The 57,671-nt window shown below is 45.8% G+C and carries 46 protein-coding genes (2 of these 46 cut by a window edge); 30 read left to right on the forward strand and 16 right to left on the reverse strand.

Annotated elements, in window-relative coordinates; genetic code table 11:
• The 4 genes from QMY49_RS07390 to QMY49_RS07405 form a co-directional block, all read left to right on the forward strand.
• Positions 1-483 carry the end of a TolC family outer membrane protein gene (locus QMY49_RS07390; RefSeq protein ID WP_009696936.1) on the forward strand. 828 nt of this gene lie to the left of the window's left edge, so only the last 483 of its 1,311 coding nucleotides appear in the window; its start codon lies off the left edge, out of view; its stop codon occupies positions 481-483.
• Positions 484-485: 2 nt separating this feature from the next.
• Positions 486-1,106 (forward strand): OmpA family protein, encoded by a 621-nt coding sequence (locus QMY49_RS07395; protein WP_283313770.1) that lies wholly within the window; start codon positions 486-488, stop codon positions 1,104-1,106.
• Between the two features lie 106 nt (positions 1,107-1,212).
• Positions 1,213-1,566 carry a DUF2750 domain-containing protein gene (locus QMY49_RS07400; RefSeq protein WP_005451971.1) on the forward strand — a complete coding sequence of 118 codons (354 nt, stop codon included), beginning with the start codon at positions 1,213-1,215 and terminating at the stop codon, positions 1,564-1,566.
• A gap of 191 nt (positions 1,567-1,757) precedes the next feature.
• The gene (locus QMY49_RS07405) at positions 1,758-3,725 is read left to right on the forward strand and encodes a GGDEF domain-containing protein (RefSeq protein WP_283313773.1); all 1,968 of its coding nucleotides are present in this window, start codon (positions 1,758-1,760) and stop codon (positions 3,723-3,725) included.
• Here QMY49_RS07405 and queC read toward each other — a convergent pair.
• Together queC and queE are read right to left on the reverse strand one after the other, a co-directional pair.
• Positions 3,682-4,380 carry a 7-cyano-7-deazaguanine synthase QueC gene (queC, locus tag QMY49_RS07410; protein ID WP_029789726.1) on the reverse strand — a complete coding sequence of 233 codons (699 nt, stop codon included), beginning with the start codon at positions 4,378-4,380 and terminating at the stop codon, positions 3,682-3,684. The genes QMY49_RS07405 and queC overlap by 44 nt on opposite strands.
• A 14-nt stretch (positions 4,381-4,394) precedes the next feature.
• Positions 4,395-5,045, reverse strand: coding sequence for a 7-carboxy-7-deazaguanine synthase QueE (gene queE / locus QMY49_RS07415; RefSeq protein ID WP_017819414.1), 651 nt, complete (start codon positions 5,043-5,045; stop codon positions 4,395-4,397).
• 164 nt (positions 5,046-5,209) lie between these two features.
• Here queE and QMY49_RS07420 point away from each other — a divergent pair, with 164 nt between their 5' ends.
• Complete coding sequence (locus tag QMY49_RS07420; RefSeq protein WP_017819415.1) at positions 5,210-6,019, forward strand: Cof-type HAD-IIB family hydrolase; 810 nt, start codon at positions 5,210-5,212, stop codon at positions 6,017-6,019.
• Between the two features lie 54 nt (positions 6,020-6,073).
• On the opposite strand, the gene QMY49_RS07425 is transcribed toward QMY49_RS07420, so the two are convergent.
• The 10 genes from QMY49_RS07425 to QMY49_RS07470 all read right to left on the reverse strand — a co-directional run bounded on the left by QMY49_RS07425 (position 6,074) and on the right by QMY49_RS07470 (position 20,451).
• Positions 6,074-7,507, reverse strand: a complete 1,434-nt coding sequence (locus QMY49_RS07425) for a bifunctional NUDIX hydrolase/phosphatase PAP2 family protein (protein WP_050937475.1) — start codon at positions 7,505-7,507, stop codon at positions 6,074-6,076.
• Positions 7,508-7,802: 295 nt separating this feature from the next.
• Positions 7,803-9,347 (reverse strand): trypsin-like serine protease, encoded by a 1,545-nt coding sequence (locus tag QMY49_RS07430; RefSeq protein WP_283313778.1) that lies wholly within the window; start codon positions 9,345-9,347, stop codon positions 7,803-7,805.
• Between the two features lie 200 nt (positions 9,348-9,547).
• Positions 9,548-10,030, reverse strand: coding sequence for a GNAT family N-acetyltransferase (locus QMY49_RS07435; protein ID WP_009696943.1), 483 nt, complete (start codon positions 10,028-10,030; stop codon positions 9,548-9,550).
• A gap of 160 nt (positions 10,031-10,190) precedes the next feature.
• Positions 10,191-12,071 carry a propionyl-CoA synthetase gene (locus QMY49_RS07440; protein WP_283313782.1) on the reverse strand — a complete coding sequence of 627 codons (1,881 nt, stop codon included), beginning with the start codon at positions 12,069-12,071 and terminating at the stop codon, positions 10,191-10,193.
• Between the two features lie 223 nt (positions 12,072-12,294).
• Positions 12,295-13,482 carry a 2-methylaconitate cis-trans isomerase PrpF gene (gene prpF / locus QMY49_RS07445; protein WP_283313785.1) on the reverse strand — a complete coding sequence of 396 codons (1,188 nt, stop codon included), beginning with the start codon at positions 13,480-13,482 and terminating at the stop codon, positions 12,295-12,297.
• A gap of 23 nt (positions 13,483-13,505) precedes the next feature.
• Positions 13,506-16,115 carry a Fe/S-dependent 2-methylisocitrate dehydratase AcnD gene (acnD, locus tag QMY49_RS07450; RefSeq protein WP_283313788.1) on the reverse strand — a complete coding sequence of 870 codons (2,610 nt, stop codon included), beginning with the start codon at positions 16,113-16,115 and terminating at the stop codon, positions 13,506-13,508.
• 133 nt (positions 16,116-16,248) lie between these two features.
• Positions 16,249-17,391 carry a bifunctional 2-methylcitrate synthase/citrate synthase gene (prpC, locus tag QMY49_RS07455; protein ID WP_009704402.1) on the reverse strand — a complete coding sequence of 381 codons (1,143 nt, stop codon included), beginning with the start codon at positions 17,389-17,391 and terminating at the stop codon, positions 16,249-16,251.
• A gap of 132 nt (positions 17,392-17,523) precedes the next feature.
• Positions 17,524-18,420 (reverse strand): methylisocitrate lyase, encoded by an 897-nt coding sequence (prpB, locus tag QMY49_RS07460; protein ID WP_020197566.1) that lies wholly within the window; start codon positions 18,418-18,420, stop codon positions 17,524-17,526.
• A 110-nt stretch (positions 18,421-18,530) separates the two neighbouring features.
• Positions 18,531-19,283, reverse strand: a complete 753-nt coding sequence (locus QMY49_RS07465; protein WP_049536121.1) for a GntR family transcriptional regulator — start codon at positions 19,281-19,283, stop codon at positions 18,531-18,533.
• Between the two features lie 277 nt (positions 19,284-19,560).
• Positions 19,561-20,451: a hypothetical protein gene (locus tag QMY49_RS07470; RefSeq protein ID WP_283313797.1), complete on the reverse strand. Its 891-nt coding sequence runs from the start codon at positions 20,449-20,451 to the stop codon at positions 19,561-19,563.
• Positions 20,452-20,585: 134 nt separating this feature from the next.
• On the opposite strand from QMY49_RS07470, the gene QMY49_RS07475 reads away from it, so the two are divergent.
• The 19 genes from QMY49_RS07475 to QMY49_RS07565 all read left to right on the forward strand — a co-directional run bounded on the left by QMY49_RS07475 (position 20,586) and on the right by QMY49_RS07565 (position 44,073).
• Positions 20,586-22,568 (forward strand): type VI secretion system Vgr family protein, encoded by a 1,983-nt coding sequence (locus tag QMY49_RS07475; protein WP_283313799.1) that lies wholly within the window; start codon positions 20,586-20,588, stop codon positions 22,566-22,568.
• On the forward strand, positions 22,568-23,176 hold the full coding sequence (locus QMY49_RS07480; RefSeq protein ID WP_283313801.1) for a DUF6931 family protein: 609 nt from the start codon (positions 22,568-22,570) through the stop codon (positions 23,174-23,176). Before QMY49_RS07475 ends, QMY49_RS07480 begins: the two co-directional genes overlap by 1 nt.
• Positions 23,173-23,475 (forward strand): PAAR domain-containing protein, encoded by a 303-nt coding sequence (locus tag QMY49_RS07485; RefSeq protein WP_283313803.1) that lies wholly within the window; start codon positions 23,173-23,175, stop codon positions 23,473-23,475. Before QMY49_RS07480 ends, QMY49_RS07485 begins: the two co-directional genes overlap by 4 nt.
• Before the next feature lie 201 nt (positions 23,476-23,676).
• Positions 23,677-25,146 (forward strand): type VI secretion system protein TssA, encoded by a 1,470-nt coding sequence (locus QMY49_RS07490; protein WP_283313805.1) that lies wholly within the window; start codon positions 23,677-23,679, stop codon positions 25,144-25,146.
• 33 nt (positions 25,147-25,179) lie between these two features.
• The gene (locus QMY49_RS07495) at positions 25,180-25,701 is read left to right on the forward strand and encodes an Hcp family type VI secretion system effector (RefSeq protein WP_005451932.1); all 522 of its coding nucleotides are present in this window, start codon (positions 25,180-25,182) and stop codon (positions 25,699-25,701) included.
• Positions 25,702-25,721: 20 nt separating this feature from the next.
• Entirely contained in the window at positions 25,722-26,225 is a 504-nt protein-coding gene (gene tssB, locus QMY49_RS07500) for a type VI secretion system contractile sheath small subunit (RefSeq protein WP_283313807.1), read from the forward strand.
• Positions 26,225-27,703: a type VI secretion system contractile sheath large subunit gene (tssC, locus tag QMY49_RS07505; RefSeq protein ID WP_283313810.1), complete on the forward strand. Its 1,479-nt coding sequence runs from the start codon at positions 26,225-26,227 to the stop codon at positions 27,701-27,703. Before tssB ends, tssC begins: the two co-directional genes overlap by 1 nt.
• Positions 27,704-27,934: 231 nt before the next feature.
• On the forward strand, positions 27,935-29,329 hold the full coding sequence (locus tag QMY49_RS07510) for a type VI secretion system contractile sheath domain-containing protein (RefSeq protein ID WP_283313813.1): 1,395 nt from the start codon (positions 27,935-27,937) through the stop codon (positions 29,327-29,329).
• A complete protein-coding gene (gene tssE, locus QMY49_RS07515; RefSeq protein WP_005451929.1) occupies positions 29,329-29,751 on the forward strand; it encodes a type VI secretion system baseplate subunit TssE in 423 nt (140 codons plus the stop codon). The genes QMY49_RS07510 and tssE overlap by 1 nt, the downstream gene beginning before the upstream one ends.
• Complete coding sequence (gene tssF / locus QMY49_RS07520) at positions 29,744-31,495, forward strand: type VI secretion system baseplate subunit TssF (protein WP_283313816.1); 1,752 nt, start codon at positions 29,744-29,746, stop codon at positions 31,493-31,495. The genes tssE and tssF overlap by 8 nt, the downstream gene beginning before the upstream one ends.
• A gap of 12 nt (positions 31,496-31,507) precedes the next feature.
• Entirely contained in the window at positions 31,508-32,446 is a 939-nt protein-coding gene (locus tag QMY49_RS07525; RefSeq protein ID WP_283313819.1) for a type VI secretion system baseplate subunit TssG, read from the forward strand.
• Between the two features lie 57 nt (positions 32,447-32,503).
• On the forward strand, positions 32,504-35,110 hold the full coding sequence (gene tssH, locus QMY49_RS07530) for a type VI secretion system ATPase TssH (RefSeq protein WP_283313820.1): 2,607 nt from the start codon (positions 32,504-32,506) through the stop codon (positions 35,108-35,110).
• Positions 35,111-35,122: 12 nt separating this feature from the next.
• Positions 35,123-35,926, forward strand: a complete 804-nt coding sequence (locus tag QMY49_RS07535; protein ID WP_206779920.1) for an ABC transporter substrate-binding protein — start codon at positions 35,123-35,125, stop codon at positions 35,924-35,926.
• Between the two features lie 3 nt (positions 35,927-35,929).
• Positions 35,930-36,868, forward strand: a complete 939-nt coding sequence (locus QMY49_RS07540; RefSeq protein WP_283313823.1) for a type VI secretion system-associated FHA domain protein — start codon at positions 35,930-35,932, stop codon at positions 36,866-36,868.
• Positions 36,868-37,350: a type VI secretion system lipoprotein TssJ gene (gene tssJ / locus QMY49_RS07545; RefSeq protein ID WP_005451918.1), complete on the forward strand. Its 483-nt coding sequence runs from the start codon at positions 36,868-36,870 to the stop codon at positions 37,348-37,350. The genes QMY49_RS07540 and tssJ overlap by 1 nt, the downstream gene beginning before the upstream one ends.
• A gap of 26 nt (positions 37,351-37,376) precedes the next feature.
• A complete protein-coding gene (tssK, locus tag QMY49_RS07550) occupies positions 37,377-38,708 on the forward strand; it encodes a type VI secretion system baseplate subunit TssK (protein ID WP_283313825.1) in 1,332 nt (443 codons plus the stop codon).
• A gap of 6 nt (positions 38,709-38,714) precedes the next feature.
• Positions 38,715-39,968, forward strand: coding sequence for a type IVB secretion system protein IcmH/DotU (icmH, locus tag QMY49_RS07555; protein WP_283313828.1), 1,254 nt, complete (start codon positions 38,715-38,717; stop codon positions 39,966-39,968).
• Positions 39,965-43,354, forward strand: coding sequence for a type VI secretion system membrane subunit TssM (gene tssM / locus QMY49_RS07560; RefSeq protein WP_283313829.1), 3,390 nt, complete (start codon positions 39,965-39,967; stop codon positions 43,352-43,354). Before icmH ends, tssM begins: the two co-directional genes overlap by 4 nt.
• Positions 43,355-43,356: 2 nt before the next feature.
• A complete protein-coding gene (locus QMY49_RS07565) occupies positions 43,357-44,073 on the forward strand; it encodes a protein kinase domain-containing protein (protein WP_283314094.1) in 717 nt (238 codons plus the stop codon).
• 26 nt (positions 44,074-44,099) lie between these two features.
• On the opposite strand, the gene QMY49_RS07570 is transcribed toward QMY49_RS07565, so the two are convergent.
• Complete coding sequence (locus QMY49_RS07570) at positions 44,100-47,246, reverse strand: HD domain-containing phosphohydrolase (RefSeq protein ID WP_283313832.1); 3,147 nt, start codon at positions 47,244-47,246, stop codon at positions 44,100-44,102.
• 281 nt (positions 47,247-47,527) lie between these two features.
• Between QMY49_RS07570 and QMY49_RS07575 the strand changes: the two genes are divergently transcribed.
• On the forward strand, positions 47,528-48,013 hold the full coding sequence (locus tag QMY49_RS07575) for a prepilin-type N-terminal cleavage/methylation domain-containing protein (RefSeq protein ID WP_283313835.1): 486 nt from the start codon (positions 47,528-47,530) through the stop codon (positions 48,011-48,013).
• A 92-nt stretch (positions 48,014-48,105) separates the two neighbouring features.
• Positions 48,106-48,555, forward strand: coding sequence for a GNAT family N-acetyltransferase (locus QMY49_RS07580; RefSeq protein ID WP_005451904.1), 450 nt, complete (start codon positions 48,106-48,108; stop codon positions 48,553-48,555).
• 158 nt (positions 48,556-48,713) lie between these two features.
• Here QMY49_RS07580 and QMY49_RS07585 read toward each other — a convergent pair whose 3' ends face one another.
• Positions 48,714-49,112: a GFA family protein gene (locus QMY49_RS07585; protein ID WP_005451902.1), complete on the reverse strand. Its 399-nt coding sequence runs from the start codon at positions 49,110-49,112 to the stop codon at positions 48,714-48,716.
• 284 nt (positions 49,113-49,396) lie between these two features.
• Between QMY49_RS07585 and QMY49_RS07590 the strand changes: the two genes are divergently transcribed.
• The 4 genes from QMY49_RS07590 (at position 49,397) to QMY49_RS07605 (ending at position 53,568) form a co-directional block, all read left to right on the forward strand.
• Positions 49,397-50,371, forward strand: a complete 975-nt coding sequence (locus tag QMY49_RS07590; protein ID WP_009696966.1) for a tripartite tricarboxylate transporter substrate binding protein — start codon at positions 49,397-49,399, stop codon at positions 50,369-50,371.
• 230 nt (positions 50,372-50,601) lie between these two features.
• Positions 50,602-51,096 carry a tripartite tricarboxylate transporter TctB family protein gene (locus tag QMY49_RS07595; protein WP_005451900.1) on the forward strand — a complete coding sequence of 165 codons (495 nt, stop codon included), beginning with the start codon at positions 50,602-50,604 and terminating at the stop codon, positions 51,094-51,096.
• Positions 51,097-51,116: 20 nt separating this feature from the next.
• Positions 51,117-52,643 carry a tripartite tricarboxylate transporter permease gene (locus tag QMY49_RS07600; protein WP_005451899.1) on the forward strand — a complete coding sequence of 509 codons (1,527 nt, stop codon included), beginning with the start codon at positions 51,117-51,119 and terminating at the stop codon, positions 52,641-52,643.
• Positions 52,644-52,797: 154 nt separating this feature from the next.
• On the forward strand, positions 52,798-53,568 hold the full coding sequence (locus QMY49_RS07605) for a sulfite exporter TauE/SafE family protein (protein WP_283313843.1): 771 nt from the start codon (positions 52,798-52,800) through the stop codon (positions 53,566-53,568).
• A 98-nt stretch (positions 53,569-53,666) separates the two neighbouring features.
• On the opposite strand, the gene QMY49_RS07610 is transcribed toward QMY49_RS07605, so the two are convergent.
• Both QMY49_RS07610 and QMY49_RS07615 read right to left on the reverse strand, forming a co-directional pair.
• Entirely contained in the window at positions 53,667-54,638 is a 972-nt protein-coding gene (locus QMY49_RS07610; protein ID WP_005451897.1) for a TAXI family TRAP transporter solute-binding subunit, read from the reverse strand.
• 212 nt (positions 54,639-54,850) lie between these two features.
• A protein-coding gene (locus tag QMY49_RS07615) for an efflux RND transporter permease subunit (RefSeq protein WP_283313845.1) crosses the window boundary here: on the reverse strand, positions 54,851-57,671 show its 3' portion. It continues 227 nt past the right edge of the window; 2,821 of the gene's 3,048 nt are visible here — the last part of the coding sequence; its start codon lies beyond the right edge, outside the window — the gene reads right to left on this strand; the stop codon is at positions 54,851-54,853.

Below are 57,671 nucleotides of genomic sequence, written 5' to 3' on the forward strand. Positions count from 1 at the left end.
CAAACATGGCGTGATGATGCAGCTGGTGTCGAAGGAAACAGTGATGAAACAACAGCGATGCTGCGTATGCGTTACAACCTATACAATGGTGGCAGTGACTCTGCAAATGCCGAAAGTTTCGCCTACCAGTTGAACAAAGCAAAAGACTTACGTGAACGCGCATATCGAAATGTAGAAGAAGGTTTACGCCTTTCTTGGAGCGCACTGGATCTGACACAACAACAGAAACAATTTTTGTCCGATCACGTAGATTCAGCTTCTGAGACAGTTATTGCGTACGAAAAACAATACCGTATTGGTAAACGTACCCTACTTGACTTATTGAACACAGAAAACGAATTGTTTGAAGCTCGCAAAGACTACTTGGATGCGAAGTACGCAGAACAATACGCCAAATACCGTGTGATGAATGCGACTGGTCAACTATTGAATGCGCTTCGCGTTGATGTTCCGACTGAGTGGAATCAGAAGGTGGAGTACTAATTATGCAAGCAGTAAAGATTCTTTTCTCGTTGGGTCTTATCGTCGCAGCAAACCAAGCATTTGCGGAAGACGAGTATGAATACATGCAAACACCAAATGCTCAGCAAATTGCAGACCTACAAGATGACGATGATGATGGTGTGATTAACGCAAGGGACCTTTGTCCTGATACGCCAGCAACGTCAGAGATCGACAATGATGGCTGCGGTGAGTACATAAAGTCGTCTGAACAAATGCAAGTCCGAGTATTGTTCGCCAACGACTCTGATGAAATTAACCCTGTATTCCATCGCCAAATTCGCCAATTGTCTGAGTTTCTCAAAGAATACCCGACAACCTCTATTGAGCTACATGGCTATGCGAGTAAGGTAGGTGGCGCTTCTTATAACTTAGACCTATCAAAACGTCGAGCAAATAAAGTGCGCTCTGCGTTATTAGGTTACGGTATCAAACCAGATCGCGTTCGAATTGTTGGCTATGGCGATACTCACCTTGCTCAACAAGGAACAGACGAAGTGAGCCACGCACTTAACCGTCGTGTAACGGCCTCTGTTGTAGGCTACAAAGGTGAAATTAAAAAAGAGTGGACAATATTTACCACCCTTCCAGAGAACACACTTTAAGGAGCTTCGGCTCCTTTTGTTTTTCAACCTTGTTAAACCGTATTATGCTTTTGGAATCGGCACTTTAGTGTTAACCTACTCGCGTCATAACAATGAGAGTTTTGAAATGAGCAAACTTACATCAGATATCCAAGCAAACCTTGACCTTTTCGTTGCTGAAACTAAAGAAAACCAACTAGTTTGGGGTTTACGCAATGAAGAAGGTTGGCTATCTTGCGATTCAACTGAATTCGAAAACAGCGAAGTCATGCCTTTCTGGTCATCTAAAGAAGATGCGCAGGCACACAACGTTGAAGAATGGGCAGATTTCGAAGTACTAGAAATCCCACTAGATATCTTTGTTGAAGATTGGCTACTAACTCTTGCAGAAGACGGCGTTCTTGTTGGCACAAACTGGAATGCACAGCTAGAAGGTAAAGAGGTTGAACCTCAAGATCTAGCGAAGCTATACGTAGGCTAATTCCCTAGGACCTCAGCACCGTGCTGGGGTCTTCTTTTCTATTACTTACCTTTTCGATGTAAAGCTCGACCGAGCGCATAGTTTTCATCACCCCACTATCTATACCCTTCGGCTTTTGTCACAATGACTCACTCCCAATTGGTATATCATACTGAACAAACAACATAGCAATAACATAAGGTTACATCACTATGCGTACGCTGCTTACTTTGCTTGCGTCTCTCCTATTAGGCAGTCAAGCAAACGCAAGTGACACTCAAAGCATCACTCAATGGCATTCTGTTTATCTAGCTACAATGAAAACAAATTCCAAATCTGCGCTCCACATGCTTCAAGACAGATACCACACTGCCGACTCTAATAGTGAGAAGCTTTACGTCAGTGGTTTGATTTACGAATACATGTCGAATATCAACCAGCCTTACTTTGGTAGCAGTCAGTTTCTGGAAAATCACTTTGCAAAGTTGGAATCAAAGTACATTCAAGCACTGTTAGAACGCAAACAGGGTGACTACGACGCTGCAGTAAACTTGTTCACCTCATTACTGCAAAGTGCTAAACAGCGCGCAGATATAGAAACAAAAGCGTTAATGAACTACCAGCTTTGCTACACCCTCAATCAACAAGGTCAGTACCACAAGGCTAACTTTTTCTGCTCATCGCTTAATAACCACTTAACTAACGACCACAAAGAGAGTATTCCTGCAGATCTTGCGCTGCGTGTAATCGCAAACAACTTCGACTTCCGTGGCGAATACGATATTGCACTTAGCTTGTACCGCCGACTCATTAATGAAATGCCAGCACAAAGCGACCCCACAGGTGTTTATAACGATGTTGGTAATTTGCTGAGTGAACTAGGTCAATTCGAACAATCTGAACAATACCTAATTCAAGCACTACTTGCTCGACAATTAGAAGCCACACCTCTTGAAGTTGCTCAAGTGGAACATAGCTTGGCATCCATGTATTACAAATCTAAAGATTACGAGAAGTCCATCAGTCACTATAAGAATGCGCTAACACTACTCGAAGAACTGAATTACCCATACGGCAAGGGACTAACTTATCTTGGGCTTGGTTCTGCCTACGTCGATTCTGGTGACTTAAAAAGCGCCGTTCCCCATATTAAAAACGCTTTAGAGTTGGGCAAAGAGTACGAAAACGAACGCTTACAAACTGAAAGTCACTTGGCGGCAGGCTTCGCTTACCTAAAACACCGCATGTTGAAAGAAGCACTAGAACATGCGAATGCCGCGTTAGAATTGGCAAACAAGAACTCAACGACCGCGTTGCAATCAAAATCTCAATTGTTACTCTCGCAAATCTTCCAAGAACAGAACGAGTATGAAACAGCTCTATCCCACTACCGCGAGTACGCAACATTGGAGTTAGCAAACCGAGATGCCAACAATGTAAAAGCAATCGAAGCGCTAGACCTAACGAAAAGTGAATATGAATATGAGTTGCAACTCGTAAAAATTGACAACGAACGTAACCTAAAACTGCTTGAGCTTAAAAAGCTTGCCGAGCAACAGCGAGCGTACAACTTTGTAGTATTTGTGTTACTCGCTGTTTTGTTGGTCGCACTCTTTGCTCTACGAAAAATAAAGATGGAATCTCGTTTAGACAAGTTAACAGGCTCCCTGAATCGGAGTTCAATCATCGAGAAAATCCGTTCTCAATCGATCAGCGCGCCAGATGATATGCGCTACGTACTTGCACTATTCGACCTAGACAACTTTAAACTGATTAACGATAAATACGGGCATCCAGTAGGCGACTTAGTCCTAACTCAAGTCTGTAAGTCACTTCAATCTAAACTAAATAAAGGAGAATATTTGGGACGTATTGGAGGAGAAGAGTTTATCTTGTTACTAAAGAATGTGGATGAAATTGATGTGCCATTTCGTGTTCAAAGCCTTCACAAAACCATCTCAGAAAAGCAGATAAAAACAGACGACGGTCATTCGGTCAATGTCACAGCAAGCTTGGCCTATCTCTCTACATCAAAACCACTTAGTAATTTTGATGAGCTGTATTCGATATTAGACCAAGCTTTGTGTCAATCAAAAAGAAATGAGCATGATGCCGTGATTGATGCTTATAACGAGCCTATTGATCTTCCGCTTTCTGCTTTTGAATCAACGACTGCATAACAGTGTCTTTGTTATTCAGGTAATCATCTAAGCCCGCTTTGCGCAGATCGCAAGACGGGCAATCACCACAGCCATCACCAATGATGCCGTTGTAGCAAGTTAAAGTACTTTCACGGACCAGTTGCAACGCATCGTACTGATCTGCCAACGCCCATGTTTCCGCTTTATTTAGCCACATCAGCGGTGTTTTGATGTCGAACTGACGATCCATGCCTTTTACTAAAGCACTGTTCATCGCTTTCACAAAGTCATCACGGCAATCAGGGTAACCACTAAAGTCGGTTTCACACACGCCAGTAATAACGGTTTCAGCACCAATTTGGTATGCATAAATGCCAGCTAGCGTTAGGAACAAAATATTACGACCCGGAACGAATGAATTCGGCAAACCGTTCTCTTGAAGTTCATGAGAAACTGGAATGTCATCACGAGTCAAAGAGCTGATTGCTAGTTCGTTCAGAAGACCTACATCCATGACTTTATGAGCAGCAACACCAAGATCTTTTGCTACTTTTTCCGCAACTTCGATCTCTAACTTATGACGTTGACCATAATCAAATGTGATTGCATGTACTTCATCAAACTCTTTTAACGCTTGAACCAGACATGTTGTAGAGTCCTGTCCACCACTGAAAACAACAACTGCTTTTTTCATCTTTTTCTCCGAGCTTAAGCAATACTTAAGTATTTATGAGTTTGAACTGACAAGCGCCAGTTACGTGCCACGCAAGTATCAATACAAAGCTGTGTTGCTCTTGGCTTTTGGCTAATTGGTTGCAGAGCGATGATGGTTTTTGAGTCTATATCGGCCATCGCAAGCAAGTCATCAAGATGATCGATATCTTTTTGTGTGCCAACAGGATGTTTAATCTCATCTGCGCGCTCCAACGCACTTTTAAGTACAGGCAATTTACCTTTCATCGCGACTTTAGGTGACACGGTCACCCAAGTATTTTCTGAGGTAACAACTTCTGAAGTGCCGCTGGTTTCAATTTGGCACTGGCAACCCATATCTTCAAATGCTGCGGTTAAATCACGCAAATCATAAATGCAGGGTTCACCGCCAGTGATCACAATGTGCTGAGCATTGAAGCCTTGCTTTTTGTATTCCGCTACGATGTCTTGTGCTGATGCGAAACACCATGTTGGGGAGTCCTCTGTTTTCACCAAGATATCGCCAATCTGGCGTTGGTCTTTCTCTTCTGCGTACCAAGTTTGCTTTGTATCGCACCAAGAGCATCCTACCGGACATTCTTGCAAACGCACGAAAACTGCTGGCACACCAGTGAAAACCCCTTCCCCTTGGATGGTTTCAAACATCTCATTTAGCTTATACAACGTAGAACTCACTCAACTCATAATACTTCGAGGCGAAGACCTTAATGGAGAGGCGCACTCAGGTCAATTTAAACCAAAAATAAATTGTTAAAATAGGTCTTTTTGTAGTTTCATACACGAGTTCCCAATTTTTAAGGTAAGTAAAGATGTACAAACTGATCGCCCTAGATATGGACGGTACGTTGTTAAACAGCGACAAAGTAATTTCAGAAGAGAACAAGCAAGCCATCACTAAGGCTCGTGAAGCAGGTGTGACCGTTGTACTTGCATCAGGTCGCCCTCTTGAGGGTATGCAAGACAAATTGGATGAGTTAAACATCAACTCTGATAAAGACTTTGTACTGTATTACAACGGCTCTATGGTGAAGAACATTGGCACCAATGAAATCATCCACCAGCAAATCATCGATGGCAAAGCAGCAAAGAAAATCGCTCGCAAAGCAAAAGAACTTGGGGCGTACGTTCATGCATTCAGTCAAGAATACGGTTTAATTACTGAAGAAAACAACCCATACACTGATATCGAGGCAAAAATTAATGGTCTTGATGTCACTGAAATGAACTTCGAGTCACTTTCTGATGATCACGCCATCATCAAAGCGATGATGGTTGCAGAGCCAAGCAAACTTACCGAAGTGATAGCAGCGCTACCGTCAGATCTAAGAGAAGAATTCACCGTAGTACAAAGCGCACCGTTCTTCTTAGAGTTTTTGAATCCATCAAGTAATAAAGGCATCGGTGTTTCAGCAATCGCAGAATACTTAGGCATCAAAGCTGAAGAAGTGATTTGTATGGGCGATGCCGAGAACGACCATCACATGCTTCAATATGCGGGTCTTGGTATTGCAATGGCAAACGCGATGGAAGAGACAAAAGAAATCGCAGACTACATCGCTGAGAGCAACGATGAACACGGCGTAGCAAAGTCTATTGAGAAATTCGTTTTGAACGCTTAACAAATCTGAAGTAAACGCCAATTAAAAAACCTCGCTATTAAGCGAGGTTTTTTATTACTCTGCGTGCTTGTTTTTACACGTTAGTTTTCTCGCTAACACAATAAATGTCAGCATCAATAGAGGATAATGGAAGGTGCTAAACACCAAAGACCAAAATCCGCTAAATGAAACCGTTGTGCTCAAGTAAAGATACAATTGCTCAACCAGCAATAACGCTAGAATCACAAACAACATCTGTTGACGGTCAAAACGTATTTCTGACTCTTTGAAGGTCATCACCAGCGCTGACGCAGTAATCAGAATCGCTAACCAGCTAGTAAATACGGGCAACGGCCAAATGACAGAAATCACTGCGGTAATCGCAGTCATCGTAAACCAAACACTTTTTGAACTCAGTAACTTGTCTACGTCCACATCGGGGTTGCCTTCGAGTCGGAGCACATGCCATGCAACCAAAGAACCCAACAAAGCACCAATCAACATATCTAGGATAAATGCAGTACCAAGGAAGAACTTACAAGCTAGTACGGTCAAAGTCACAAGGGCAACAAGCAACGTGATTCGGTTTAGACCAAAGGTATTTGTTCTTTGGAACATAAACGTCATCACACAAAACCACACCGCTACCGGCAAACTTGGAAAACTAAAGCCAAAGCTTTGAGTTAACTCTGCCATTGGTACATATACATGCGGTCTTGGTAGTGAGAACCCCTGTTGAGCCACGAGAGTCATCAACGAAGTTGCGGTAACAGCAAAGAACAGCCGATATACAAAACGACTATCGAAACGCATCATCACGAATGGAAACAAGAACAACAAAAATGTTGGATTGCTCAAACTCGTAATTAGGTCTGCGATTTCACACGCCGTATTACGACTACTCGATGAAAACGAACCTACCCAACTCTGTAGATCCATCATCCAAGACAACTCCAGTTGACGGAAATTGGGCGCTGACTCAATTAACTGTTCAACATAAACGACAGGTTGTTCAGTCGCTCTAGTGTAGAACTCGCCTACATCTTTCCACTGCTCAGGATAACGGTACAAAGAGGCTGACATGTTACTCGGGCTCACTAGCATCGCAGAAGCGACTTCAACGCCATAATGAGGAGCAAACCAGATAGGTAACTCATTACCATCAATTTTATTGGTCATCGAAAACGCAATTACGTCTGAATCCGATACACAATCAAAGAAAACAGCAGTATCTGTTCTACCTAACTCTTCACCAACAGTAACAACTAAACCGGTTTCTTCCCACGTTTCTCTCTGCGCAGCAAGTTTAGGCGATTCACCTTGAATAATTGTGCCACCAGGAAGGGAAATTTTATTCGTTAATATCTCGTGGATTAATACTAATTTGTTATCTGCGCGAACAACACAAAGCGCCCCTTTCACATCTTCTGGAAGAGGATTCGCGGCAGACAAAGGAGAAACAAACAGTGAAATGGAATACAGGATGAGAAAAAACAACTGTCTCAGCACAAAATACAACCTTTAAAAGAGAGAAGAATCACACCGTCATGATGGCAGGGTTGCCAATATTTTTCGACATAAATTAAGTAACCAGTTGTACATTTGGCGAACATGTCAAAAAAGACTTAATGATAATTTTCAAAATAATTCTGACAGAAATCAGACATAACTCGAAACATTGGCTGCAATTTTGCCAGTTATATTAATTTAACGTCAGGGTAATTTATGTGGATTTTACGCGTTCTCAGAATTGAAACAATAGAAGAGAGTTTATTATCAGTGAGAAATAAACTCTCTTAAACGATTACAGCTTCAACCATGCATCTGTCCATGCATAGCCTATTCCCGGCTCATAAGCACTTGGAGTTGAGCCACACCATAAACTGTTCGGCCATGGCTTACATTGGTAACTTGCACCACGATTTGTCACCACATCACCCGCTGTGTAATTAGTCCCAGCTTGATAGGCACCACCAGAAGACGGAGGTGTTGGTTTAGTCGGTGGCTCTACCGGAGGTGTTGTTCCTGAACAATCTGACGCCCCTACAGCCTGCCACACTCCCCAAAGACCAGATTCTGAAGGGTTATCACCTTGCGTCCACCATTGGGCTTGCCATATTTGACCAGCCCACGACACGGTTTCTCCAGTGTTGTAAACCGCACTAACTTGCCATTCATTTTCACAACTACCAGATGGCGGTGTTGTTGAACTCACTGCCGATGCTATTACGACTGCTTGATATGAGGTGCTGGTTTTATCAATACCAAAGTTCAGCGTAACGCTCGCGTCACCTGCTTGAGAAGCGCCAAACTCAACGTCAACAACACATGAGCTTCTTGCACTAAGGGTCGATTGTGCACATTGGTCTCTGGTGATCATCGCAGATTTCGTGACACCAGAACTTTGCAGTTCCACACTTTCGACAGTAAACGCAACATTACCGATATTTTGAATACTGAAACTGTGTTGCTTCAGCTCGCCCACTTTAAAAGAACTCAAAGTCTGATTTGCGGTGTAACCAACAGAAACATTATCTGTCGGAGGCATTGTCGTACCTAAAACGCCATCAACAAAACTGCGCAACGCCGCAATGTCGCTATACACACCGTACTTACCCGGTCGGGCACAACCTATGCCCCAACTTACGATACCAAGTTGAGTCACAACGCCGTTATTATTCACAACGATGGGACCACCACTGTCTCCCTGACAAGAATCAATGCCACCTTGAGGTACTCCCGCACAAAACGAAACAGCCCCAACTGTTGTGTAGTTCCCACCAGCTTGACGGCACATTGCATCAGACACCAGAGGCACATCCACTTCTTGTAGAGCGGCTGGTGAACTGCCCCCCTCCGAAGTTCGGCCTAGTCCAGCGACAGTTAACCAATCACCGACGCCTGCATATTGCGAGACACTGCCTGATGCGATATCCACTTTCGTAACACCTTGAGGCTTTGAAGAGAGTTTTAACAGAGCGATATCATGAGACAAAGTAGAACGATTATAGGAAGGATGTACGTAGATTTGGCTGACATTAGAGCGAACACCATCAGTACCATTATAAATCACACCACCAATTTTGACGGCAATTTGATTAGGAGCATCGCCATCAACACAGTGAGCAGCCGTGAGAACATAGCCATCCCCAATATAACTCGCCCCGCAGAAAGAACGATTACCATTGCGGCTGACTATCTGCGTATAAAATTTCCAGCCATTGGGGTTTGCCGTGATACCACCCACGATATCCGGCTGAATTTCATTGTTTTGTGTTTGCGTGACTTGATCTGCACTTGCCAACATTGGCAATAACGCCGTTGCAAGTAAGGTTTTTGATAGATTCAATGTTATTTTCCTCTTGTTTTATGAGGCACTATTCATGTGCCACTTACAAAACAAGCAAACAAAAACAACATCACCAATTTGGATGAGAATGAGTCGCCGCACATTGCGACGAGACTAATAGTAAATACTGACCATTAGACTCAACTTTTGCACCATCAGATTACATAAGTCACTAAGTTACCGTCTTAGCTACGCATTAATTAACGTTCAGATAACGACTTTCTTAACCAATGAATATGATGCCCAAAACCTTGGTTCTTATAGAGAGAAATCGCTGTCTGGTTAAAGTCCCAAACCTCAACAAACATCTGTTTCACTCCGTAATCAACGAATGTCGCCTCTATCTTTTCAATCAAAGCCTTCGCGGTACCTTGCTTACGATATTCGGGTAAGACGTATAGCTCATCAACGCTTCCCATCATGACAGGTTTACTAACCGTAGAAATAAGCTCGCAGAAATGCCCAGATACAAAGCCGACGATCTCACCCTCTACTCTAGCGACATACACCAAACATTCAGGATTATCGAGATAGCGAGCAATACTCTTTTCTTGTTCGATTTCTTCTGCGGTTTTAAACAGCTCTGGAGATTGGATATGGTGCTCATCATGCAGTTCGAACATCAAATCATTGAGTTGTTCAAGATCGTCAAAAAGCGCTGGTTTGATTACAAAAGTAGACATAGGAAAAGAAGCCAAAAACAGGAATCCATATAGTGTGTGTTTAAACACGAGATTAGGCAAGCAGGAATGCAAAAGCCTCTTGCCGACAAAGCAAGAGGCTTCGATATTTACGATTGGTCGCAGCTAATCTAAGATCGTGCTTAATTAAAATCGTACTTAACTAGCCACGTTTAAGCACTCGTTCGATTTCGCCTAAACTGGATGGATCATCAATGGTTGATGGCACCACGTATTGCTCACCATCGGCTATTTGACGAATGGTTCTTCGCAAAATTTTGCCTGAGCGTGTCTTTGGTAAACGATCGACAACCAGCGCATGTTTAAAGCAAGCCACAGCACCAATCTCGTTGCGCACTTTACCCACCAGCTCACCTTCTAGCGTTAGATCATCAATCTTCACACCATCTTTAAGAACCACGAAACCAAGCGGTAGCTGACCCTTTAACTCATCGTGGATACCGACTACCGCACACTCTGCAATCGCAGGGTGACCACCAACGATTTCTTCCATCTCGCCAGTAGACAGACGGTGACCTGCGACGTTAATTACGTCATCAATACGACCCATGATAAACAGGTAACCATCTTCATCTAGGTAACCGCCATCTCCCGATACGTAGTAACCCGGAAGTTGACTTAGATAACCGGTCTCAAAGCGGTCGTGGTTGCGCCAGACAGTCGGTAAACAGCTTGGTGGTAATGGGCGCTTCAAAGCCACAAAACCTTGCTGATTTGCGCCCACTGGCATGCCCATTTCGTTGAGAATCTCGACCTGATAGCCAGGAATCGGCTTGGTAGCAGAGCCCGCTTTTACTGGCATTACCTCAATACCAGTCGGATTGCCCGCGATAGCCCATCCAGTCTCTGTTTGCCACCAGTGGTCAATGACCGGCTTATCCGCTTTGCTTAATACCCATTCTAGGGTTGGTGGGTCAAGGCGTTCGCCTGCCATAAAGATAGAGTCGAGGTTGGACAAGTCGTATTGCTTGATGAACTCGCCTTCTGGGTCTTCTTTCTTAATTGCACGGAAAGCGGTTGGCGCGGAGAAAAGCACGTCCACTTTGTATTCGTCACAAACACGCCAGAATGCACCCGGGTCAGGTGTTCTCACCGGTTTGCCTTCAAACAAAATAGTGGTACAGCCATGAATCAGCGGAGCGTACACAATATAAGAATGACCAACGACCCACCCTACATCCGATGCAGCCCAGAACACACCATCTTGAGGGATGTTATAAATCGACGTCATCGAATATTTCATCGCCACGGCATGACCACCATTATCACGCACCACGCCTTTTGGTTTCCCTGTTGTGCCAGAGGTATACAAAATATAAAGAGGATCTGTCGCAAGCACGGGGACACACGCATGAGGCAAAGCTTGCGCGTATTCTTGCAGCCAATCTAAATCACGCTCAAGGTTAAGCTCCGCTTCGCACTGTGGGCGTTGAAGAACAAAGACTTTCTCAGGCTTCCAACGGCTGTCCATAATGGCTTTATCAACCATTGGTTTGTACGGGATCACCTTGTTAATTTCGATGCCACAAGACGCCGTCATGATGACTTTGGGTTCTGCGTCTTCAATTCGAACGGCAAGCTCATTCGGGGCAAAACCGCCAAACACCACCGAGTGAATCGCACCCAATCGAGCACAAGCCAGCATCGCCATCGCCGCTTCTGGGATCATCGGCATGTAGACGACCACACGATCGCCTTTGGTTACGCCTTGATTAGAAAGCATGCCCGCGATTTTTGCCACTTGGTCGCGCAGAGCTTGATAGCTGTAAGTTTGTTTTTGACCCGTCACTGGCGAATCATAAATCAGTGCGGTTTTATCCCCCCTTCCTTGCTCGCAATGATAATCCAAGGCGAGCCATGATGTGTTCAATACGCCATCAGGAAACCAACGTTCAATCCCATGTTCGTCAGCTTGCAAGATGGTATTTGGCGCTTCAAACCAATCGATGTTTTCAGCTTGAGCACGCCAAAAGTTTTCCGGTTCATTTTGTGCCCAAAGGTATTCTTTTTGATATGCAGACATATTGCTTCCTCCAGTATGTCCTGACATTGCTTTTTAATACCAATCGCATTAATTAGATGTTCAGAAGATTACGTAGGTAAAACCGCTTAGAACAAGGCAAAGATTGCAGCTAGCTAGTTGCTCTACCTACAAGATCTTTAACGAAGTTATCAGCGGTTTTAACAAGCAAGAATCATCAAATAATTGATGTGGTTGGTACAAGTATCACTACCATGCAATTGTGTTATTCAAAGACATTGGAGGGAACACGCACAAAGCCCTCCATCAGTATTCTTGCGCTGCGGCTCATGATGGCTTTCTCAACCACCCAACCTTGTTCTGTTTGTTTGGCTTTTGCCCCCACCTTAAGTGTTCCTGATGGATGCCCAAACGTCACAGATTCTTTCTCTCCGCCGCCAGCCGCTAGGTTGACTAGAGTACCCGGGACGCATGCCGCCGAGGCAATGGCGACCGCTGCGGTTCCCATCATGGCGTGGTGAAGTTTGCCCATAGATAAAGCTCGGACGAGAATATCGACCTCACCTGCTTCTACGGTGTTACCACTCGACGATAAATAGGATTTAGGCTGGGAAACAAACGCAATCTTAGGCGTGTGTTGACGTGTTTGAGCCTCTTCGAGCGAATCAATCAGCCCCATTTTTAGCGCGCCATGAGCACGAATGGACTCAAACCTCGCGAGCGCAAACTCATCGTTATTGATGTCATCTTGAAGCTCAGTGCCTTGGTAGCCGAGCGCTTCTGCGTCAATGAAGATCGTCGGTATGCCTGCGTTAATGAAGGTTGCGTTGAATGTCCCAACATCTGGCACGACCAAATCGTCTACTAGATTGCCGGTTGGAAACATGCTACTTTCGCCATCAGCAGGGTCGACGAAATCAACTTGGATTTCAGCCGCTGGAAACGTCACACCATCAAGCTCAAACTCCCCTGTTTCTTGAACGAAACCATTAACGATTGGTACATGAATCAAAATGGTTTTTCCAATATTTACCTGCCATACGCGAACAGTAACGATGCCGTTTTCGGGAATACGATCTTCATCGTTCAACCCTGCATGAATGGCGAAAGGTCCGACTGCAGCAGAAAGGTTGCCACAGTTACCACTCCAATCGACAAATGGCTTATCTATCGATACTTGTCCGAACAGGTAATCAACGTCGTGATCGACTCGCTCACTGCGCGACACAATCACAGTTTTACTGGTGCTGGAAGTGGCGCCACCCATGCCATCAATTTGTTTGGCGTACGGGTCAGGGCTACCAATCACACGAAGTAGCAGATTGTCTCTTGCCTTACCTGCGACTTGCGCTGGCTGTGGCAAGTCTTCAAGGTTGAAGAACACTCCTTTGCTCGTACCGCCGCGCATGTAAGTCGCCGGGACTTTGATTTGGCTTTGCATCTTGCTATCCATATCTTGCTCCGTTATTGCGCTATCTATTGCGAGAGGAAATCTTCAGCAAAGCGTTGTAACACACCACCCGCTTTGTACACGTGAACTTCATCTTCGGTATCTAGTCGACAAGTCACCGGCACATCAACCTTGTCGCCATTAGTTCGGGTAATCACCAACGCCAAATCCGCACCTGGAGTGATATCGCCGATAACGTCATAAAGTTCAGTGCCATCTAATTCGAGCGTCTTTCGGTTCACGCCATCTTTAAATTGCAGAGGAAGTACGCCCATGCCAACTAAATTGGTACGGTGAATGCGCTCAAAACCTTCCGCGACAATCGCTTCTACACCCGCCAAGCGAACGCCTTTCGCCGCCCAATCTCGCGACGATCCTTGACCATAATCCGCACCCGCGACCACAATAAGCGGCTGCTTGCGATTCATGTAAGTCTCAATCGCCTCCCACATGCGTGTCACTTTGCCTTCAGGTTCGACTCTCGCTAACGATCCTTGCACGACTTCGCCATTTTCCTTGACCATTTCGTTGAACAGTTTTGGATTAGCGAAAGTGGCGCGCTGCGCGGTTAAGTGATCGCCTCGGTGAGTCGCGTATGAGTTGAAATCTTCTTCTGGCACGCCCATCTTCGCGAGGTATTCGCCTGCGGCGCTACTTGCCAAAATTGCGTTCGATGGCGACAAATGGTCGGTCGTAATGTTATCGCCTAGAACGGCAAGAGGACGCATTGAAGACAGAGTTCGCTCACCAGCCAGTGCTCCCTCCCCCTCTTTTTGCCAGTAGGGAGGTCTTCGGATATACGTACTCATCGGGCGCCAATCGTAGAGCGGATTCGGGTTACGAGCCTCATCATTCAGTTTGAACATTTGAATATAAACTTGATTAAATTGCTCTGGCTTAACGTACTCACCCACCACAGCATCAATTTCTTCATCCGTTGGCCACAAGTCATTGAGATAAACCGGCTTGCCGTCTTTATCTGTACCTAAAGAATCACGTTCGATATCAAAACGAATCGTACCAGCTAACGCGTAAGCAACGACCAAAGGTGGTGATGCTAAGAATGCTTGTTTTGCGTAAGGATGAATTCGACCATCAAAGTTGCGATTCCCAGAAAGTACTGCCGTTGAATACAGATCTCGGTCGATGATCTCTTGTTGGATTTTCGGGTCAAGTGCACCACTCATACCGTTACAGGTTGTACACGCATAAGCCACGATACCAAAACCAAGCTTCTCCAATTCAGGGAGTAAGCCAGATTCTTCAAGGTAGAGTCGAGCAACTTTAGAACCCGGAGCAAATGAAGACTTCACCCAAGGTTTGCGCACCAATCCAAGCTCATTCGCTTTCTTAGCGACCAGACCTGCTGCCACAACGTTTCTTGGGTTACTGGTATTGGTACAAGAAGTAATCGCCGCGATGATCACCGCGCCATCTGGAAGCTCGCCTTCCTTCTCTTGCCACTCGCCAGACACACCACGTTCAGCAAGCTCTGAGGTGGGTAAACGACGATGAGGATTAGATGGACCTGCCAAATTGCGCCCGACTTGGGACAAATCAAACTCAAGCACGCGTTCGTAAACCGCCGTGTCTAAATCATCCGCCCACAGACCGGTTTGCTTGGCGTACTTCTCTACCAAGTCGACCTGTTGATCATCGCGCCCTGTCAGTTTGAGGTAATTAATGGTCTGCTCATCAATGTAGAACATCCCAGCGGTTGCGCCGTATTCTGGCGTCATGTTTGAGATGGTCGCGCGGTCGCCGATGGTTAGGTCTCGCGCCCCTTCGCCAAAGAACTCGAGATAGGATGAAACCACACGTTCATTGCGCAGGAACTCGGTAATCGCCAACACGATATCGGTAGCGGTAATACCCGGTTGACGCTTACCAGTCAGCTTCACGCCAACAATGTCTGGTAGACGCATCATCGACGGGCGACCAAGCATAACCGTCTCCGCCTCTAAACCGCCGACACCAATCGCAATCACGCCAAGAGAATCAACGTGAGGTGTGTGACTGTCCGTGCCTACACAGGTATCGGGATAAGCAATGCCTTGCTTAACTTGCACAACTGGAGACATCTTCTCCAAGTTGATTTGGTGCATGATGCCGTTACCCGCAGGAATAACGCTGACATTCTCAAACGCCGTTTTACACCATTCAATAAAGTGGAATCGGTCTTCGTTTCTGCGCTCTTCTATCGCGCGGTTTTTCTCAAACGCCTCAGGGTCAAAGCCTGCGTGTTCAACTGCCAGTGAATGGTCAACGATCAATTGCGTTTCAACCACAGGGTTTACTTTCGCTGGGTCACCGCCTTGTTCGGCAATCGCATCACGCAAACCAGCAAGGTCGACTAATGCAGTTTGTCCAAGGATGTCATGACAAACCACACGCGCCGGATACCAAGGAAAATCAAGATCACGCTTGCGTTCTATTAACTGTTTTAGGCTATCAGTGAGCGTATTCGGGTCACAGCGGCGAACCAACTGCTCAGCTAAAACGCGCGAGGTGTATGGGAGCTTTTCATACGCTCCAGGAGAAATATCGTTAATTGCTTCTCGGGTATCAAAATAATCGAGTTGGGTTCCCGGGAGCGGCTTACGATATTGAGTATTTATGTTTGTGATGATGCTCATGGGCTTGCTTCCGCTTTAGTGTACATCTTGTGCCTGAACGCACCGCGATACTGTTTTTGAAATGGATTCGCGGTGAAAGAGACGCCTCTTTGTGAATGTCATCAAGACGAAACTCACAAAAAGGCGTCACGCGCTAGCGTTGTTCGATTGGCACCCAGTCTTGATGATCCGGTCCGGTATAATCCGCACTTGGGCGAATGATTCGGTTGTTCGCACGTTGTTCATAGACGTGTGCTGCCCAACCTGTCAGTCGGCTCATCACAAAGATTGGCGTAAACAATTTGGTCGGAATGTCCATGAAGTGGTAAGCCGAAGCATGGAAGAAGTCGGCATTACAGAACAGACCTTTCTCACGCTTCATGACGGATTCCACGCGCTCAGAAACCGCGTAAAGATGTGTGTCACCCACCTCTTTCGATAACGCTTCTGACCAACGCTTGATCAGTGCATTACGAGGATCACTTTCGCGATAAATCGCATGCCCAAAGCCCATGATTTTGTCTTTGTTCTCTAGCATTTGCAGAATATTGGCTTCTGCCTCATCTGGCGTTTGCCAATCTTGAATCATCTCCATCGCCGCTTCGTTTGCACCGCCATGAAGTGGACCACGCAACGTACCGATAGCAGCCGTAATACAAGAATGAAGATCAGAAAGCGTCGAGGCACACACGCGCGCCGCAAATGTCGAGGCATTAAACTCATGCTCTGCATAAAGAATCAAAGAACAGTGCATCACCTTTTTGTGCGTTTCACTTGGTGCTTTATCAGTAAGCAGTTTCAGGAAGTAGCCGCCAATGCAGTCTTCGCTGTTATCGTGAGTTTTGATTCGCACGCCATCGTGGCTGAAGCGATACCAGTAACAGATGATCGCAGGGAAAAGCGCCAGCATTCGCTCAGTAGCATGGAGCTGTTGCTCAAAGTCCATTTCTTGCTCTAAGTTACCCAGCATAGAGCAACCTGTGCGCATAACATCCATCGGGTGAGCATCAGCAGGGATCAGCTCTAACGCTTGCTTAAGCTCCGCTGGTAAGCCACGCAAGCTCAATAGATGTGTCTTGTACGCGTCTAGCTCTTGTTGATTAGGTAAGTGACCGCGTAACAGCAAATGCGCCACTTCTTCAAATTGAGCATGATTTGCCAAGTCCGTAATATCGTAACCACGATACGTTAGACCCGTCCCCGTTTTACCGACAGTGCATAAAGCTGTGCTTCCAGCGCTTTGACCGCGTAGACCTGCGCCACCTATCTCAGCTTTCTTTTCTACAGAATGAGGCATTGTTGAACTCCTTTTCTGTCTGATTTGGCTCTCTTAATGGGCTCTTTTGAATCAGACAATTTTCACGTTATTGGATTAGAGATTCCGTTTATCTATCTTTTTCTTGGGCTTCCGTTTGTTTCTTCGTTGACCTTATTTACCCTCCGAGAACAGCTTGTCTAACTTATTCTCGTAGTCGTGGTAATTAAGGTGCTCATACAGCTCTTTTCGTGTCTGCATTGAATCAAGCAACGCTTCTTGGTTGCCAACTTCAAGCAAGTGTTTGTAAACCATCTCAGCCGCTTTGTTCATCGCACGGAATGCACTCAGTGGGTACAAAACCATGTCCACTTTGGATTGAGCTAACTCTTCACAGCCGTACAATGGCGTTTGTCCAAACTCAGTAATGTTGGCAAGAATTGGAACGTGCTTCCCTGTCGCGTCTTCGAGCGCTGCCGAGAACTGTTGATATTGGTCGAGCTGATTCATTGCTTCTGGGAAGATCATATCTGCGCCCGCTTCCACACATGCAATCGCACGTTCAATCGCACTGTCCATGCCTTCAACCGCTAACGCATCAGTACGAGCCATAATGACAAAGCTCTCATCATTACGTGCATCCACCGCCGCTTTCACTCGATCAACCATTTCTTGTTGGCTAACAATCGCTTTGTTTGGGCGATGACCACAACGCTTCTGCGCCACTTGGTCTTCCATGTGCACCGCCGCCGCACCCGCTTTTTCCATCGCTTTAATGGTGCGAGCAATATTAAATGCACCACCAAAACCGGTATCGATATCAACCAGTAACGGCAAATCACACGCGTTGGTGATGCGGTCTACATCCACCAAAACATCGTTCAGTGTCGTAATGCCAAGATCTGGCAAACCGTAAGATGCGTTAGCGATACCGCCACCCGACAAATAGATAGCTTGGTGACCCAAGTTTTTCGCCATCATGGCGCAGTATGGGTTAATGGTGCCGACGATCTGCAGTGGGTTGTTTTGCTCAATGGCGAGTCTGAACTTCGCCCCCGGAGATAAGCTCATGACAATTTCCTTCTAGTCTTGTTTTACCCTTCATACTTGAAGCTGCAGCTTTGTTAACTGCGCCAATTCACCGGATCGCCGGCCGCCAAAATTACATAGCGCACCTATGCTCATAGGGCTGAATTGTCTTGTTGCCGCGCCGCAACTCCAATTATTTTGGGTAAAGTTTTGGAATCTGAAATCTGTAATTCGATTAGTTTTCGGCTGCCTGAGATGTGCCTTCTCATCAGCATTTCTGCGAGTTCTTCATCACGGTTGCGAATCGCTTGCAGAATGAATTTGTGCTCGTTGAGTGCTTCGTTAGGACGAGATTGCGCACGTGGCGATTGGTAACGATACATGCGCAGTAAGTGATACAACTCGTCACAAAGCAAAGAGATTAGCTTGCTGTTTCGGCTCGCTTGAATGATTCGATAGTGGAAATCGAAGTCACCATGCTGGTGGAAGTAAGACGATCCTTCGACTTCGTCAATATGTTTGGAATGTGTCGACAATAGCATTTCCAAACTGAGCAACTCTTCTTGAGTGATATAGCGAGCCGCTAGCCTTGCCGCCATGCCCTCTAATGCTTCGCGGACGGAATACAATTCGATGAGTTTTTCTGGAGAGAAAGTGATAACACGAGCGCCAACATGCGGAATGCGCTCAATCAACCCAAGCCCTTCAAGACGCATCATGGCTTCACGTAGAGGACCTCTACTCACTTGATATTTCTTGGCTAATTCAGGCTCTGAGATTTTACTGCCCGGTTCAATTTCACCACTCACAATCGCTTCCACTAACGATTCGGTCAGCGATTCAGATTTAGTGTGCTCTTTTTCAGAGACAATCACTTTATGACGAGTTTTCAATTCTGTATTCATATTCAAGGCACTCGTATTTAGAAATCAAAGTGTCAACAATTTGTTAACTTGAATATAAAATAGACGATCAGATTGTCGACAATCAAGCAAATTGTCGACAATTTAGACTAAGGTATAGTGTTATTGAGTGATTTATGTATGAAAAAACATTCAGTTCGATAAGAGCAAGCTGAAATTGTCGACAATAAAAACTCATTAAATTCAGCAAGTAAAAAGAATTAGGGAGCACAACAGCTCCCTACTTGGGTTTAATTTGCTAACGAACGGTCAGATTTGCCTAGTTGACCAGCTTGTAGGTTAAGTCTTTTTCATCCAACAAACCGGATTCAACGAGGTTTCTCTCCAACATCATATCTTGCAGTTGTTTCAGCGAATTGATGTTGCCGTAACTGCGGCGGATCTGGTCAAACGCCTCTTCCAGCTGCGGTAAGTTTTGTGCATTCATCTGATCAGTAGTCGCTTCAGAAGCCGCCAAGAACCACTCCACATCCTTGGTGATTTCTTGCACTTGAATCAGGCTTTCACGCAATTTCGCTTGGTAATGCTCGACCTCTTTGATGGCAGAAAAGAACTTCGTCCATGCTTGCATGTTGTCGATAGCGGATGTGGAAGACATGGTGGTTTTGTTGAGCTTCACACGGGATTCATTGATCGCCTCTTTAAGCTTGAATAAACGCAAACTGAGCTCATCAGAACGCTTTGGTAACAACTTCACCTCGTACTTCACTAGCTTACGAATCGCATGAATGTGTTCATCACGCTTACGAGCAGAAAGCGCCAAGAACTCGTGATCGACTTTTCCTACCGAGTTAGTTTTGAGTTGTTTACGAGCAGATTCAATTTTTTTATTAAGAAGAGATTTTACGCCTTTCTTTGAACCCTCTTCCCATGCTTTACGAGAAGCGGCTTTTAACGCTGCACCACCTGCAACTTCCAACAGGGCTGCACCTTCTTTCGAGCCGGGAAGTGGGATCATCCCGATACCAGTCCTTACCCCTTTTTGCGCAATATCCATCGCAACCATTTTCTTGTCACGTTTCACCCAGTTCTTTGCAGATTGGTATTTATTACCGAATTTTCTCGCCCAACTTTTGTGATATGACTTACTGTCCTTTTCTACATTTTGCAAAAATTCTTTCGCCATCTTTTTTGCATTTTGACTCGCCATAAAGAACTCCTTTTCTTTTAATAAATCGAATAGCGAATAAGATCTAATACTGCTATTTTTTGAGTAATTTGATTAATAATAGTATTTATATTTCAAATTTTTATTATTGAAAAGTTCAAGCATAAGGATATGCAATGGCTGATAAATACAGCAGTTCGGCTAGTTTAATGTCTGCAAAAGACTCAAGTAATCAAGAACATATCATAAGCAATGCAACAGTAAAGCAAGCCTTATCAGAGCCCTTTGAAATCAAAGCGATGCTGGTATCCAGTGGCTTTGACATGCAAGATCAGTTGGGGCAATTTCTTACAATAAACCGTTATTTCAACGAATCTGGCAGTAATACACTTAATCGTTCCTACAACGGAATTGTGACATTGATCCAACATTTAGGAATGGATTCAAATTTACAAAACCACCAATACGAAATAACGCTTAAACCGTGGTTTTGGTTATTAACACACACACATTCCTTCCGGGTTTATCAAAATCAATCCACACAAGAAATCGTCAGTGATATTTTCGACAACGCTGGTTTCAAAGGAAACTATAAAATATCCAGCATGCCTTCAACCAAGCGTGAATATTGTTTGCAATATAACGAATCAGATTTTGATTTCGTTTCTCGCCTGCTCGCTGAGGAAGGTGTTCATTATTATTTCGAGCATACGAGTGGTTCACACACCATGATTTTGCAAGATGCTCAAACCCCATTTGATAAAGCCAGCACAGCAAAGTTCGACATGAAAGAAACACCGACTGGCTCACTCCCTCTGATTGAAGATTGGTGCCCGACCGTTGCCTTTCATGGCGCGAGCGTAGAGCTTTCAAGCTACGATTATTCGCAGACAAAACTCATCTCCAGCGGCAGTAAAACCTCCAGTAATACCATTGCCAACAACACTAAACTCGCCAACACGCGTTACCCAACTTTAGGCATCAGCGGTGACATGACAGATCTCTCTAGCAATCTTGCCAAACGTCGAATCGAGTATATTGAGCAGGATTACCAAAGCGTCATTGCCTGTGCAAAACACGACCTCTTCGAGCTCGGTACTTACTTCTCGCTCTCAAGCCATCTAGACAAAGATCAGCTTGGCGACTTTTCGGTCGTCTGTATGGAAGTAGAATACACTGAAAGTGCACAGAGCAGCACCAAACTGAAAGTGATCCCAAAAGATACCCCTCACTACCCTCAGCCTCGCTCAAAACAAGTGGTTCAGGGCTTGCAAAGTGCAGTCGTTGCCGGCTCAACCGCCGGTGATATTAATCAGGATGAACAAGGTCGCGTGCGTATTCAGTTCCAATGGGATACAGACGCAAGTGGCGACAAAACCAGTTGTTATGTTCGTGTCGCACAAATGCTTGCGGGAAGCGGTTACGGTGCTCAATTTGTGCCACGAGCCGGGCAAGAGGTTCTGGTCTCTTTCATTGATGGCGATCCAGATAGACCAATCATCACAGGCAGCGTTTACAACAGCAAAAATGCCCCACCATACGCAGAAGCCAATACAACAAAGTCTGGCATCAAAACCCAGCTTTCCGGTGAAAGCAATGAGCTCTACTTCGATGACAAAAAAGACAGTGAATTGCTTTACCTTCACGCAGCCAAAGACCTGACACAAGAAGTTGAAAACAACCAAACCGAAACCATCAAGGGCGAATTTAGCCAGACGGTCACCAAAGCGGTATCAGTGTCGACAGAAGACAACTACTCGCTGAGCGTAACCAAAGCACTTAGCGAAAAAGCCAAGTCGATTTCGATTGAAGCTGACGATTCTATCGAGCTCAAAGTTGGCTCAAGCAAAATAACCCTGTCCTCATCATCCATTGCCATTGAAGCAACCAATATCGACATCAAAGCCAGCAGCGCACTGAATTTGGAAGGGACTAACGTCACCAGCAAAGCCACTTCAGCCAACAAAGTTTCTGGCACCACGACCGCTCTTGAAGCAACCAGTTCAAACAGTATTTCTGGCTTGAGTATTTCCATCAAAGCGGACACCACGCTCTCTGCTGAAGGCTCTTTGAGTGCGGAGTTTAAATCGGGTCTCAAAGCGACATTTGATGGCGGCGTAATGGGTGAAGTAAAAGGCGCAATTGTAAAGGTTAACTAATGAAATATAAGAAGATTCCATACCAAACGGCTGGGCAAATACTACCGAGATTCAAAGCCAGTGACGAAGCAAAGGCACTGCTCGACGAAGAAACCAGCATCAGTGATGCAATTCAATCACTCACAGACAAAGAGCTCTACAACGATCTCGTTCAGTTTTTGACGCACGCTCTACCCGTCCGGGAGGCGATCTGGTGGGGAGCGTTGTGTTTAAATCAACGCAATGAGGAATGGTCACCCCTTCAAAAACAAAGTGTCGAAACTTGCATGGCTTGGGTGCGGTCACCCTCCGAAGAATTGCGCCGCAAAGCCGAACATCTTTCTCATCGATTGGAACTGAATTGTGGGCCATCTTGGCTTGCTCAAGCGGTATTTTGGAATGGTTCCGGCAGCATCGTTGCACCAGATATTCCACCCGTTATGCCTGATCCTTTTCTGTATGCCAAAGCGACTGCAGGTGCAATTAATCACGCAGCCGCTTTGCCTCAATGGGACAAGACGAAACCTTACTATCAAACCGCAATCGCAATTGCTTTGGATATCGCTGCAGGCGGTCAAGGCACTTCAGATAGCCAATCACAAACTGCAGTACAAGGAGAAGTACGATGACATTACCTGCTGCTCGTATCACCGACATGCATGTATGCCCAATGCAGACACCAGCAACCCCACCAATTCCTCATGTGGGTGGTCCGGTCACCGGCCCCGGGGCACCTACTGTGTTGATCGGTAGCTTACTGGCCGCGACAGTAAGTGACGTTTGCGTGTGCGTTGGAACCCCAGATTCTATCGCGATGGGAAGCACGACCGTGCTATTAAGCAATAAGCCTGCCGCCCGAATGGGAGACACCACTTCTCATGGTGGCAGTATTGTTGCCGGCATGCCCACAGTGCTTATAGGGGGATAAAACCTCTTTATAAATCAGGATATTATATTGATAGGTGTATTCCTCAGACCAATTTTTTGGATCGACATCTTAGTTTTTATTAAATAGTTAATTTTTATCGGCTATTTAGGAAAATCCTCACTAGACTGAAGTTTACAAACTATGAAACCAGAGGAACGGAATTATCTCTGGCTTAATAAAACAATAATTCATGGATTGAATATGGTTGACATTGATAGTCTTTTGGCACCGATCACAGATGGATCGCCGAGCGGCGTCTATCTAAAACTCGATAGAAGTGCCTATCGAGCACTGAGAAACAGTTACAATGCGGCGCAATCGTCATTTCGCCAGTTGGTGGAAACGCCCGAAGCATCCAGTGATGAATCCTTACTTGAGAGTAATGATGAAAACTGGACGCAGCTGCGTACCGCGACATTTCACGCTCTCACCCAGTCAAGCAAAGACTTGGAGTTACTAGGTTGGTATATCACCAGTCAGTTGTTCACCGACGCACCCTATCGAAACCTTGCCGACGCAACGCAAGTTCTTCTCAGCACCGTGGAGCAGTTTTGGGACTCTCTCAATCCATTCCTTCCTGAAGACAAACTAAAAAGCGCTGAGGAGTCTGGCATAGCGAGAGAACGTGCTGAGTTCCGTATGAAGCCTTTGCTACAGCTTGTTGGCGAAACTCATGATACAACTGCCGTGTATATGCCTTTGCAGTTAATCGGCTTGATTGATGACATCACTTTTGCAGATTACCTACGTGCAGAGCGCAACGGTTCGCTTGGCGAAATCAAAACTAAAGCGCAAAACCTTTTCAGCGCAGACACGCAAGACATCTTAATGGATCTGGCGCAAACGTATCAGAATCTTGATGCTACAGAACAAGCCATCGCGAAGCATTGCCAACCAATTAACGCCACGCCAGTAAGTTTCAAATTCATCAAAGAAAACATCGCTGAACATATAAATGCGATTCGTTACCTCACCGAAGATAATTTTTCCAAGTGGCCGTTAGACGAAAAATTTAAGCTGTTAAAAGATGAACAACAAGCCGCTGAGTTAGAACTGCCAAGCGTAAGCGCTGTTGAGCCGACTGATAACATATTGGAATCAGTTGCTCAAACAACGGGTCAAGCGAGTAAAGAAACGAGCCAAACGTCTTCTGCTCAGCAAATCGATTCTGTGCCCCCCACTTCGACCACACAGACTCACCCCCTTATCCAAGCGCCTTCCGTTAGCATCGATGCTCAAGTACAAAATCGCGACCACGCCTTTCATGAACTTAGAAAGCTCGCCGACTACTTCAAACAAACCGAGCCACACAGCCCTGTTCCGTTCTTGCTAGAGCGCGCAATTCGTTGGGGTTATCTGAGCTTACCAGAACTACTCCAAGAAATGACTGGTGGCAACAACCAAGTGCTCGACCATATCAATCAACTCACCGGAATGGACAACTTAGAACAAACCATTCTGAAGAAAATTCCTGAACCACAATCAGTGCCAGAGTCGGTTCCGACCGTACCACCTGCGACTGAGGTTCAAACTGCCTCTAATGAGGAGTCTCAAAGTGCAACGTCAATTGAAACAACAACGTCAGAGCAAAGCGACACTCCAAATACAACCAACCAACCAGAAGTAAAAACTACTCAATCGTCGAGCGGTATTACCGATTTCGAGTGGTGAAGCAAAAAATGCTAAAAAGCAAAGGAGAACCCAATGGCTTCTATTTACATGAGAATTGATGGCACCACACCAAAAGGTGCTGCAACGGTAGAAAAGATCGGTGGCAAGGATGGATTTTTTGCTATTGATACAGTGAACTGGAGTGCCGTTCGTGGCGTTGGCATCGACGTCGGTAACGCGAACAACGCAGACCAAGGCATGGTCGCGCTAGGTGAAGTGAACATCACTCGTGGCTGTGATGGTGCAACGCCTTACCTAACAACGTTCCTATACGCACCAGGTGGTGAAGGTAAAACCATCGAGATCGTGATGACTAAGCCAAACCGTGAAGGTTCTGGTGCAGATCCATACCTAATCCTGACACTGAGCGCAGCACGTATGTCGAGCTACAACATGGGCGCGTCGGATGGTCACCTGCCAAATGAATCATTCAGCCTGACATACACCGAGATTTCGAAAGCGTACTACATCGAAGGCGAAGGCGGCAAAATCGAGAAAGGGCCTGAAGTGGGCTTTGACGCGACGACAGCGAAAGTTACTTCGACAGCTTCTTAATGGAATAAGGAGATACCATTATGGCACTGAACTCCCAACACAAGCGAGTTAGCAAAAACCGTGTAAGTATTACTTACGATGTCGAGACGAATGGCGCAGTAGAAACCAAAGAACTCCCTTTTGTGGTGGGAGTCGTCGGTGATTATTCGGGTCACAAGCAAGACAAAGAAGACGTGGAAGATCGCACCTTCTATAACGTCGACAAAGACAACTTCGATACTGTCATGAAGCGCGTTGGCCCCGAGCTATCACTCAAAGTGGACAACGTTTTGGTTGATGACGATAGCCAAATCGAAGCGAGTCTGAAATTCTCATCAATGAAAGATTTCGAGCCTGAAGCCATCGTTGAGCAAGTTGAACCGCTCAAGAAGCTTGTTGAGACTCGTAACCAACTCAAAGTACTGCTTTCAAAAGCGGACCGTTCTCGTGATCTAGAGAAACTACTCAAGGAAGTGCTGCAAAGCGCAGAGACTATCAACGCCCTTTCCGATGAGCTAGGCATCCAGAAAGAAGGAGCAGAATAATGACGACGGAAGTTGAAAACCAACCACAAGCAGAAGCGGCTGAAGCTTCGTTGAGCTTTCTGGATCGTGCAATCGAAGCGACCACACAAACGCCAGCGGACACAACAAAAGAACTGTTCTCTGTACTGGCAGAGCAAGCGCTAAGCGGTACAGTAACCTGGGACAAGAACGTCACCAAAACGATTGAAAATGCCATCGTAGAAATCGACAAAAAGCTTTCTAAACAGCTATCGAAAGTCATGCAAGAAAATGACTTCCAAAAGCTAGAAGGTTCATGGCGTGGTCTGCAAAAACTGGTTAAAGAGAGCGATCTAGGACGCTCACTGAAAATCAAAATGGTCGACTACACCAAAGACGAACTGCTTGATCAATTTGAAGATGCACCAGCCATCGACCGTAGCCCATTGTTTAACGCGGTATACCAAGGCGAATACGGCACAGCAGGTGGTGAACCATACGGTACCTTCATCGGTGACTACGAGTTCAGCGCAAAAGATGAAGACGTCGCCCTACTAAGCTACATGGGTGAAGTAGCCGCTGCGTGTCACGCTCCGTTCGTTGCCGCAGCAAACGCAGAAATGTTTGAGTTCAATGACTTCACTACCTTCGAAGAAGGCAAACCTGTCGCGGCTGGTTTTGATTCTCCGGCTTACGCTGCATGGAACTCGTTCCGTGAAAGTGACGACGCGCGCTACGTAACTCTAACACTACCTCGCACACTGGCTCGCCTTCCTTACGGTGAGAAAGGTCTTGGCACCAAGCTGTTTAGCTACGAAGAGTTAAACACTGACCAAGATGGCAACCCGAATCCATCAAGCAATGATGAGTTGGTTTGGTCTAATGCCGCTTACGAGTTAGGTCTGAAAATGACGCAAGCGTTCACTGCGTACGGTTGGTGTACAGCGATTCGCGGTCTGGATAACGGTGGTAAAGTAGAAAACCTACCAAACCTAACGTACAAGACCGAAGCTGGCGACTTGGTTCAGCAATGTCCAACAGAAGTGAACCTAACCGACGAACGCGAGAAAGAGTTAAGTGACCTAGGCTTCTTGCCACTGGTTCACTACAAGAACTCAAACTACGGCGTGTTCATTGGCGGTCAAACAACACAGCAACCGAAGACGTACACAGATCCAGATGCAACAGCAAACGCAGCGATTTCCGCGCGTCTTCCTTACATCATGGCAAGTGGTCGCATCGCTCACTACTTGAAAGTCATGGGTCGCGACAAGCTAGGTTCAAACCTAGAAGCGCCAGACATTCAACGTGAACTTCAGCTGTGGATCGATCAATACACCAACGCAGGTGCAATTGGTAATGATCAACGAGCTAAAACGCCGTTGGCGGAATCTCGCATTGAAGTGGTTGAACAACCGGGTAAACCGGGCGCGTATTCAGCCGTCGCTCACCTAAGACCTTGGCTACAACTTGAAGAGCTGACTACGTCGGTTCGTATGGTAGCGAAGATCCCAGGTTAATACCGATCACAGTAAGTAAGTGGTCAGAGTTAGCGCAGGAATAACGCTTGAGAACAAGGCTAAAATTTTCGGTAAGTAGTTATTCTACAGCCAAAATTTTAAACGAAGTTATCGAGCGTTATAACCAGCTAGAATGACCAGTTATTTACTACGATTGGTATACGCATAATAAAGCTTGGTCGAAGTAGGATGCTTCGACCAAGCCAATTCGATTTAGGTCACAAGGATAGTATGAGTAAGATTTATCACTCAGGTTGGCAGACCCAATTTACACAGCTAGACGATAAAGACAGCGACTTTTTACAAGAGGCGCTCTCTTTACTGTCTCAAGTGTCTCGCTCCGCGCTGGACAATCCCGATGCACTTATTACTCATGTTTCGCGCCTAATTGCAGAGATTGACAATAAGCTCTCGAAACAGATGGATACTTTACTGCATCATCCAGAATTTGAGGCACTGCAAACCAATTGGCTAGGGCTTCAAGGCTTAGCCACCCTACCCATAAACTACCAACGCACTCAACTCAAGCTACTCAATATGAGTTGGGAAGAAGTGTCTTCCGACGTCAATCAAGCCTACAGCACCAAAACGTCCGAGTTATACAACAAGATCGGCAACCAAGAGTTAAACACCTTGGGCGGGCATCCATTCGGTTGCTTGTTATTCACACAGCCAGTAGCAGCAGATATGGATTTCGAATCTGACTACGATGATCTGTTCACCGTAGAACTATTGAGCCGCTTGGGTGAAGCGACGTTATGCCCAATGCTATTTGCTCCTAATCGCGATTTCTTTGTCGAATCCGGCGCAGACTGGCTGTCTGATATCAACCGAATCGAGAAGATCCTTGCCAGCCCTGATTACCAATCGTGGCAGTCTTTACGCAGTAAGTCCTCTGCGCGTTTTGTCGGCTTAGTGATGCCAGAAATGTGCATGCGTACACGTTATCAAAACGCCAAAGTGGGATTCATCTACAACGAGAAACAAAACGGACTTTGGGGCAATGCGGGCTTTGCGTTTGTATCCACCATTATGCGAGAGCATCAACGTGTAAGTTGGTTTGGCTTCTTGAAATCTCGCTGGAACGACAACAACCAAGGTGCCGTGGTCAATCAAAACCAAAGCGATAGCCATTTTCTGATTCAACCACAAACCAAAGTGACCTTGTTTGGGCAACTGTCGACCTTCTACAGTCGCAGCGGTTTTATCCCTCTTACTAAGAGTCCTTTGAGCGACAAGTTTTACTTCAATGGTAACAATTCGATTTGGCACAACAGCGAGTCCGATAACGAGAAAGTCCTCACTCAAATCCAAACCTCGTTGATGTCTTGCCGTATTGCACATTATCTCAAAGTACAAGTGCGAGAGATGATTGGCAGCTTCAAAACGGCGGCTGAGTGTGAGTTGTTCCTCTCTCAGTGGGTTGAAAAATTCTCTAGTAACGTCGCGTACGCCAACGAAGAAACCCTATCAAAATACCCATTGAGTTTTGCAAAGATCAGCGTGTGCGACTCTGATCATCATCCGGGCAATTTCGTCTGTACTTTGCGCATCGTCCCGCAGTATCAATACGACCATTTCAGTGGCGAAGTGGTGCTGACAACAGAATTGGATGAGGTGGCGTAATGAGTTTTTGGCGTACCTTTGTGCAAACAGCCCCTACCACTCGTCGAGATGATATCGAGGACATCAAATATCACCTGACTCGTCTGTTCGATTCGGAGGCGTCGCTGATGAGCATTGACGATCGGTTAACCGAAGTGCAGCGCTCTAACTATCGTTTTGGCATAGAGGATGTGCACCTGTTGAGTGCCAGTCTCGACCACCAGCAATTAGCCCTCAAACTAGAAAACTACATTCGACATTTCGAGCCACGCCTAAGCCAAGTCATGGTTGAACTTGTTGAGCGCAAAGCGGGAGAAAACACCATCGCTTTCAATATCGTCGCCAAAGCCAAAACGGCGCAGGGCGAAAAAGAGCTGATTTTTGATTCCAAGATTTCATTAAGCGACATGACTACCGATATGAAGGAGGATTTGTATGAGTGATCCTCTACTGCGTTATTACGAACAAGAGCTGACTTTTGTTCGCCGTGCTCTCGGTCAATTTGGTTCTGAACACCCAGAACACGCACAACGTCTCAATATTCATCAGGGACAAATCGAAGATCCGAGTTTGGCTCGCTTATTGGATGGCGTGGCACTATTGAATGCCAACGTCGAAAAACGTCTATCTGAGCAAATCCCTGAAGTTGTCGAAGGATTACTTGGCGTACTCTACCCAAGTTACATTCAAACGGTACCAAGTGTGGCGTATCTAGAAATGAGCACAGATGCCCCTTCCACCGACAGCACGACACTTCCCAAAGGCACACGCTTTTCTTCCGAATCACAAGGCAAAACATGTTTGTTCACCACAACGGATGAACTCAAAACGACACCATTTGCACTGATTGACACCAAGGCAAGCAGCGCGCCCTTTGACTTCAATCGCCCACAAGGCAGTGAACAAACTACCGCCGTTATTCAGCTCACTCTGTCTACTGGCGATGATGATGTGCACTTCAATCAATTAGCGTTAGAAGATCTCGACTTCTTCGTTCAAGGTTTCGAGAACAATGCGGATTCCTTGGTTGAACTGCTGCTCAGTGAAGCGCGTGCAATATCGATTTCCGACATCAATGGTGAGAATCACGCTGTCTTGGCGGCGAGCCAGTTAAAGAGCCGAATCAGCGATAAGCAGTTTCAATTTCTGCCACAAAAAGGCAATCAATTTTCTGGCTACCATTTGATGAACGAATTTTTCTTCTTCAAAGAGAAACGTCAGTTCTTCCGTCTTAAAGGCTTTGGTGAAGCCTGTCAGCAACATGATTGCTCCACTGTGGTATTAAACCTGTTTATGCACTCTTTACCGATGGAGTTTATCCGTCTTTTCGACAACCAAGTGTTTAAGCTCAATGTGGTGCCTGCGGTGAACCTCTTCGAGCAAACAGGCGAACCAACCAATTATGACCAACGCAGCTTGACCATTCCCGTTAATGCCGATGCACATACCGATAACGAGATTCAAGTGGTCGACATTTTGGATGTGTTTGAGATTACGTCGAGCGGTCAAAAACTGCTGACGCCACTGTTTAAAGACAGTTACCAAAGCGACCCACATTGCGATTACTGGCAAAGCCGAAAAGACTCCACTGGTGAACTGCGATTGGCGATCAGCCTAAACGCCAACCAAGAGCTCGAATTCAATAAACTCTATGGCACTCGCCTTCTTTGTACCAATGGCAAACAAGCATGCACTATCAACGGTGAGATGACATGTTTAGAGCCAATCGATTTACCCGGCGATTTTCATTCTCTCTACCCACCTTCAGCTCCGATAGAACGCGAATCCGACGCCAATATGCACTGGCAGTTTATCGGGCTTCTGAACAGTAATTTCTCGTCTCTGCTGCACTCTGAAGATCCGACTCAACAACTTAAGCAAATACTGCAATTGTGTAGCCGCAACCAGTTGGTGAGCGATGAAATTCAAATGATTCAGTCAGTTAAAGTGCGCTCGCAAGTTTCATCGATGCGTATTCTTGGCAAGAACGTCTTCTCTCCGGGCACAGAGGTTGAAATCACTCTCGATACCTCTGGTAACTATCTGACTTTCACCGATGTGTTGAATCGCTTCTTCCAACAGTTCTGTAGTTTTGATCGCTACATTCAGCTCACAATTCGTCTTTATGGCAAAGATGGCATTGCGAGGCGTTATCCAAAAATCCACGGGAGCCAGCGCTCGATGTAGCGTGGAAGATAGATGATGTCGATGTCACTGATTAACGATTTAAAAGCGAACCCACATGAGTACGACTTTGCTCAAGCAATGCGATTGCTGATGCAAATGGCAAAGCAGTCTGGGCACAAGCTGAAGTTAGAGCTCAAAGCAGAAGCCATGCCCCATGGTGATGCCGACGATATTCAATATTTTTCGTTCAGTGACCACAGCGCCAAGGTTCGTATTGCGCAGCAAGCACTATCTGGCGCACAAGGGGTTATCCCAAACTACATCTATGAGGAATTGTTGTTTGCACTGCATAACGACGATCACGCACTCAAGGACTTTTTAGACGTATTCAATCAACGCCATTTTGAACTTGCCGCGCAGCTAGAACTCGCTCCTCACCTCTTGGTGCAGAAAGAGCTGGCGAAAGAAAAAACCGACTTACTCAAACAACTGGCGAACCTGAAACGCGAACACGGCGCACTGTTCCAGTATTCGCTGTTGTTCGCTCAAGGACATCGTAATTTAGAAACGTTAGAGCAGATCCTTAACGACTACTTCCCTTACCAAATCGATGTGTCGACTAAGAGCCATGAACGTCGCCAGTTACCCGCGAGTTCTCTAACCCGTTTGGGACAGAAAGACGACTACAACAGCGGAATCGGACAAGGTTTCCTCATTGGCAAAACGTGCATGACTTACAACCAACATTTGGTGGTGAGTATCCAGCCTGCCAACCGCAAAGAGCTGCATCAAATTCATCGAGATACTCAGTTGGCGAGCCACATGCGCCAGCTCATTCAACATTATTTACGAGACGCCACGCCGATTTCTATTTATCTCAACGTTAAGCGTGCGTATCTCGAAAAACCAAGGCTGTCTGCTCAACCAGATCAAGCCGCGAAATTGGGTGAAGTGGATTGCCTCGCCCCAGAACGTAAACCTACAGAGCGAATTCGGATTCTTCTGAAATAGCTAGGTAGACACCGCGACGACAAAGAAGGTTATCGCGCAAAAGACAAGGATAAGGTTATGACACAAGTAACGCTGACAAATTTAGTCGCCAAGTTATCGCCAGAATTAAAACGCGCATTGGAAGCTTCTGCGGGTGCAGCTATGAACCAAGGCGTTGCTGCCATTGAGCCAGAACATTGGCTGCTCACGCTATTGAATCAGCAAGACACGCACTTAAAAACTCTGATTGAAAGTCAGAAGATCAACCAAGATCAACTTGCCAGTGAACTAGCAAATCGCATTGAGCGCTTACCAAAAGTACAAGACAGCCAACCAACGCTCAGCCATGCACTGACTGAGCTTCTAAAAGACGCTTGGATGATTGCCTCCGTTAACTATGGACATAGTGAAATCATCAGTCTGCATCTCGTTCAAGCGCTGTTGCAGCAGAACGTCATGGGCGTATCGAGCAACAATCTCGAATCTCTACAAAACGTGTCGACCGAGTCACTGCAAGGTTTAATCAACAAAACGCCAGTTAAGCGAGCAACACAACAAAGCACAGGTGAAGCAAGTTCAGCCGCAAACACAACAAGCGCGAACGACGCATTAAGCAAGTACACCATCAACCTGACTCAACAAGCAATTGAAGGCAATATCGACCCGATTTCTGGGCGTAATTCTGAAGTGAGAAAAGCCATCGACATTCTTTGTCGTAAACGCCAGAACAACCCTATTTTTGTTGGTGAGCCGGGCGTGGGTAAAACCGCTGTCGTTGAAGGCTTAGCGCTGAGAATCGCAGCAGATGAAGTACCAAGTGCGTTGCAAGGCGTTCAACTCCATTCACTTGACTTAGGTTTATTACAAGCAGGAGCAAGCGTAAAAGGCGAATTTGAAAACCGCCTTAAAGACGTCATCAATGAAGTGAAAAACAGCGATGTACCAATCATTGTATTTATTGATGAAGCACATACGCTTATCGGGGCTGGTGGTGCAGCAGGACAAAACGATGCTGCCAATCTATTGAAACCGGCTCTTGCGCGTGGTGAGTTCAAAACCATTGCCGCAACAACATGGGCAGAATACAAAAAGTACTTCGAGAAAGATCCAGCTTTGACTCGCCGTTTCCAAGTCGTCACGGTAGAAGAGCCAAATGCAGAAGATGCCAAACAAATGCTGCGAGGCATTGCGGCTTCATTGCAAAACCACCACGGCGCATTTATTACAGAATCCGCTATTGATGCCGCGGTCAACCTATCTATTCGTTACTTACCTTCTCGCCAATTGCCAGATAAAGCGATCAGCTTGCTAGACACGGCTAGTGCGCGTATTGCTTTAACCCAAGGTGCAAAACCAGAAGTGATTGAAGCGTTGGAGCAAACCATTCGTTATCAACAAAACGAACAGTCTGCTTTAGAGAAAGAATTTGATTTGTTCGGCACTGGCGCAGAAGAGATCGCCGAATTGAAGCAAGAAATCACCACCAATCAATCTCAATTAGCGGACTACCAGACACGTTGGGAGCAAGAAATTACTTTGGTTGATGAGATTAAAGCGCTTCAACAAAGCATCACAGAAAGCGAAACGCCGGACGAAGCTCAGCAAACCCAGTTGAATGCCCTTCTCGACCAATTGCACGAGCTTCAAGGTGAAGAGCCATTAGTTAATGCGATGGTGGATGACGCGACCATTGCTCAAGTCATTTCCGGTTGGACAGGCATTCCCGTCGGCAACATGATGAGTGATGAAATCGCTCGCCTATTATCACTGGAATCAGAGCTAGATAAGCGCGTTATCGGTCAAAACGTAGCGAAGCAAGAACTGGCAAAAGCGATTCGAATCTCACGCGCAGGCTTGACCGACAATCGCAAGCCAATCGGTGTGTTCTTGATGTGTGGTCCAAGTGGTGTCGGTAAAACTGAAACCGCTATGGCGCTCGCTGAGCAACTTTACGGAGGCAGCAACGATCTCACGGTTATCAACATGACCGAGTTTAAAGAAGAACACAAAATATCCATGTTACTTGGCTCGCCTGCCGGCTATGTTGGCTTTGGTGAAGGTGGCGTACTGACGGAAGCAATTCGCCGCAACCCATACTCTGTCTTGCTTTTGGATGAGATGGAAAAAGCGCATCCGGGCGTTCATGACCTCTTCTATCAAATCTTCGATAAAGGACACATCAAAGACAGCGAAGGTCGCACGGTGGATTTCAAAAACACCTTAATCATCATGACTTCTAACGCCGCTGACCAAGCGATTTGCGATGTGTGTGATGAAAACGCCGAACGCATCAGCAACGATGAACTGCTCGAAGCAATTCGTCCCGATCTACAACGCTACTTCAAACCTGCATTCTTAGGACGTACCACCATCGTGCCTTATTACCCACTCAACGATGATGAACTAGCGAAGATCACCGAAATCGCGCTAAACCGCATTCGCAAAAAACTGGCAGAACAGTATCAAGCGAGCTTTACGTGGGATGCAGGTTTTGTGGATTTGGTTGTCAGCAAAAACACCGACCCTACGACAGGTGGTCGCGCGGTTGAGCAAATCATTAACCGCTCTTTGATGCCGAAGTTGGCTGAAGAATGCATCGCGCGTCTGAGCGCACAACAACCGATTAGCCAAGTGACGGTCACCGCTGCGTCGACGCCACAGGGCTTTGAACTGGATATTCAGTAGTAACGAATCATGATGTTTAGAAGCGTACATTCACCCCATCTCGTCACCACCTCGATTCTTGTTCAAGAGGCGGCGGTCAGCTGTGGGGTGAGTCTTTTCCGCAAAATAACCAAGCTGGTTTCATCGCTGTTTATTTTGCTTGGTGCCCTATTCTCGTTCGAAGCATGGGCGCAAGTTTGGATTGGTCCTGACCGATTACTGCTTGCGACTCACAAATGGGCACCGTACCAAACTCATCAGAATCAAAACATGGATGGGTTTGCGCTCAATCGCGTCAAATGCGCACTGGGCGAAATGGGACAACCTTACCAACTGACCATGACGGAATGGTCTGACGCACAACTTCACGTGCACAGTGGTCAACAACACGGCTTTTTCGTCTCACCGAAAACCAGAGAACACGACAGCTACGCAACGTTGTCTGCTCCTATTACCGAGCAAAAGTTGCGTTGGTATTTTGGTCCCGGTGTAGAGCCTAAGCTTGATGATTTGTCAAAGTTGAACCTTAAGTTCTCGGCAGAATTTGGCTCAAGCACATGGTTTTGGCTGAAACGTAATGGATACAACGTCGTTAAGCAGCCACGAGATGCTAAGGTTTTACTAAGGCTTTTAAAACAAAGAGAAATTGACGTCGCACTGGAAGATGAACGAGTGTTTCACACGGAAATCAGCCAAGCCTCTCTTCCAAGCGATTACTTCTATTCTCAAGTATTCGAAACCAAGCCAATGGGCGTGTATTTCTCTAACCGCTTTTTGGACAAATATTCTGGTTTCTTAACCGCTTTCAACACAGCGTTGGCTAAATGCGAGGGATAACAAGTGGCGATCAGCATACATTTGATTTCTGTACCCTCTGAAGAGGTGGTGACTTCAAGAGGCATCTATCTGCCCGAGTCTGGCGGGCAGTTTGGGCGTTCTGCTTCTTGCGAAGTGGCATTGCCCGATCAATCAAAACGCATCTCGCGTATTCACGGACAAATTCGTCTCACTGAAACAGGCTATTTGGTGAAGAGCACTGGTAAGAACCCGGCTCGCCTCAACGATAAAGCCATGGTGAGAGATAAAGATTACCCACTCAACGATGGCGACATTTTAAAGATCGAAAGCTATTCGATGTTGGTATCAACACTCACGTCGAGCAAAGCGCCTGCCGAAGAGCAACCTGATGACCTCTTTGCGACCAAGTTCGACCTGCAACTGGAGGACAATGTCGATTTTCTCGACGAGGGTGAAATCGTCGAACCCGTAAAATCGGAAGTTCAGTACTCCCACCACAATGTAATGAGCGATGACCCTTTCTCCTCCGACCCTTTTGAAGACATCGATGATGACGAACTGGCGGACCACTTTGAAGTGGATGAAGTGTCGAAACAGCAGCAAGCAATGGAGCGTTCTACGGAGATTGAGTATCTTCCGGGCGATCATCATCCAACATCAGAGCTGGAAGCCTCCATCGAAAAGCTGATTACGATTACCGAGAAGAATCAACAATACCTTCGGAACCCACCGCTTGCACATGATGCTTTGTTTGATGCATTGGATAAAACACTCGAACAGTTCCTCAATGAGTTCGCGCCGAACCAGCTAGAGAATCAATTTAGCGAATTTGTGTCTGGTGGACTGTTCAGTAGTAAAGACAAGAAGTATTGGAAAATCTACCGCAAACACTTCCAACATCGACAAGACAACGGTGATTTTCGTCGCCAGTTCAAAGCGATGTTTATGGAAAATATGCAAAAGCAAAGCGAGGAAAGCTGATGAAGATTTGGCTTAGTTTACTAGCTTTCGCTTTAGTGGGATGTTCATCCGACCCAACACCGGTTGTGACGCAATATCAATTGGCGGTAAGCGCCGAGAAGACTATTAACCCAAGCGTTAACAACAGTACCAATCCTGTGGTAGTGCGCTTGTATCAACTGACCGATGCCCAGCAGTTTAAGCAATTGCCGTTTATCGATTTGTATAACGATGACGTGAGCCTATTAGGCGCAAACTTGGTGTCGAAACAAGTGCTGCCCGTGGTGATGCCAGACAGCAATAGCAAACAAACCTTAGACATCAACAAGACCACTCAATACATCGGCGTATTGGTGGAATTTGCCGAATATGATGCAAGCACGGCGACGGTAGTGACAACCACGCCTCAGGAAGAAGAACAATATATCCAGTTAAAGATCAGCGGTAACAAAGCAGCATTGCAAACCGTGACACCAGATTCGCCTTGGTGGGATGTTTTTTAACTCGATTCAGTAGATAGGGAAATCTCGTGGACGCATATAAAAAGGTCGTTTGGCAAGAAGGTATGTTCATTGCCCCACAACACTTTCAACAACAAGATAGATACACACAAAACTACGTCAGACAAAACGTCGAAACGCTTGCTGGTTATGCCCCTTACTATGGTGTGACCGACTTGGTGATCAATCACGATCTACTTAAAATTGGCAAGCTTTCCGTCTCTTCAAGCGCGGGGTTGTTCCCAGATGGCACGCATTTCGAACTGAAACACGAAGTTGCCAGAGATGTGCCGCACGGTACGATTGAGAAAATGGCTTACTTAGCACTGCCCGTCTCTCTGCAAGGCAATAATGATTACGCCAACGATGAATCGGAACAAAGCCGCTATCTCACACGCACTATCAATGTGTTTGATACTTCAACCTCTGAGAATGCCAGCGTTGAGGTGGACGTCGCGCAGCTCAACATCGCGATAAAACTCGAAGGCGAAGACACTTCGGGCTTTACCCTGATTCCTTTCGCCAAAGTATTGGAATGCAGCGAAACGGGCGAAGTGATGCTAGACCGTTCCTTTATTCCTGCGTGTTTGCATTATGGAGCATCACAGCTATTGGTTGAACGTTTGAAAGAGATTCATGCCCTCACCTCCAACCGTGCCACCAGTTTGCTCAAACGTATTCAAGCCGGACAAGGGCAAAAGAGTCCACAGTCGATGATGCAGGATTACCTGTGGTTGCAAACACTCAACACTTGGCTTCCGTGGTTTGATTTGTCTTTGTCGAATCCAAAGTTTCAAACCCAACAGCTTTATTTGGAGCTACGCAAGTTTGAAGCGCAAGTCATGGCATCCACACCCGCGATTCCAGAACCGTGTCAGCCGTTAGATTTCCATCGTCTGTATGATTGCTTTAATCCGCTTTTTTCGAATCTGCGCAATATGCTCACGCTGGTTCAACAAGACTCGGTGATTGAGTTTGCGTTTGACACTTCGTTGTTTGAACGACGCCGCTTGCTTCGCACGTTGGTAAAAGATGGTCACAACCTGTTCGATCGCCGATTCGTTCTCAGTGTCCGTTCCAACATCAGCAGCACCGAGCTTAACGAATTGTTCCCTGCCGCCGCCAAACTCAGCAGCAATAACAAGATTGTTGAGATCGTGCGTAATGCCCTTTCTGGCGTTCAACTGACGCCGCTTCCTGTTGCGCCAAGTGAACTAAAACCGATGCAAGGCACAGCGTATTTTGAAGTGGATACGTCAGACCGCAATTGGTTAGAAATGATTGAAAACCGCGATGCACTGGCGCTGCACGTCGATACACGTGTTGGCGACCTAGAAGTGATGCTGTACGCACTGAGGTAGTAAGTTATGAACTATTTGGATGAAGACACCTTAGTTTGGGACAGCAGCGAAAACGACTTCGTGAGTAAAGACACCGACATGCCAGACGTAAAGTGGCATTCGGTCAACGCTGCTCAAGCCAACATAGGGTTCTTACATCATTTCGACAAAGCCGAGAATCAGCTGATCAACATCAGTTCTGAGTTACTGGCTGTCACGCTCAAGATCAACACTTTACCGGAGCCCGAAGACATCACTACGCTCAGGCACCAACTTGTAGCTTCCATCAATGAAATCAAAACCAAAGGTGCCGAGTTGACCTACCCAGTCGCCGTGATCGACAAGCTTTGCTTCCTGTATGCCGTGGTTTTGGATGAGTTGATTGTCTACACCGATTGGGGTGAAAAACGCGGATGGGAGAACAAAACCCTACTCAGTGAACTGTTTGGTATGCGCAACGGCGGTGAGCTTTTCTTTACTGTGGCAGAGAAAGCAGCACGCCAACCGCACAAGCTGATCGACTTATTAGAAGTGGTTTACCTGTTCCTCAATATCGGCTTTAAAGGTCAGTACCGCGAAACGGGCAGCGAACAGTTAAAGAGTTTTACCTACCGCTTGGAGCAGATTTTAAGTCAGTATCGACAAGCCGGTGGAATCTATTGTCATACTAAGGTTTCGGTACCTAAAACACGTAAGCCAACGCGCAAGAAGCGTTACCTTGTCACCACATTATTTTTCCTAACTATCATTGGTTTGAGTGTTGCCCTAACCTATTTCTGGTACAACAAAACCAAACCACAGCGGGCACGAGATTTTGTCCAACTTGGTGAGTACAGCCAGCGCTATATTGAATCTGGTCGTGCAGAAGACATCGTTTATGTCAGCACTGACGACGATTTAAAAGGCAATAAAGTCGCGGTAAATACCACTCAACCACCTCGTCCAGTGCCGAGCCAACCAAAAGCCGTGACGCCACAAGTGAAAACACCCGCGACAGAAGCGACGAGCAATCCAGCGACGAACCCTGCAGCAAACACTGATTGGTTAGTCCAACTTGCGACCTTCTCTAACCTTAAAAACGCCGAGAAGTTTATAGCCCAACTGCCGACATCCAACTATCAACCTGTCGCGGATAACATCAATTCATACGTTCGCGTCATTGTTCGATGTGACAACTCAGAGCAAGCTAAAACCATCAATAACTGGTATCGAGAGAATGCCAACGTCAACGGCTTAGTGGTGCATAACAAAAACAAACAAAGCGAGGTTGAGTCACGATGACGCAAGACAACCCAAACACACCAACCAGGAAAAAGGCGATCATTTGGAGCCTCGTTACCCTTCTGCTTCTGGCAATCTTAGGCGGCTTACTGACTTGGTTTGTTGCGTATCCTGATTTCTTATGGACAGGCGTCATCACGACAACCATTGTCGCACTTCTGTCTGCAGGACTTTGCTTTTGGTTAATCAATCGCAAGGTGAATAAGAGTCTTGAGCAAGACCAAGAACGTGCACTAATCATCAAACGCTCTAAATTACTCGCTTTCCACTTCAAGAAAATGCTCGGCGTACAAAAACGTAAAAAGCGCTTAACCAGCCGTTACGATCAGCCGATTTATCTGTTACTCAGTGATAACCCAAGCAAAGATAAAAGCATAATCACGCAGATGGGTTACGAAGCTTATAAGGTGGATGACTTTGGTAACGACATTGAGTTCCCAATTCTGTTTTGGCTCAGTGAACACTCAATTCTGATTTCCATCAGCATGGGTGAAGATCATCAACCGCTTTACTTAAAAACACTGTGCCAATGCCTCAATAAATGGCGTCCGAGACAAGCGATTAACGGCTTGGTGCTGACCACAGAAATTGAACAGTTAGTCGGCAATAGTGAAACCCTTTCACAAAAAGCCGACCAATTGAAGTCGCAAATCAAAGCATTCAATCGTTCATTTGGTTTGAACTTACCTGTCTACAATGTCCTAACCAACATGGGTCAAGTGAGCGATTTCTGTCAGTTCTTTTCTGCGTTTGATGAAGCGAGACGCAATGAAGTGTTCGGCGCCACCAGCCCAGTGCAAAAACATGGTGGCATTGATGCCGATTGGTTCAATGACGAATACGACCACCTCATCGGTCAGCTAATCTCGAACATGAGCAACGCGTTGGGAGCACAGCTCAACCAAGATTTCCGCAATGCCATTTGTGGGGCACCTTACCAATTTGGTCTGCTTAAACAGAATTTGTGGCATTTCTTACAACGCTTGCACCGAGGTGACCAATACACAGATGGGCTCAACTTCCGCGGCTTCTACTTTACCCACAGTGGCGGTGATTTCGCACAGCATGATTTACTAGCGAACGTGGTCAATCAATCCCTCGGCAATGAGCAATATCAGCAACACCAACAAATGCCTGTTCAACAAACCTTGTTTGCTCAGCATTTGATGTCTCATGTCGTGTTAAATGAAAACACTTTAGTCGGGGTTAACCGCCATAAAGAGAATTGGTTGTGGTTCAGCCAAACCGCCTACACCCTAATTTGGCTCGGTTTATTGATTGGTACACTGACGATTCTCAAGCTCGACTTCGATTATCAAACCAATCGTGAAGCCAAAGCCGATGGCATGTTGGAGCGTTACAAAGAAGCGATAGCAGCACAGCCATACAGCAAAGAAGATTTGGTGGGTAATATCCCAAACCTGTACACCATGCATCGCATTTACGCGCTGTATCAGGAGCCTGAACCTTGGTACACATTGCCATTCCTGCCCAATGCGACCATCAAACCAGAAGTTGAAGCGGCTTACACCAAAGAGCTACAACAAGTTTTGCTCCCTTCTATGGCGCACACCATTGAGAATGACCTTTATGTGTATGTGAACTTGGAAGACCAAGCCAGAACGCTCGAACTGTTGAACGACTATCGACTGTTGTTTGATAAAAATCGTACCAACATTGAAGAATTGAAGAGCTACTTCTTGGCGAACTTAGAGCATCAAGGCGAAGCGGACAAAACCAATGTAGCTCAGCTCAAAGTGCTGCTCGACGATGTGTTTAACCAGCACCTAGTGGCGACAACTGCCAATCAAGAGCTTGAAGGGTTGGCGAAGCAAGTCATCAATCAATCCAATATCGAGACGCTACTCTACCAACACATCTTGAATGATCATGCTTACGAGAAGCGCATTGATGTGCGTAAAGAACTTGGCTCCAACTTCAACCAAATATACCAATTCAAGCCTGGCTACGTGGGTTATTTCGTTCCTTACTTGTACACACCGACTGGCTTTAACGAGCTGGATCTTTCTGTGGAATCCCCTCTTCTTATCGAAGCGTTATCCGCTTATGAAGGCATCGCAGGACAAGCCCCAAGCGCACTAGAGATGCACCGAATCAGCCACGATTTGAAGCGCATGTATCAGAACGATTACATCAATTACTGGCGCGATTTTATTAACAGCATCGAGGTGAAAACCATTTCCGGTTCTGAGCAGTTAAATGCCAGCTTGAACGTGCTCAACAATGCCTCAAACAATCCAATGTCTAAGCTGTTTACTACCATCAGCAACTACACTTCGGTTCTTCTACCTGAGCCAAAAGATGCGAAGAAGAAGACCGATGAAGAGATTGCCGATGCTGCGCAAGACAACGAGAAGAAGGAATCCGCTCGCCAAATCACACTGACGTTTAATGATTTCCACAAACAAGTGACGCCAGACGATCAGGGTAAGAAACCAATAGATTCCGTTCTGGAAGGTTTTGCGAACACCGCTAAATGGCTCGATCAGTTCTACAAATCCAACACACCAGACAAAGTGGCTTACGAAACGTTATCTGCAGGTTTAAAAGCGCAAAATCCGGTTGCGCAGTTGGCGTCATTAACCGATTCCCAACCACCGTTATCCGGTGAAGTGATTGACTATGTGACAGTGCAAACTAATGAGTTGGTAATGAACTTGGCTCACCAATATCTTAATAGTATGTGGAACAGCGAAGTCTACCAGCCTTATGAAAACACCATCGCGGCTTTCTACCCATTTAAGAAAAGTGCCAACAGCGACGCAAGCACGGCGGATGTTGCTGCCTTCTTTAAAACCGATGGCACATTGGACACCTTCTATCAAACCATGTTGAAAGGCTTCTCAACAGAACAACGTGCGCCATTTATGTCCGGCTTACTGCCAAATACCGGCTTTGCGTTAGATCCTGCGATTTGGCTGATGTTTGATAAAGCCAAAGACATTCGCTCTGCCCTGTTTTTAGCTGACCCGAAAAACGTCGCGATTCAATTCCAGATGAAACCAACAGAAATGAGCTCGGCACTGACTGAGTTTTCCATTCGGGCAGAAAAACCGATTTTCACCTATCAACACGGTCCGATGCTGTGGACACAACAAAGTTGGAAAGGCGATTCTGTCGCACAAGATGCACTAACGGTGCGTCTACAGAAACAAGCAACGCCGATTGCCAATGAGCAGTTTAAAGGCAGTTGGGCATGGTTCCGCTTGATTGAACCGCGCGTCACTTCAACCTCTTCGCAAAGTACTCAACTTGAGTTTGATTACAATGGCGACAAGGTTCGCTTAACGATTAAAACTCAAGGTCAGAACAATCCGTTCGTGCCAAATTTCTTTGCCGGCTTTGTTTTACCTGCGAGCATTTAGTGATGAACACGTTCGCCAATCAAACCCTGTTTAGAGTCTGTGGCGTTACTTATGTAGCGCCTTTGAGCGAAAACGTGTTTCAGTGCGAGCACAAACTGTATGGCACTGTGGTCATCAAGGTAGCACGCAGCTTGGCTGAGAAACGGGCTTTGATGGCGGAAGCGGACTTTCTATCCAAATACGCGTCCGATTACTGGACGAACTTTCATGGTTACGGCTCGCAAAACCACGCCGACTGGTTAATGAGCCAGTATCTGGAAGGCAAAACACTTAATGCGATAGAACCTGATTTATTACCTCAAGGTTTAATAACCAAGCTTGAATTCGCTTTGCTAAATCTACACAAAACGGGTTATCTGCATGGCGATATCAAGCCACATAACATAGTCGTGACGCCTAACAACCAAGTTCGGCTTATCGACTTTGGCAGTGTGATTCGAGTTGAGGCTAAATACCGAGAACATTCACATACAACCGTTAGTCGAGCCTATAGTGCGACCCGCCCCTCTCTGCGTATCGGTCAGGCAAGCAAGAACGATGATTTTTATGCCTTGGCAATGACCTTGCTCAGTTGTCACGATCAACATCCCTTTGCAGGTCTCTCATTACAAGAAGCGGCAGAACTGCTACCTCCTCCTAATAACGTTGAGCTACCAACGCGCTACCAAGTTCTGATACAAAAAGAGTGGCAACGAATGCGCCACTCTCTGAAGTTGTAGGGTTTAAACGCTCTAAGCTCTCTGGCTTACGCGTCTGATGATTTGGACTTCAGATACTTCTCAATATCCACCTCATCAACCTGTTCGGCTGGCATAAACTTGTTGGCATATTCACGGTAAACTCCGCTTTCTAAGAACAACAAGAACAAATCCATATCCAAATGCTCGTCCAGTGCCATCTTGTACATGATGTCGACCGCAACACTTACTGGCTTGGCTTTCTTGTAAGGTCGATCTCCTGCAGTTAACGCTTCAAAAATATCCGCAATCACTAAGACGCGTTCTGGGGTTGATAAATCTTCTGCACTCAACCGACGCGGATAGCCTGTGCCTTTTAGCGTCTCATGGTGGGTCGAAGCATAACGCGGCACGTTACTTAACTCCGGAGGGAATGGCAGTGCCCCCAGCATTTTGATGCCACTGATCATGTGCTCGTTAATTTTGAAACGGTCTTCTGGTGTTAACGTCCCGCGGGAAATGGTCAGGTTGTAAACTTCACCCAAGTTATATTGATGCTTTGGCACTTGCACCTTAATGCCATGCTCCGGTGCAAATTCCATTGGGCGAACACGCTCGATAATATGGTCAGGCTTATCCGCCAAAAGGTTTTCAACCACGGGTAGCGTCACGTCAGATTTTGGCTTAATCATCTCTTCAAATGGAGAAAGACCAAGATGATCATCATAGTGACGCAACCAAGTTTGTTGGGCGATTTGTTTAATGCGCTCAATCTTCTCGTCACTCATGAACTCACCACCCACGTTGGCGTTGGCAACAAATCGGAAGTCTTCATCCAACTGCGCAACTCGTTGGTCGAACTTGGCTTGCGCCTCTTCTTTTGACAGTTCACCAGTAGATATCGACTTCCACATTTCCACTTCAGCATCTCGCCTTAGTACTTCGAAACGAGTGCGAATTTCATTGATGCGGTTGTAGTTGGCTTCTAACTTAGTGCCTTTATCAACGATGTGTTCTGGCGTGGTGATCTTGCCACAGTCATGTAACCAAGCCGCGATACGGAATTCACGTCGTTCATCGTCATTGTTGAATCTAAAATCTTGGAACTTACCGGTGTCGCACTTCTCTACCGCCTCTGCCAACATCAAACCAATTTCTGGAACACGATTACAGTGCCCTGCAGTATAAGGAGACTTGTCATCGATCGCTTGCGCGATAAGGCGAATAAAGGCTTCAACAAACTCTTCTTGCTGTTGCTCGTGATGCTGAATCTCTTGCGTCATTTCGGTAACTGAGTCAGACAAGTCAGAAACTTCTTTGATACGCGTTTCTACCGGAGCTAATTGGTCAAATTCACGATTTTTGATTTTGATGGTTTCTTTTCGAAGCGCCAGAATCGGATGCACAATAGGTGATCCAACCTTCCATGCTAATGGAAACAAGATAATCATCACGATAGAGGTAAACGCAATAGCCTTGGATAATCGACTGGTGACAGCATCAGTCACGACTTGCTCGGAAACTAACACCGCAAAGTAGTCACTTGTTCCACGAGTAGATTGCAACTTAGTGATATAGAGAAATCGATGCTCTCCCTCAATGGTCACTTTGTTCATCGTGTCGTGTTTGTCTTTTTGGGTTGCTAGCTCATAGACTTCTGGATAAGGCGCAAAACTGCCTCGCCATTGATGGGGTTTAAACCACTTCTCTTCCAACGCGGATTGTTGTTCTGGTGTAATACTGTCAATTGCTTGATTGACAACTTGCATCAATCCACTGTTTTCATCTTGCATGAACACAGAAAATTCCAGAGGTGATTCCGTCAATTTTGTCACATGGATATTGGTAATTTTCACTAGTCGCTTCATCTCGACCATGGTTAGATAACTGTCTACAAGGTATTCAATATCTCCCATGTGCAGCGCTCGTTTTGCTAAATCGAGATTAGGTTGTTCAACAATATTGAGTGTCGGATAACGTTCGAGTAACCACTCCTTCATTCCAAAGCCTGCGACGACGCCCACTTTTTGGTTCGTGAGTTCAGTTAGGGAGACGGGCATCGGAATATCGATTTTGGCTGCGATAGCCAGTTGTCCGTAAAATATCGGATGGCTCTTGAGACCAAATTCAGAGGGAGCACCAAGCACGGGCTGAAGTATATCTATTTCGCCATTGCGATACTTCTTCACCAATTCTGCAGAACTGAAGCCATTTACGAACTCCACTGCCATGCCCGTTTTCTCAGCGATGAGTTTTAAAACATCGATAGCATAGCCACCAGGCTCACCACTCTCGGTATAATCGTATGGTCCCCAATCATTCTGGTTGGACACAACAAACTCTTTATCATTCAATAATGCTTGCTGTTCTTTTGTTAAAGTTAACGGTGGCGATGTCGGAATTTCAACCTCTTGAAATACGTTGATGCTTGAAGCGATCACTTCACCTCGATTGTTAAAAATGAACGACTCTACGCCATCATCTTTTTTCATTCCGAGTTCAGTCGCTGTGATTTTCTCACTCAGAGACGAGAGCACGGTATCGACACCGATCACGGCGCCTTTATTACTGCGAACAGAATAGGATTGACCGGTGATTTTTAAATGCTGAAATAAGTAGGGATCGGTCTTGTAGACACTGTTTTTTGAGGCATTGTCGAACCAAGGTCTCCGAGATGGATAGAAGTTACTAGTTTGTTTTGTAGTACGAACCAGCTCAAGCGACTCTGAATAAAATAAGGAATATCTTGTTCGCTCTTCGCCTTCTCCCACAATTTTGATAACCGCCCAACGTTCATCAGGTGCCGCTCCTATTTTTCCTCTAACAATTGAAGAAGATTCCAAGTTAACTACTTGAAAGAAGAACTCTTCCTGATTCGCAAAGTAAATACTGTAAAAGACAGGATTATCAATCAAGGTTTGGGTAAATACGTGCTGAATTTCATCTTCACTAAATTGTGTATCACTGTAATCAGCTACACTCCGCAGTATCCCCGCACTACTTGTTGCACTCGCATCAATTTGATGGATATGGTTACTGACGTCTTTAGCCGTCATGGTTAAGCGCGTCAAAATATGTTCCTCTGACATCTGCTTACCAAAGTAGTATTGCATACCAACCCCGAGTAACGCAGTCACTGCAGTAGCAAATATGAAGAGACTTCCGACGGTGAACTTAATCGAAAACTTACGAGGAGAACCTGATTTAGTTTTCACGCGATAACGCCCTCCAATGGCATTGACGACAAGAAAATTCGCTACCTATGTTGGCAACTTGAGACATATTAATATCAAGTCTAGTACATATTTTTCATAGACTTGCACAAGGAGCGACCAAAAGGTTATTAATCGGCAAGTACCACTATCGCAACCACAATCTCAGTTCTTTCATAGGTTTCGACTGTTGAAATAATCGGTCATCTCAAATTTATCCTAAGCACCTAGCTCGCTAACATTACGCTTCTTTTGTATGCCCCCTCTATCTGTAAGAAATATCTATGAAGCAAAAAGGATTCTCCTTAACCGAAGTTACTGTAGCGCTTATTCTCTTAGCCATAATAAGTTTGTTTTCAGCACCACAAATCATGCATAAGCAACGTCAAGATCGACTCAACAGCTTGGAATCTTTTATCGACAAATTTCATGACATCAACCAGGAGATGATGACACACGCTAAGAGTCAAGGTGTCGCAGAAATGCCGTTAGCAAAACTGTCAGAACTGAACATTTATGTCAGATTGGGAACGCTAGCGTTGGATGATTTCAATGTAGAGAAAGCGATGGGCGTGCAAGGGTTGAACCTTGCCAATATCGGACCGACCGAGAAACCGTCATTACTTATTTACTTAGGCAAGGAAAAGTCACCTGAACAGATAAAAGAGTCAGGTTGTTTCCTCAGTATCAGCCGCCCATCTCACAGCGCTACGAGTCTAACTGCAACTACGAATAAGTTAACCATCACAAAGTTTTACGACTATTGCTAGAGCTCCATTTTAGAGAGATTAGATTACTACGAAATCTTATTCTTCAATCGGCGTATGCTAGCTAATGTCTTATATACCCTTAAGGTTTTATTATGATCGTCGTGAAAAAAGCAGGTGTCTCTGATGTCAAAAAGGTCTCTCCTCTTTACCTAAAATATCTTGAGTTTTATCAAGTCGATGTTTCAGGTAAAGACCCAGAGTCTTTTATCAAAGCTCGTATTGAGAATGAAGAATCAGTCGTGTACTACGCAACGGATGAAAGTGGGCGGACGCTCGGTTTTGCGCAGCTTTATCCACTCTTCTGTTCGCTAGAAATGCGTAAGATTTGGCTTCTGTACGATTTGTATGTGGATTCATCACAGAGAAAACGAGGGATTGGTGAACGCTTATTGGAACAAGCGGACCAACTGGCAAAAGAGACCGACTCTGCCTTTGTTATGTTAAGCACTGGTATTGATAATAAAACCGCACAATCCGTGTATGAGAAACACGGTTACGTACGAGATGTCGAGTTTTATAACTATGTTCACATGCTTAAGTAATCAAACGAGCACATGAGCAAAGAGCGAAAAGCCGAGTTAATACTCGGCTTTTAATGATCAACTTACACCACTTTGTACTTGCTGATAGACAATCAAAAATAAACCTGCAAATACCGCTACTGTCAGTAAAACCTTTAACCAGAGAAACTTCATTTTATCTACTCTTCTGGCGCGTATTGGTCAAAAACTTCTTGAGCTGTCATTTTCTTGCTGTGTGGTTGCAGATCATAGTATGCGGGCTTCTCATCAGTGAAGATCTCTAAGCTTAATTTGAAATCTGGCTCATTAAATAATCCCGCAGAAAGAATATATTCATCTGTTGCCAACAAGTGGTAATAGATATTCGTGCCGCATTCACCACAAAAACCTCGTACTGCCCATTGGGATGATTGATAGCGTTTAGGCTCAGCACCGTTAAATGTCACACCGGGACCACAATGCACCGCATGCAGAGGCCCACTTGACCACTTTCGACACATATCGCAATGACAAAAGCTCACTTCATTGTGTTGAGGTGCGGTCACTTCAATAGCGCCACATAAACATGTTCCTTTCATCTCTATTCCTCCCTATTCAACCTCCATCATTATGGCGGTTTTAGACACTCCATTGATGTGACCAACCTAGTCTTTCACCACATTCTTTGATGAGTATATTTGCGTGAACTTTATGAACAAAACGTCGTTTATGCTCAATATTCTCTTTATCTACGCATTAGAGACATCACGTTAACACCTTATTAACCTTTAACTCATCACTAGCGAGTCACCCTACCTTGCTAGGAGAACAAATAATAAGACTCTTCAAAACAAGAGAGTCACCAACATAAGGAACGTGAAACATGTTAAAGGTACTCAAACCAACGCTCGCCGCATCCATCATTGCAGCCTCATTTTCTTTCCACGCTTTTGCTGCTGATGTTGAAAAAATCCACTTTCTAATCCCTGGTGGTGCTGGTGGTGGCTGGGATATGACGGCTCGTGGTACAGGTGATGTACTGGTTAAATCCGACATCGTTGAAAATGTCTCTTTCCAAAACCTCTCTGGTGGCGGTGGTGGTAAAGCCATTGCACACCTCATCGAAACCGCTGAGCGCCAACCTGATACGTTGATGGTGAACTCAACCCCAATCGTTGTTCGTTCACTGACGGGTATCTTCCCGCAATCTTTCCGAGATCTCACACCAGTAGCCGCAACGATTGCTGATTACGGCGCTATCGTGACCTCCGCGGATTCGAAGTACAACACATGGGAAGATGTGGTCAAAGATTTCGAATCTAACCCACGTAAAGTAAAAATCGCCGGCGGTTCTGCTCGTGGCTCGATGGATCACCTTGTCGTCGCAGCTGCATTTAAAGGCGAAGGTTTTGACGCGCGTAAAGTTCGCTACATCGCGTATGACGCTGGCGGCAAAGCAATGGCAGCGCTTCTGTCTGGCGAAACACAATTGCTTTCAACCGGTCTTGGCGAAGTATTAGAGATGTCGAAATCTGGTCAGGTAAAAGTACTGGCGATTACGGCACCAAAACGTCTAGACGCTGCACCAAACATCCCTACCCTGAAAGAATATGGCAATGAGACTGTGTTCGCGAACTGGCGTGGCTTCTTTGCCGCTCCTGGCACAAGCCAAGCCAAGCTCGACGAATGGAACGCAGCTCTGACCAAAATGTACAAAACGGACGAATGGCAAGTTGTTCGTGACCGCAATGGTTGGATTGACAACTACAAAGCGGATAAAGAGTTCTTCGCGTTCCTAGAAGAGCAAGAGCAGCAAATGGGCGATCTAATGCGCGAATTAGGTTTCCTTAAAAAGTAATAACTCCCATCCGAGTTTGTGGGGTTAGCTATCCCTAGCCCCGTTGTATTTGCACTCTAATTTCACCGTATATGGGCATTGTCGATATTCGACAAGTAAAAACTCCTTTGTTTATTGATTGGTAAACACTAAGTAACTCGACTAGCAGCGATGCGCTTAATTGTTAATGACTTGGTCCTTCTTCATTAACGCCCATATACGGTCTTTTCCTGTTGTTCTAGGAGTTGGATATGTCTCATTCAACCAATATTTTTACCAAAGAGAACTTGCTGTGCCGCGATCGTGTTGGCGCGATGATCTTTTTGTTGTTTTGCCTATGCTATGGCTACCAAACTACACAAATCCCTCTCTTTCCCGGGGATGAATACGAACCCTTCACGGCTCGCACTTTACCGACCATTCTGACCTACGTCGGGATTGGTTTAGCGCTAATGCTATTGGTCACTGGTCAGCCCGATAAACAAAGCGGCGCTGTGATGTCATTCAACTGGAAATTGCTTATCGCCTTTTTAGTTTTGATGGCGCTTTATGGTCTGGGTTTGACTTACATCGGCTTTGTATTAGCGACAGGATTCTTCCTGCTTGCGGGCTTTTACCTTCTTGGCGAACGACGTAAATCGGTGTTGTTTGGAGCCTCATTCCCGTTCGTTATCGCGTTTTACTTGTTGCTCACTCAAGGTCTGGATATCTACCTTGAGCCTGGTCTGATTTTCACCATCTGGTAGTCAAAAGAAAGGACTGAATTATGTTAGATGGAATTCTACAAGGTTTATCCACCGCCGTGATGCCAATGAACATCATGATGGTGATTGTTGGCTGTTTTGTTGGTACGTTTATCGGCATGCTACCGGGGCTTGGTCCTATTTCTGCCATAGCTCTGATGATTCCTATCACCTATGGTTTGGATCCATCTTCGGGTCTGATTCTGATGGCAGGTGTTTACTATGGTGCGGTATTTGGTGGTTCAACTTCATCTATTCTTATCAACGCACCGGGTTGTTCTTCAACCGTAGTTACCGCGTTTGATGGCTACCCAATGGCGCAGAAAGGACAAGCAGGTAAAGCACTTGCACTGGCGGCTTACTCTTCTTTCACTGGTGGCACGCTTTCAGCAATAATGCTGCTTGTGGCGGCACCTGCATTGGCTAACGTCTCGTTAAGCTTCCAATCTTCTGACTACTTTGCGCTAATGCTTCTTGGCTTATCCGCAGTGGCTGCGTTCGCTGGCAAAGGACAAGTAATAAAAGCATGGATGATGACCATTCTAGGCTTGATGTTGTCTACAGTCGGCATTGATAAAGGCGTCGGTGTCGAACGCTTCACCTTTGGTCTAACGGATTTGATGGATGGCTTTAGCTTCCTATTGTTGGCGATGGCGACCTTTGCGCTTGGTGAAACGTTGATGGGTATTTTGAAGCCTTCTGAAGATACGCGTGATGAGGAACAAGATAAGCTGAGCAACATTGGCTCGATGAAAGTCACCAAGGAAGAAATCAAAGAAGTAGCGCCTGTTTCTATTCGCTCTTCAATCCTTGGCTTCTTTACAGGTGTTCTTCCGGGCGCAGGTGCAACCATCGCCGCCTTCTTAAGCTACGGCATGGAACGTAACCTTGCTCCAAAGGATAAAAAAGAGCAGTTTGGTAAAGGCAGCATCCGAGGTTTGGTGGCTCCGGAGTCAGCGAACAACGCAGCATCAAGTGGTTCTTTCGTTCCTCTTTTGACCCTTGGTATTCCGGGCTCTGGTACAACCGCAATCATGCTAGGAGCGTTGATCGCTTACGGTATTCAACCAGGTCCTCGTCTGTTTGTTGAACATCCAGATGTGTTCTGGTCGGTAATTATCTCCATGTACTTCGGCAACATTGTGTTGGTGATCCTTAACCTACCGCTGATCCCATACATCTCGAAGTTGTTAGCAGTACCAAGAACCGTGTTGTTGCCGATGATTCTGTTCTTCTCCATCACGGGTGTTTATCTGGTTTCTTTCAACACCATGGACGTGTTTGTGATGCTACTTGTGGCAATGGCTGCCATCGCACTAAGGTTAGCAAACTTCCCTCTCGCACCGCTGTTGCTTGGCTTTATCCTTGGTGGATTAATGGAAGAAAACCTGCGCCGTGCATTGATGATTTCCGACGGTGAACTGAGCTTCTTATGGGAACGCCCAATCACACTGACATTCACAGTGCTTGCAGTATTGGTACTTGGCAGCCCACTGTTTGTAAAACTCTTTCAAAAGCTTAAAGCGCAACCAGTGAAAGTTGAGCAATAAGCATTCTATCTCTCCCTCAAGATAGACCTTTGAAACCAAGCCACCCTCTGCGGTGGCTTTTTTCTTGGACTAATCGCTACTTTATTTCTTTGGGTGAGTTGCGTAGTGTTAATCGTTCAGAAACAAAAACTATAAGAACAAAAAAGGACTTTTTATGCTGCTGGAATTTGCTCTCTTGTTTGCTGCGGGCGTCGTTGGTGGGATCATGAACTCCGTCGCCGGTGGTGGTAGCTTCATTACCTTCCCTGCATTAATGGCGGTTGGCGTGCCTCCCATCATGGCGAACGCGACGAATACTTATGCTTCTTGCGCAGGTTACATCAGTGGTGCAATCGGTTTTCGCGAAGAAATCATGAAGAACAAGCAAGAACTCGCTTTCACTATCTCTTTCAGTTTGATTGGTGGCGCTGTCGGTGCTTACCTTCTGCTAAATACGCCAGAATCTGTTTTTCTTGAAGCGATTCCATGGCTACTTTTATTCGCAACCGTGCTCTTTTTAACTGGCTCACGCATGACTGCGTTGATTAAGTCTATGACCAAAGAGATCAAACACGCTGGCATTCTGGGTGTGATTGCACTAAGTCTTCTTTTGATTGGCGTCTCTGCTTATGGCGGCTTCTTCAATGCGGGACTAGGCGTGATCGTATTAAGTTATTTAGTGGTTGCAGGGCACCAAGACATCAACTTAATGAACGGGCTTAAGCTGCTGGTTTCGACCTGCGTTTCTCTGATTGCCATCGTAATTTTTGTTGCTAACGGTTCGATCGATTGGACCAAAGGCAGCGTTGTAATGGTTGGCACATTAGTTGGCGGCTACTTGGCAGCGCGAGTATCTCGCCGGTTGAATCCTAGTCATGTAAAAGGCTTCGTTGCCCTCTCTTCTATCGCGATTACCATTTACTTCTTCTTAGATGTCTATGCCTAACTCAATACCACGATATAACCAAAGCCAAGCGCTCCTTGCTCACAAACAAAAACGCCATCGCAAACTACGATGGCGTTTTTATTAGTTCTAAGTGGAAATTACTTAATCAAACCCACTTCTTTGTAGTACTTCTCAGCACCTGGATGAAGCGGCGCAGATAGACCATCTTTCACCATTTCTTCTTTCTTCAAGTTGGCGAATGCTGGGTGTAGACGGCGGAAATCATCAAAGTTTTCGAATACCGCTTTCACTACGTTGTAAACTACTTCGTCTGGCACGGCCGTTGAAGAAACAAACGTCGCACCTACACCAAAGGTTTGTACATCACTTTCTGAACCGCGGTACATGCCGCCCGGTACGTTTGCGATACGGTAGAAGCTGTTATCAGAAACCAACTTCTCAACTTGTGGACCGGCTACCGTTACGATATTGCTGTCACACGAGGTCGTTGCTTCTTTAATCGCACCACTTGGGTGACCGACTGTGTAAACCATCGCGTCGATCTTGTTATCACACAGTGCTTTTGACTGTTCTGATGCTTTTAGCTCAGATACCAGCTTGAAATCATCATTCGTCCAACCGTACTCTTTCATTAGCACTTCCATGGTGCCGCGCTGACCAGAACCTGGGTTACCTATGTTCACTCGTTTGCCTTTTAGGTCATCAAACGTGTTGATGTTAGCGTCTTTACGAGCCACAACGGTGAACGGTTCTGGGTGTACAGAGAACACCGCACGAAGCTCTTTGAATGGTCCTTTATCTTCAAACTTGCTCGTACCGTTATAAGCATGGTATTGCCAGTCCGACTGCGCGATACCTAAATCCAACTCACCTGCGCGAATGGTGTTGATGTTGTAGATAGAACCACCGGTACTTTCTACTGAACAACGGATGCCATGATCAGCACGTGATTTGTTGACCAAACGACAAATTGCACCACCCGTCGGGTAGTACACGCCAGTTACACCGCCCGTACCAATGGTTACGAACGTATCTTTAGCAGAAACTGAAAAACTTGTACTTAGTGCAGCCAGAGAAGCCGCGACAGCAATTTGCTTGAGCTTTAACATTGAACGTCCTTATTTTTTCCTTTGTTTATGGCTTGGTAAGTATAGCAATCGTTAACAAACTGATAACGTTTAAGATCACATCCTGAGAATTATCACCACGCAGCAAAAGGCATTGATCGGTAAGCAATTATGAACCGTGTTCGACTTTAGTTTTAGCCCAACCAAAAAGCCCGCAGAATTTAACTGCGGGCTGTCCGGAATTTCAATAGTACTTAGTCGGTCGCTAGGGTTCTCTCCTCGCTGCTGTCATTGACTGCGGATGCACTTTCATTTCCTTTCCTGTGTGTCCATAGGTAAATGGATGGGATCACGGTAAGCGTGACGATCATCGAGATCACGCAGCCCCAACCAACCACCAGCGCCATCGGTGACATGTAGTTATCGTAACCACCCAAGCCGTACGCAAGCGGGATAAGACCTGCAACGGTTGTGATTGTGGTTAAGGTGATTGGTCTCACTCGGCTTTGCGTTCCACGAATTACAAACTCCAGCAAGTTGGTATCGTTACATTCCGCTTCGTGTTCTTTGAAGTGCCAAATCAGCACCAAGCTGTTGTTTACCATAATACCAATCAAGGCAATCATCCCGATGATGGAGAAAAAGCTCAGCACCTGATTATGTAAGAACAGAATAAACAGCGCACCAGCGATGCCAAAAGGAATCACCGTCAACACAATTAAGGTTTCGCGCATTCGGTCAAAAAGAAGAATCAGAAGCAACGCAATGCCAATAAACGCCACACTAATCGCGATGACAAAGCCTTGCTGCGCTTCTTGTGTTTCTAAGATCTGCCCTGTCGCAATAATAGAGGCACCGCCGTATTCTTTATTGGCAGAGGCTTCTTGAACCGCAGCAAAAACGGCAACCGGATCAGTCACGGTCGAATCGACACCTGACGAGACACGAATCACTCGCTCTCCATTAAAGTGTTTGATTTGTGCTTCTGCATCGGCATTTCTCCATCGAACCAGCTCACTTAATGGCACCAGCTTGTTATTGCTGGCGCGAACCAAAATGTTATCCAGTTCTTTTAAGGATTTGTCGTCTTCTTCTAAAGCGACTCGGAAGTACACTTCTTCTTCACCATTAAAGATCCGCGTCACGCGTTGACCGTCAATCGCAAACTTAATGATATCCCCAACTTTGTTGGCACTGATGCCGTAGTACTTGAGCCAGTGATGTTGCAGCTCAGCTTGAATCTGTGGTGCTGGTGCATTTAAATCACGTCGTACTCGGCTCGTCCCTTCCAATGATTCAATGTACGCCGTCAAATCATTAGCAAGCTTTTCTCGCCCTTCATCCGTACCGCCAACGACACGCAAGTCCACTGGACGTCCTACCGGAGGGCCGCCGCCATCAATATCGAACTCAATTTGAGCCAACCCTGTAATTTGCGTTGCTTTCTCTTCCCACTCTTCGACGATTTGCTCTGCGGTTCTTGTTCGGCTGTTTGGTGGTGTTAATGAAATCACCCAATAGCTATTTGGTGAGCTCACTTCGCCGTACCAATAATTCACTTCTTCAGTGCTTTTGATCAGCGCTTCGAGTTGTTGTGTTTCTTTCCAGACGTCATCCAAATCTAACTCTGGATTCGATTCAGCACTGATTTCTATCAAATACGCGCCGTCTGTTGGGAAGAACAAGAAGCTCAAACTCTTGTATGAAATCGCTCCTAAAGTCAGAATCACTACGGTAATACATGGCAGCGCTACTTTGCTGTTTCGAATGACAAGTTCAATTAAACGATTCAGTGCGCTTAAATCTAAAAATGGCTTTTTCTTTACCTGACTCTTCTTACTCAAAATGCCTTTTAAATGGGCAGGAATAAAGAACAGCGCGTCGATAAACGAAAAGCACAACGCAATAATGACCGTAAGCGGAATTACATAAACCAATTTACCGCTGTTTCCCGGTAAGAAGAGCAAAGGTATGAAGGCAATCATGGTCGATAAAATGCTTGCTAGGACCGCTGGGAATACACTCTTCACACCTTGCGAGACCGCCTTATCAACTGGATAACCTTCTTCAACTAGTGCCACGATTTTATCGCTCACCACCACGGCATCATCGACAATAATTCCGACAATCAAAATTAAGGCGGACATAGTGAACACATCCAGAATCTGCCCGAAAGGAGGCAGCAAAGCCAGCGTGCCGAAGATACATACGGGAATAGAAACCGCGACCCAAAATGCAATGCGTCTATCAAGAAAAAGCGCCAACGTAATCAGCACCAAGCCAAGTCCAACCAAGCCGTTGTCTTGCACGATGCGCGCTTTCTCTTGGATGTCTTCGGACAAGTCTGAGCCGATAGCGATAGTGTATTTGTCACCGAGTAGTTTTTGCTGATTTGCAATCAGAGCTTTCACCGCGTTAGAAGTGCTAATAACGTCCGCGCTTTCATTAGTTCTTAAGTCAAAAAGAATACTCTTATTACCGTTGATTGAGCCATAAACCTCGCCTTTTTCAAACCCATCCTCAATGAGACCTGCAACGTCTTTAAGTTGAATATTCGGGCTGAATGAGATGAACATTTCACGCAGCTCTTCAATGCTATCCAGCTCGGCAGAGGTCATCAGTTCTGGGTTGTTCTTTAACGTTTCCAGACGACCACCACTGATCAGCGTATTACGCTCTGCAATCAATGCCGCCACTTGATCCAACGTTAAGCCATAACGTCTCAAAGAAATCGGTTCGAGTTGGATTAAGAACTCTGGCGCACGCAAATCGACGGTGTAAACTTCACCAATCCCCTCAACACGCCGCAAAGCCAACTCTAGGTCTTTGGCTTTATCTCGCAGTGCTTTATAACCAACATCACCAGAAATACCGACCACCATGAAATCCAAGCTGTACGATTTTTTGATCGACAGCGTTGGCGCTTCGGTCACACCAGCGGGTAAATCCGTTACCCTTGCCAGTGCATCTCGAATGTCTTGGTAAACCGTATTCGGATCAGAGACATTGCTATCCAACACCACACTGATATTTGACACGCCCGTTTCCGACGTAGAGGTAAACTCTTTCAATCCA

Source organism: Vibrio harveyi (assembly GCF_030060435.1).
Lineage (GTDB): Bacteria > Pseudomonadota > Gammaproteobacteria > Enterobacterales > Vibrionaceae > Vibrio > Vibrio harveyi.

Bases quoted from the DNA above. Each gene is read 5' to 3' on its own strand.
- QMY49_RS07395 (WP_283313770.1), top strand. From the start codon at position 486: ATGCAAGCAGTAAAGATTCTTTTCTCGTTGGGTCTTATCGTCGCAGCA.
- QMY49_RS07400 (WP_005451971.1), top strand. From the start codon at position 1,213: ATGAGCAAACTTACATCAGATATCCAAGCAAACCTTGACCTTTTCGTT.
- QMY49_RS07405 (WP_283313773.1), top strand. From the start codon at position 1,758: ATGCGTACGCTGCTTACTTTGCTTGCGTCTCTCCTATTAGGCAGTCAA.
- queC (WP_029789726.1), bottom strand. From the start codon at position 4,380: ATGAAAAAAGCAGTTGTTGTTTTCAGTGGTGGACAGGACTCTACAACA.
- queE (WP_017819414.1), bottom strand. From the start codon at position 5,045: ATGTTTGAAACCATCCAAGGGGAAGGGGTTTTCACTGGTGTGCCAGCA.
- QMY49_RS07420 (WP_017819415.1), top strand. From the start codon at position 5,210: ATGTACAAACTGATCGCCCTAGATATGGACGGTACGTTGTTAAACAGC.
- QMY49_RS07435 (WP_009696943.1), bottom strand. From the start codon at position 10,030: ATGTCTACTTTTGTAATCAAACCAGCGCTTTTTGACGATCTTGAACAA.
- QMY49_RS07440 (WP_283313782.1), bottom strand. From the start codon at position 12,071: ATGTCTGCATATCAAAAAGAATACCTTTGGGCACAAAATGAACCGGAA.
- prpF (WP_283313785.1), bottom strand. From the start codon at position 13,482: ATGGATAGCAAGATGCAAAGCCAAATCAAAGTCCCGGCGACTTACATG.
- acnD (WP_283313788.1), bottom strand. From the start codon at position 16,115: ATGAGCATCATCACAAACATAAATACTCAATATCGTAAGCCGCTCCCG.
- prpC (WP_009704402.1), bottom strand. From the start codon at position 17,391: ATGCCTCATTCTGTAGAAAAGAAAGCTGAGATAGGTGGCGCAGGTCTA.
- prpB (WP_020197566.1), bottom strand. From the start codon at position 18,420: ATGAGCTTATCTCCGGGGGCGAAGTTCAGACTCGCCATTGAGCAAAAC.
- QMY49_RS07465 (WP_049536121.1), bottom strand. From the start codon at position 19,283: ATGAATACAGAATTGAAAACTCGTCATAAAGTGATTGTCTCTGAAAAA.
- QMY49_RS07470 (WP_283313797.1), bottom strand. From the start codon at position 20,451: ATGGCGAGTCAAAATGCAAAAAAGATGGCGAAAGAATTTTTGCAAAAT.
- QMY49_RS07475 (WP_283313799.1), top strand. From the start codon at position 20,586: ATGGCTGATAAATACAGCAGTTCGGCTAGTTTAATGTCTGCAAAAGAC.
- QMY49_RS07480 (WP_283313801.1), top strand. From the start codon at position 22,568: ATGAAATATAAGAAGATTCCATACCAAACGGCTGGGCAAATACTACCG.
- QMY49_RS07485 (WP_283313803.1), top strand. From the start codon at position 23,173: ATGACATTACCTGCTGCTCGTATCACCGACATGCATGTATGCCCAATG.
- QMY49_RS07490 (WP_283313805.1), top strand. From the start codon at position 23,677: ATGGTTGACATTGATAGTCTTTTGGCACCGATCACAGATGGATCGCCG.
- QMY49_RS07495 (WP_005451932.1), top strand. From the start codon at position 25,180: ATGGCTTCTATTTACATGAGAATTGATGGCACCACACCAAAAGGTGCT.
- tssB (WP_283313807.1), top strand. From the start codon at position 25,722: ATGGCACTGAACTCCCAACACAAGCGAGTTAGCAAAAACCGTGTAAGT.
- tssC (WP_283313810.1), top strand. From the start codon at position 26,225: ATGACGACGGAAGTTGAAAACCAACCACAAGCAGAAGCGGCTGAAGCT.
- QMY49_RS07510 (WP_283313813.1), top strand. From the start codon at position 27,935: ATGAGTAAGATTTATCACTCAGGTTGGCAGACCCAATTTACACAGCTA.
- tssE (WP_005451929.1), top strand. From the start codon at position 29,329: ATGAGTTTTTGGCGTACCTTTGTGCAAACAGCCCCTACCACTCGTCGA.
- tssF (WP_283313816.1), top strand. From the start codon at position 29,744: ATGAGTGATCCTCTACTGCGTTATTACGAACAAGAGCTGACTTTTGTT.
- QMY49_RS07525 (WP_283313819.1), top strand. From the start codon at position 31,508: ATGATGTCGATGTCACTGATTAACGATTTAAAAGCGAACCCACATGAG.
- tssH (WP_283313820.1), top strand. From the start codon at position 32,504: ATGACACAAGTAACGCTGACAAATTTAGTCGCCAAGTTATCGCCAGAA.
- QMY49_RS07535 (WP_206779920.1), top strand. From the start codon at position 35,123: ATGTTTAGAAGCGTACATTCACCCCATCTCGTCACCACCTCGATTCTT.
- tssJ (WP_005451918.1), top strand. From the start codon at position 36,868: ATGAAGATTTGGCTTAGTTTACTAGCTTTCGCTTTAGTGGGATGTTCA.
- icmH (WP_283313828.1), top strand. From the start codon at position 38,715: ATGAACTATTTGGATGAAGACACCTTAGTTTGGGACAGCAGCGAAAAC.
- tssM (WP_283313829.1), top strand. From the start codon at position 39,965: ATGACGCAAGACAACCCAAACACACCAACCAGGAAAAAGGCGATCATT.
- QMY49_RS07565 (WP_283314094.1), top strand. From the start codon at position 43,357: ATGAACACGTTCGCCAATCAAACCCTGTTTAGAGTCTGTGGCGTTACT.
- QMY49_RS07575 (WP_283313835.1), top strand. From the start codon at position 47,528: ATGAAGCAAAAAGGATTCTCCTTAACCGAAGTTACTGTAGCGCTTATT.
- QMY49_RS07580 (WP_005451904.1), top strand. From the start codon at position 48,106: ATGATCGTCGTGAAAAAAGCAGGTGTCTCTGATGTCAAAAAGGTCTCT.
- QMY49_RS07585 (WP_005451902.1), bottom strand. From the start codon at position 49,112: ATGAAAGGAACATGTTTATGTGGCGCTATTGAAGTGACCGCACCTCAA.
- QMY49_RS07590 (WP_009696966.1), top strand. From the start codon at position 49,397: ATGTTAAAGGTACTCAAACCAACGCTCGCCGCATCCATCATTGCAGCC.
- QMY49_RS07595 (WP_005451900.1), top strand. From the start codon at position 50,602: ATGTCTCATTCAACCAATATTTTTACCAAAGAGAACTTGCTGTGCCGC.
- QMY49_RS07600 (WP_005451899.1), top strand. From the start codon at position 51,117: ATGTTAGATGGAATTCTACAAGGTTTATCCACCGCCGTGATGCCAATG.
- QMY49_RS07605 (WP_283313843.1), top strand. From the start codon at position 52,798: ATGCTGCTGGAATTTGCTCTCTTGTTTGCTGCGGGCGTCGTTGGTGGG.
- QMY49_RS07610 (WP_005451897.1), bottom strand. From the start codon at position 54,638: ATGTTAAAGCTCAAGCAAATTGCTGTCGCGGCTTCTCTGGCTGCACTA.